The 55690-nt window shown below is 66.0% G+C and carries 55 protein-coding genes and 1 tRNA gene (2 of these 56 cut by a window edge); 44 read left to right on the forward strand and 12 right to left on the reverse strand.

From position 1 onward, the window contains the following. From P2PM1_RS17110 to P2PM1_RS17145, 8 genes are all read left to right on the forward strand, one after another. Positions 1–96: the 3' portion of an ABC transporter ATP-binding protein gene (locus P2PM1_RS17110; RefSeq protein ID WP_186399874.1), read on the forward strand. The gene continues 1569 nt to the left of window position 1, outside the view; only the last 96 of its 1665 coding nucleotides appear in the window; its start codon lies beyond the left edge, outside the window; its stop codon occupies positions 94–96. Between the two features lie 36 nt (positions 97–132). Then, positions 133–1800 carry a peptide ABC transporter substrate-binding protein gene (locus tag P2PM1_RS17115; RefSeq protein ID WP_186399875.1) on the forward strand — a complete coding sequence of 556 codons (1668 nt, stop codon included), beginning with the start codon at positions 133–135 and terminating at the stop codon, positions 1798–1800. An 80-nt stretch (positions 1801–1880) separates the two neighbouring features. Further along, entirely contained in the window at positions 1881–2831 is a 951-nt protein-coding gene (locus P2PM1_RS17120) for an ABC transporter permease (protein ID WP_186399876.1), read from the forward strand. Between the two features lie 31 nt (positions 2832–2862). Beyond that, positions 2863–3741 carry an ABC transporter permease gene (locus P2PM1_RS17125; RefSeq protein WP_186399877.1) on the forward strand — a complete coding sequence of 293 codons (879 nt, stop codon included), beginning with the start codon at positions 2863–2865 and terminating at the stop codon, positions 3739–3741. Then, positions 3719–5065, forward strand: a complete 1347-nt coding sequence (locus P2PM1_RS17130) for an FAD-binding oxidoreductase (RefSeq protein WP_244301544.1) — start codon at positions 3719–3721, stop codon at positions 5063–5065. The genes P2PM1_RS17125 and P2PM1_RS17130 overlap by 23 nt, the downstream gene beginning before the upstream one ends. Before the next feature lie 85 nt (positions 5066–5150). Continuing rightward, on the forward strand, positions 5151–6197 hold the full coding sequence (locus tag P2PM1_RS17135; protein ID WP_186399878.1) for an ornithine cyclodeaminase family protein: 1047 nt from the start codon (positions 5151–5153) through the stop codon (positions 6195–6197). Next, positions 6175–7161, forward strand: a complete 987-nt coding sequence (locus tag P2PM1_RS17140; protein ID WP_186399879.1) for a threonine/serine dehydratase — start codon at positions 6175–6177, stop codon at positions 7159–7161. Before P2PM1_RS17135 ends, P2PM1_RS17140 begins: the two co-directional genes overlap by 23 nt. Before the next feature lie 230 nt (positions 7162–7391). Then, positions 7392–8342 carry a GNAT family N-acetyltransferase gene (locus P2PM1_RS17145; RefSeq protein ID WP_186399880.1) on the forward strand — a complete coding sequence of 317 codons (951 nt, stop codon included), beginning with the start codon at positions 7392–7394 and terminating at the stop codon, positions 8340–8342. 3 nt (positions 8343–8345) lie between these two features. On the opposite strand, the gene P2PM1_RS17150 is transcribed toward P2PM1_RS17145, so the two are convergent. Then, the gene (locus tag P2PM1_RS17150; RefSeq protein ID WP_186399881.1) at positions 8346–9635 is read right to left on the reverse strand and encodes an FAD-binding oxidoreductase; all 1290 of its coding nucleotides are present in this window, start codon (positions 9633–9635) and stop codon (positions 8346–8348) included. 13 nt (positions 9636–9648) lie between these two features. Further along, positions 9649–10317: a haloacid dehalogenase type II gene (locus tag P2PM1_RS17155; RefSeq protein ID WP_186394899.1), complete on the reverse strand. Its 669-nt coding sequence runs from the start codon at positions 10315–10317 to the stop codon at positions 9649–9651. A gap of 200 nt (positions 10318–10517) precedes the next feature. Here P2PM1_RS17155 and P2PM1_RS17160 point away from each other — a divergent pair, with 200 nt between their 5' ends. The 5 genes from P2PM1_RS17160 (at position 10518) to P2PM1_RS17180 (ending at position 15315) form a co-directional block, all read left to right on the forward strand. Then, positions 10518–10889 (forward strand): cupin domain-containing protein, encoded by a 372-nt coding sequence (locus P2PM1_RS17160; RefSeq protein ID WP_186399882.1) that lies wholly within the window; start codon positions 10518–10520, stop codon positions 10887–10889. 23 nt (positions 10890–10912) lie between these two features. Next, positions 10913–12022 (forward strand): acetylornithine deacetylase, encoded by a 1110-nt coding sequence (gene argE / locus P2PM1_RS17165; RefSeq protein WP_186399883.1) that lies wholly within the window; start codon positions 10913–10915, stop codon positions 12020–12022. A 135-nt stretch (positions 12023–12157) separates the two neighbouring features. Next, positions 12158–12988: a GNAT family N-acetyltransferase gene (locus P2PM1_RS17170; RefSeq protein WP_186399884.1), complete on the forward strand. Its 831-nt coding sequence runs from the start codon at positions 12158–12160 to the stop codon at positions 12986–12988. A 15-nt stretch (positions 12989–13003) separates the two neighbouring features. Continuing rightward, positions 13004–14392 carry an aspartate aminotransferase family protein gene (locus P2PM1_RS17175; RefSeq protein WP_186399885.1) on the forward strand — a complete coding sequence of 463 codons (1389 nt, stop codon included), beginning with the start codon at positions 13004–13006 and terminating at the stop codon, positions 14390–14392. Beyond that, on the forward strand, positions 14392–15315 hold the full coding sequence (locus P2PM1_RS17180; RefSeq protein WP_186399886.1) for a glyoxylate/hydroxypyruvate reductase A: 924 nt from the start codon (positions 14392–14394) through the stop codon (positions 15313–15315). The genes P2PM1_RS17175 and P2PM1_RS17180 overlap by 1 nt, the downstream gene beginning before the upstream one ends. Positions 15316–15352: 37 nt before the next feature. Here the strand turns inward: P2PM1_RS17180 and P2PM1_RS17185 are convergent, their stop codons facing one another. After that, entirely contained in the window at positions 15353–15847 is a 495-nt protein-coding gene (locus P2PM1_RS17185) for an Lrp/AsnC family transcriptional regulator (protein ID WP_186394876.1), read from the reverse strand. Between the two features lie 176 nt (positions 15848–16023). On the opposite strand from P2PM1_RS17185, the gene P2PM1_RS17190 reads away from it, so the two are divergent. From P2PM1_RS17190 to acs, 6 genes are all read left to right on the forward strand, one after another. Next, a complete protein-coding gene (locus P2PM1_RS17190) occupies positions 16024–17349 on the forward strand; it encodes an FAD-binding oxidoreductase (protein ID WP_186399887.1) in 1326 nt (441 codons plus the stop codon). 182 nt (positions 17350–17531) lie between these two features. After that, entirely contained in the window at positions 17532–18995 is a 1464-nt protein-coding gene (locus P2PM1_RS17195; RefSeq protein WP_186399888.1) for an aldehyde dehydrogenase, read from the forward strand. Between the two features lie 56 nt (positions 18996–19051). After that, positions 19052–20491 (forward strand): NAD-dependent succinate-semialdehyde dehydrogenase, encoded by a 1440-nt coding sequence (locus P2PM1_RS17200; RefSeq protein ID WP_186399889.1) that lies wholly within the window; start codon positions 19052–19054, stop codon positions 20489–20491. A gap of 334 nt (positions 20492–20825) precedes the next feature. Beyond that, a complete protein-coding gene (locus P2PM1_RS17205) occupies positions 20826–21416 on the forward strand; it encodes a hypothetical protein (protein WP_186399890.1) in 591 nt (196 codons plus the stop codon). A gap of 31 nt (positions 21417–21447) precedes the next feature. Then, complete coding sequence (locus P2PM1_RS17210; protein WP_186387659.1) at positions 21448–21846, forward strand: DUF1761 domain-containing protein; 399 nt, start codon at positions 21448–21450, stop codon at positions 21844–21846. Between the two features lie 136 nt (positions 21847–21982). Continuing rightward, a complete protein-coding gene (gene acs, locus P2PM1_RS17215) occupies positions 21983–23923 on the forward strand; it encodes an acetate--CoA ligase (RefSeq protein WP_186399891.1) in 1941 nt (646 codons plus the stop codon). A 157-nt stretch (positions 23924–24080) separates the two neighbouring features. Here the strand turns inward: acs and P2PM1_RS17220 are convergent, their stop codons facing one another. From P2PM1_RS17220 to hemC, 4 genes are all read right to left on the reverse strand, one after another. Next, a complete protein-coding gene (locus P2PM1_RS17220) occupies positions 24081–25910 on the reverse strand; it encodes a heme biosynthesis protein HemY (RefSeq protein ID WP_186394871.1) in 1830 nt (609 codons plus the stop codon). Between the two features lie 61 nt (positions 25911–25971). Beyond that, positions 25972–27216: a COG4223 family protein gene (locus tag P2PM1_RS17225; RefSeq protein WP_186399892.1), complete on the reverse strand. Its 1245-nt coding sequence runs from the start codon at positions 27214–27216 to the stop codon at positions 25972–25974. 848 nt (positions 27217–28064) lie between these two features. Continuing rightward, on the reverse strand, positions 28065–28772 hold the full coding sequence (locus tag P2PM1_RS17230) for a uroporphyrinogen-III synthase (protein ID WP_186399893.1): 708 nt from the start codon (positions 28770–28772) through the stop codon (positions 28065–28067). Positions 28773–28775: 3 nt separating this feature from the next. Then, positions 28776–29711 (reverse strand): hydroxymethylbilane synthase, encoded by a 936-nt coding sequence (gene hemC, locus P2PM1_RS17235; protein WP_208985315.1) that lies wholly within the window; start codon positions 29709–29711, stop codon positions 28776–28778. A gap of 131 nt (positions 29712–29842) precedes the next feature. On the opposite strand from hemC, the gene tsaD reads away from it, so the two are divergent. The 9 genes from tsaD to leuB all read left to right on the forward strand — a co-directional run bounded on the left by tsaD (position 29843) and on the right by leuB (position 37661). Further along, on the forward strand, positions 29843–30928 hold the full coding sequence (gene tsaD / locus P2PM1_RS17240) for a tRNA (adenosine(37)-N6)-threonylcarbamoyltransferase complex transferase subunit TsaD (RefSeq protein ID WP_371636836.1): 1086 nt from the start codon (positions 29843–29845) through the stop codon (positions 30926–30928). Beyond that, positions 30925–31449 carry an NUDIX domain-containing protein gene (locus P2PM1_RS17245; protein ID WP_244301545.1) on the forward strand — a complete coding sequence of 175 codons (525 nt, stop codon included), beginning with the start codon at positions 30925–30927 and terminating at the stop codon, positions 31447–31449. Before tsaD ends, P2PM1_RS17245 begins: the two co-directional genes overlap by 4 nt. Then, positions 31446–32465: an NAD(P)H-dependent glycerol-3-phosphate dehydrogenase gene (locus tag P2PM1_RS17250; RefSeq protein ID WP_244301546.1), complete on the forward strand. Its 1020-nt coding sequence runs from the start codon at positions 31446–31448 to the stop codon at positions 32463–32465. Before P2PM1_RS17245 ends, P2PM1_RS17250 begins: the two co-directional genes overlap by 4 nt. A gap of 115 nt (positions 32466–32580) precedes the next feature. Then, positions 32581–32868 carry a YciI-like protein gene (locus P2PM1_RS17255; protein ID WP_186399896.1) on the forward strand — a complete coding sequence of 96 codons (288 nt, stop codon included), beginning with the start codon at positions 32581–32583 and terminating at the stop codon, positions 32866–32868. 3 nt (positions 32869–32871) lie between these two features. Next, positions 32872–33294, forward strand: coding sequence for an EVE domain-containing protein (locus P2PM1_RS17260; RefSeq protein ID WP_186387651.1), 423 nt, complete (start codon positions 32872–32874; stop codon positions 33292–33294). After that, a complete protein-coding gene (locus P2PM1_RS17265; protein WP_186399897.1) occupies positions 33291–33956 on the forward strand; it encodes a methyltransferase in 666 nt (221 codons plus the stop codon). The genes P2PM1_RS17260 and P2PM1_RS17265 overlap by 4 nt, the downstream gene beginning before the upstream one ends. Before the next feature lie 145 nt (positions 33957–34101). Next, a complete protein-coding gene (locus P2PM1_RS17270) occupies positions 34102–35271 on the forward strand; it encodes a M20 aminoacylase family protein (protein WP_186387649.1) in 1170 nt (389 codons plus the stop codon). 221 nt (positions 35272–35492) lie between these two features. Further along, positions 35493–36452 (forward strand): threonine/serine dehydratase, encoded by a 960-nt coding sequence (locus P2PM1_RS17275; RefSeq protein ID WP_186387648.1) that lies wholly within the window; start codon positions 35493–35495, stop codon positions 36450–36452. 96 nt (positions 36453–36548) lie between these two features. Next, complete coding sequence (gene leuB, locus P2PM1_RS17280) at positions 36549–37661, forward strand: 3-isopropylmalate dehydrogenase (RefSeq protein WP_186399898.1); 1113 nt, start codon at positions 36549–36551, stop codon at positions 37659–37661. 90 nt (positions 37662–37751) lie between these two features. Here leuB and P2PM1_RS17285 read toward each other — a convergent pair whose 3' ends face one another. The 4 genes from P2PM1_RS17285 to P2PM1_RS17300 all read right to left on the reverse strand — a co-directional run bounded on the left by P2PM1_RS17285 (position 37752) and on the right by P2PM1_RS17300 (position 40578). Then, a complete protein-coding gene (locus P2PM1_RS17285) occupies positions 37752–37955 on the reverse strand; it encodes a Trm112 family protein (protein WP_186399899.1) in 204 nt (67 codons plus the stop codon). 126 nt (positions 37956–38081) lie between these two features. Then, positions 38082–38762, reverse strand: a complete 681-nt coding sequence (locus tag P2PM1_RS17290; RefSeq protein WP_186387645.1) for an LON peptidase substrate-binding domain-containing protein — start codon at positions 38760–38762, stop codon at positions 38082–38084. Between the two features lie 161 nt (positions 38763–38923). Next, positions 38924–39913, reverse strand: a complete 990-nt coding sequence (trxA, locus tag P2PM1_RS17295; protein WP_186399900.1) for a thioredoxin — start codon at positions 39911–39913, stop codon at positions 38924–38926. Between the two features lie 149 nt (positions 39914–40062). Then, a complete protein-coding gene (locus P2PM1_RS17300; RefSeq protein WP_186399901.1) occupies positions 40063–40578 on the reverse strand; it encodes a prolyl-tRNA synthetase associated domain-containing protein in 516 nt (171 codons plus the stop codon). A gap of 257 nt (positions 40579–40835) precedes the next feature. Here P2PM1_RS17300 and P2PM1_RS17305 point away from each other — a divergent pair. Then, positions 40836–40910, forward strand: a tRNA-Gly gene (locus tag P2PM1_RS17305). A gap of 392 nt (positions 40911–41302) precedes the next feature. Here the strand turns inward: P2PM1_RS17305 and P2PM1_RS17310 are convergent. Next, the gene (locus tag P2PM1_RS17310) at positions 41303–41662 is read right to left on the reverse strand and encodes a hypothetical protein (RefSeq protein WP_186399902.1); all 360 of its coding nucleotides are present in this window, start codon (positions 41660–41662) and stop codon (positions 41303–41305) included. 26 nt (positions 41663–41688) lie between these two features. On the opposite strand from P2PM1_RS17310, the gene P2PM1_RS17315 reads away from it, so the two are divergent. From P2PM1_RS17315 to P2PM1_RS17385, 15 genes are all read left to right on the forward strand, one after another. Beyond that, on the forward strand, positions 41689–42648 hold the full coding sequence (locus tag P2PM1_RS17315; protein WP_186399903.1) for a VOC family protein: 960 nt from the start codon (positions 41689–41691) through the stop codon (positions 42646–42648). After that, positions 42648–43301, forward strand: a complete 654-nt coding sequence (locus tag P2PM1_RS17320; RefSeq protein ID WP_186399904.1) for an alpha/beta hydrolase — start codon at positions 42648–42650, stop codon at positions 43299–43301. The genes P2PM1_RS17315 and P2PM1_RS17320 overlap by 1 nt, the downstream gene beginning before the upstream one ends. 69 nt (positions 43302–43370) lie before the next feature. After that, on the forward strand, positions 43371–44645 hold the full coding sequence (locus tag P2PM1_RS17325; RefSeq protein ID WP_186400068.1) for an ABC transporter substrate-binding protein: 1275 nt from the start codon (positions 43371–43373) through the stop codon (positions 44643–44645). A 348-nt stretch (positions 44646–44993) separates the two neighbouring features. After that, positions 44994–45794 carry an SDR family NAD(P)-dependent oxidoreductase gene (locus P2PM1_RS17330; RefSeq protein WP_244301548.1) on the forward strand — a complete coding sequence of 267 codons (801 nt, stop codon included), beginning with the start codon at positions 44994–44996 and terminating at the stop codon, positions 45792–45794. A gap of 78 nt (positions 45795–45872) precedes the next feature. Continuing rightward, on the forward strand, positions 45873–47162 hold the full coding sequence (locus tag P2PM1_RS17335; RefSeq protein WP_186387638.1) for an ABC transporter substrate-binding protein: 1290 nt from the start codon (positions 45873–45875) through the stop codon (positions 47160–47162). Between the two features lies 1 nt (position 47163). After that, positions 47164–47913: an ABC transporter ATP-binding protein gene (locus P2PM1_RS17340; protein WP_186387637.1), complete on the forward strand. Its 750-nt coding sequence runs from the start codon at positions 47164–47166 to the stop codon at positions 47911–47913. After that, positions 47910–48638, forward strand: coding sequence for an ABC transporter ATP-binding protein (locus P2PM1_RS17345; RefSeq protein WP_186399906.1), 729 nt, complete (start codon positions 47910–47912; stop codon positions 48636–48638). Before P2PM1_RS17340 ends, P2PM1_RS17345 begins: the two co-directional genes overlap by 4 nt. Continuing rightward, positions 48625–49482, forward strand: a complete 858-nt coding sequence (locus P2PM1_RS17350) for a branched-chain amino acid ABC transporter permease (RefSeq protein ID WP_186387635.1) — start codon at positions 48625–48627, stop codon at positions 49480–49482. Before P2PM1_RS17345 ends, P2PM1_RS17350 begins: the two co-directional genes overlap by 14 nt. 2 nt (positions 49483–49484) lie before the next feature. Further along, entirely contained in the window at positions 49485–50528 is a 1044-nt protein-coding gene (locus tag P2PM1_RS17355) for a branched-chain amino acid ABC transporter permease (protein ID WP_186399907.1), read from the forward strand. After that, positions 50525–51544 (forward strand): zinc-binding dehydrogenase, encoded by a 1020-nt coding sequence (locus P2PM1_RS17360; protein WP_186399908.1) that lies wholly within the window; start codon positions 50525–50527, stop codon positions 51542–51544. The genes P2PM1_RS17355 and P2PM1_RS17360 overlap by 4 nt, the downstream gene beginning before the upstream one ends. Positions 51545–51554: 10 nt before the next feature. Then, the gene (locus P2PM1_RS17365; protein ID WP_186387632.1) at positions 51555–52343 is read left to right on the forward strand and encodes an alpha/beta fold hydrolase; all 789 of its coding nucleotides are present in this window, start codon (positions 51555–51557) and stop codon (positions 52341–52343) included. A 20-nt stretch (positions 52344–52363) separates the two neighbouring features. Further along, positions 52364–53581, forward strand: coding sequence for an acyl-CoA dehydrogenase family protein (locus tag P2PM1_RS17370; protein ID WP_186387631.1), 1218 nt, complete (start codon positions 52364–52366; stop codon positions 53579–53581). A gap of 61 nt (positions 53582–53642) precedes the next feature. Continuing rightward, the gene (locus tag P2PM1_RS17375) at positions 53643–54203 is read left to right on the forward strand and encodes a flavin reductase family protein (protein WP_186399909.1); all 561 of its coding nucleotides are present in this window, start codon (positions 53643–53645) and stop codon (positions 54201–54203) included. A gap of 155 nt (positions 54204–54358) precedes the next feature. Further along, positions 54359–55078, forward strand: coding sequence for an ABC transporter ATP-binding protein (locus P2PM1_RS17380; RefSeq protein WP_186387629.1), 720 nt, complete (start codon positions 54359–54361; stop codon positions 55076–55078). After that, positions 55075–55690: the 5' portion of an ABC transporter ATP-binding protein gene (locus P2PM1_RS17385; protein WP_186399910.1), read on the forward strand. Its footprint extends 98 nt past the window's final position; the window shows 616 of its 714 coding nt (coding positions 1–616); the start codon lies at positions 55075–55077; its stop codon lies off the right edge, out of view. Before P2PM1_RS17380 ends, P2PM1_RS17385 begins: the two co-directional genes overlap by 4 nt.

A 55690-nucleotide genomic window follows, 5' to 3' on the forward strand; every position in this document is an offset into this window, starting at 1 on the left:
TTCCTCAACCCGCAGTCCGACTACACGCGCGAACTGGTTGCCGCCATTCCGGGCGAGCGCCCGCAAGGGCAGAAACCGGAAGCGGCCGAGAGTTAATCGCAAGGACCAACCGTCAAAAAGAGAGGGTGCCACATGACCAAGAACGAATTCCTCAAGTCCGGCTATTCACGGCGCGCCGCCCTTCGCCTGTTTGCGGCAGGTGGCGCGGCGGGGCTTTTTGCGCCCCATCTCCTGGGCAGGCCCGCCTTTGCCCAGACCCCGCCGGCTGCCCCGACCGGCCGGATCATCGTCGGCATCTCGCAGGAGCCGACGGTGTTCAATCCGCTGATGGCGCATATCGAGGTGGACGACGGCGTGCACTTCTCGATGTTCGATGCCTTGTTCCGCATTGATCCGCAGGGTGTCATCGTGCCCAATCTGGCGGCGGAGGTGCCGAGCCAGGCCAATGGCGGGATCTCGGAAGACGGATTGAGCTGGCGTATCCGCCTGCGCGACGACGTCCGCTGGCATGACGGCGAAGCCTTCACCGCCGAAGACGTGAAATTCACCCTCGAGCTCATCACCAAGCCCGATTTCCGCGCCTGGCGCACCACCGGCCATGCGCTGCTCCGCGATATCGCCGTGGTGTCGCCGACCGAGATCACGTGGCGGATGGAACGGGCATTCGCTCCCTATCTGTCGTTCCTGACCGAGACCTTCATCGTGCCCAGGCACATTCTGGAGAAGGAGGCGGATCCCAATACGGCCGCCTTCAACCAGGCGCCCATCGGCACCGGCGCATTCAAATGGGGCAAGCGCATTGCCGGCGATCATCTGGAGCTTGTCGCGAATCCCGACTATTTCGGCGAGGGGCCCTATATCGAGCAGTTGATCTTCAAGTACATCCCGGACATGACCGTGCTGTACACCCAGTTCCGCAGCGGCGACATCGATCTGGTCGGCCAAGCCTACATCACCCCGGACAATTACGAGGAGGCCCGCAACCTTCCCGGCCGCGTCGTGACGCTGGTCCCCAAAGGGTCGGTGGAATCGATCTATCTCAATCTTGAGCGTCCGCAGTTCAAGGACCGGGCCGTTCGCGAGGCCCTCTATCTTGCGATCGACCGCCACGCGATCATCGATGGGCTGAACTACGGTGTTCCGGGCATGACCGAGACCTTCATGCCGCTGCAGTCCTACTATCACAATCCGGACCTTCCCAAGCACGAGTTCAATCTCGACCGCGCGCGTCAGCTTCTGGACGAGGCCGGCTGGGTTCCGGGGGCGGACGGCATCCGCGTCAAGGACGGCGTGCGGCTGTCGTTCAAGAATTCCACCACCTCGGGGGCCCATCTGCGGGAGCAGGCGCAGCAATTCATCCAGCAGACCTTTGCCGAGATCGGCGTGGAAATGACGATCGAGAACCTTCCTTCGGCGGTGATGTGGGGAGACTTCTGGTCTCAGTCGCAATTCGACACCGCCATGGTGGGCATCACCTATCTGATCGGTGCCGATCCCGACGTGACCAACCGGTTCCATACCAAGGCCATCGTCGCCAAGGGTGGCAGCGGATCGAACAACGCGCAGTATTCCGACGCCGAGGTCGACGCCCTGCTCGAGGAGGGCAGCCGCACCTTCGATCCCGAAGCGCGCAGGAAGATCTATTTCCGGGTGCAGGAACTCATTCGCCGGGATCTGCCCTTCCTGCCGCTGTTCGCCAACACCCTGGTCTACGGACACAAGGAGGGCATCGAAGGCTACGTGCCCAATGGCAACACGCGCACGGAATCCTGGCATGCGGCAGGCTGGTTCCGAGCCTGAATGCACTTTCCGCCGCCCGCGACCAGGTCGTTGCGGGCGGCGGGCATGCCGCGAGGCGCCTGTCTTGAAGGGAGGGGGCCATGCCCGCTTTTCTGCTCAAACGCCTGATGCAGAGCGTGATGCTGCTGGTGATCGTGTCGATCATCGGTTTTGTCGTGCTGAACCTCATTCCCGGCGGGCCAATGGCGCAATATGCCCTCGACCCCGGCATGACCCAGGAGGACATGAACCGGCTGGCCGAGCAGCTTGGGCTGAACCGCCCGCTCTGGGTCCAGTATCTCGACTGGATCTGGCGGCTTGTGCAAGGCGACTGGGGGACATCGTTTCGCGACGGCAGCCCGGTGCTGGACGTGATCGGCCGGCATGTCTTCGCGACCTTGTTGCTGATGGGATCCTCGACGGTGATCGCCGTCGCCATCGGCACATGGATCGGCATTCGCGGTGCCACGCATCGCTATTCGGCGTTCGACTACCTGGCGACCGTCGGTGCGATGATCGCTCTCTCGATCCCGACCTTCTGGTTCGGGCTGATTGGAATCTACGTGTTCTCGCTGAAGCTCGGCTGGCTGCCTGCGGGCAACATGTACACGATCGGCGACGGCTCGGTCCTGAACTACCTGCACCATCTCATCATGCCGTCGACGGTTCTCGCGCTCGTGCATATCGCGATCTGGAGCCGTTTCATGCGCGCAGCGACGCTCGATGCCATCAGCCAGGAATTCGTGAAGACCGCCCGGGCCAAGGGCGTCGGCGAGCGCCGGGTCATCCTGAAACATGTCGTCGGCAACGCCCTGCTGCCCATGATCACCCTGGCCGGAGTGCAGCTTCCTTCGCTCCTGACCGGGGCGCTGGTGACGGAAACCGTCTTCACCTGGCCGGGAATGGGACGGCTGTTCCTCGATAGCCTTGGCTATAGCGACTATCCGGTCGTGATGGGTCTGCTGATCTTCTCGGCCATTCTCACCATTGCCGGCAATCTCATCGCCGATATCGTCGTCGCGCTGGTCGATCCGCGCATTCGTCTGGCCTGATCCAGGTCCACAGGAACGGGATGATCGCGAAATGACTACGTTTTCCGCTGTTCACACGCCAAGCCGCTGGTGGCAAAGCCGCGTCATGCGCCGGTTCATGGGGCATCGGCTGGCGCTGCTGGGGCTGTCGATGATCACCTTGCTGACGCTTGCCTGCATCGTCGGCCCCTCTCTCCTGCCCTATGACTCGCTCTCCATCGACCTGCGGGCGCGTTTCGCTCCGCCCCTGTCCGGCGGCCATTATCTGGGCACCGATCCTCTTGGCCGAGACGTCGCGGCCAGGCTGCTGATGGCGGGGCGGATCTCGCTGCTCGTGGGGTTCACGGCCATGCTGCTCTCGATCCTGGTCGGCACGGTCGTCGGCGTGATCGCAGGGTATCAGGGGGGGTGGATCAACGCGGTGCTGATGCGCACGGTGGACGGTTTCCTGTCCTATCCGTCGATCTTCCTGCTGCTGGCGCTCGCTGCCGCCTTGAAGCCCAGTCCGGTCATGATCACGATCATCATTGCCGTGACAAGCTGGATGGAGGTTGCCCGCATCGTCGAGGCCGAGGTGCGGTCGCTCAAGGAGCGCGAGTTCGTCCTCGCGGGGCGGATGCTGGGTCTGGGCCGGGCCCATATCATGTTCCGCGAGATCCTTCCAAACGCCATGGGGCCGATCATCGTCGCCGCCACGCTCACCGTGGCCCGGGCAATCCTGCTCGAAGCCTATGTCAGCTTCCTCGGCTTCGGGATCCAGCCGCCGCTGCCGAGCTGGGGCAATATGCTGAACGGTGCGCAGCAATATCTCGGCAGTGCGCCCTGGCTCGCCATCATACCCGGTGCCGCGATCACCATTGCCGTTACCAGTTTCAACTTCATCGGCGACGGGCTGCGGGACGCCCTCGATGTGCGTCATGACACCATCTGAAGAGGCGCCGATGCGCAATCACTCCAAACTGGCCGAAAAATCCACCCCCTATTGGTGGGAGGCCGCCCCCGTCCAACCCTTGCCCCGCCAGCCGCTGCACACACGTCAGGATGTGGTGATTGTCGGCGCGGGCTATACCGGGCTGGCCGCCGCACTCACCCTGGCGCGGGCAGGACGCTCGGTTGCGGTCTTCGACGCGCTGAACCCGGGCGAGGGTGCCTCGTCGCGCAATGGCGGGATCACCAGCGGCTCGATCCGCCCGGGATTTGCGACGCTTGTCCGGCATTTTGGCGAGCAGACCGCGCTCGCCATCGAGGCAGAGGGCAAGACCGCCCGAGCGTTTTTCTACGACTTCATCCGCACCGAAGGGCTTGACTGCGATTTCGCGCTGACCGGTCTGTTCAAGGGCGCGCTGGGGTTTGACCAGTACGACGAGATGGCCCGCGGTGCCGAGGCGCTGGCGAAAAGGCTAGGTATCGAATCCTATGCCGTGCCGTATGCGGACCAGCGGGACTACATCGGTACCGGGTTCTATCGCGGGGGCACGGTCCGCATGGATATCGGCGGCCTTCACCCGGCCAAGTTTCATGCCGAACTCCTGCGCATCGCGCTGGCTGCGGGCGTGATCGTTCATGCGCACACGCCGGTGACGGCGATGGAGCGGGACGGCCGGGTGTTCCGCATCGCAACCGCAGCCGGGACCGTCGAGGCGGGGCAGGTTCTTGTCTGCACCAACGGCTATACGGACGGAGCGGCACCCTACCTGCGACGGCGCCTGGTTCCGGTGCGCAGCCGGATGATCGCCACCGAGGAGCTGCCGTCCGCCGTGATGGCGCATTTGATGCCGCGCCGGATGATGATGGGAGAGAACAGGCAACTGGGCTTTTATTACCGGCCTTCTCCCGATGGCAGGCGTATCCTGCTGGGCGGGCGCGACAGTTCGCGCGTCGGCGACCCGGCTGCGCCGACGCTGCGCCTGCGCGCCGGATTGGTGGAGCTCTTCCCCGAACTGGAGGGAGTCCGCCTGACGCATAGCTGGTTCGGCAATGTGGCGATGAACCGCGACATGCTGCCCCGCCTGTTCGAGCGCGACGGCGTCGTCTACGCCACCGGGTTTTGCGGGTCTGGCGTCGTCTGGGCACCCTGGCTGGGGATGCGGGCGGCCCACAGGCTGCTGGGGCGAGAGGCGGAGGCTCGCACCGCTTTCGACTTCCGGCCGCCTGCCGCCGTGCCGTTCTACCGGGGCAATCCATGGTTCATGCCCGCGATCATCCGCGGTTACGCCCTGCAGGATCGACTTGCGATGTGGCGTGCGCGCCGATAACGGCCCGTCCTTTCAAGAATGCGAGCGCCTTCGGCTCCAGAGTGCCGGCGCAGCCGTTCTCGCGCTCCGGAACAAGGTGTCTGCAATGAAAACGCTTCTTCTGAAGAAAGATGAAGTCAGAAGGCTGATTTCCACAAAGGATGTCATTGACGCAGTTGAGGAGGCCTACAGGGCCTTCAACAGCGGTCTGGTGGAGCAACCAGGCTACACGGGCATACACCTGCCGCCCCACGGCGAGATCGACTTCAAGATCGGCTATCACAAGGCCGGCGAACTGATCTCGATGAAGGCCTCGTCGGGCGGGTTCACCGAAAATCCCGCCCTCTACGGCGTGCCCAACGGCATGGGCACGATCCTGCTGTTCGATGCCAGAAGCTGTGCGCTGATCTGCATCATGGACGGCAGTTTGATCACCGGCCTCAGGACCGGGGCGGCGGGGGCGGTTTCGGTCAAGCTGCTTGCGCGGAAGGATGCCCGCCGCCTCGCCTCGATCGGGACGGGCAACCAGGCGCGGATGCAGATCCGGGCGATCAGCGAAGTCATGAAGATCGAGGCGGTTCATGCCGCGAATCGCAGCCCGGACGCGCTGGCCGCCTTCAAGGCGGATATCGAACGGGAGTTCGGCATCCCGGTGATGCCGGAGCAATCCGTTCGCGACGCCGTCGAGAAGGCCGACATCCTGATCACCACGACCCGCGGGAGCGGGCCGGTGGTCGAAGCCGACTGGGTCAGGCCCGGCACGCATATCATTGCGATCGGAACCGATCAGCGCGGCAAGCAGGAACTGGATCCGGAGATTTTCCGGGATGCCAAGGTGGTTGTCGATTCCCTGTCGCAATGCGTCGAGAAGGGCGAGACATGGCACCCGTTGAACCGGGGCATCATTGCCCGATCCGACATCCATGCCGAGATCGGGGAGATCTTGCTGGGGAGGAAGCCGGGCCGGGAAAGCGATGCGGAGGTGACCATCTTCGATTCCACCGGAATGGCCATCCAGGACAACACGACCGCCGCAGCGATCTACAGGAACGCCCTGGCGGGAAACCTCGGGATGCCCTTCGATTTCCTCGAACCGGGGCCGCGTCTCAAGGACGGGAAGGACAAAGACAATGCGCAACCATCCGACCATTGAGGATATTCTCGAGGCCCGCGAACGGCTGAAGCCCCATATCCGCCATACGCCATTGTTGCGGGCCGACAGGATCGAGAGCGCGGCCGGGTGTCAGGTGTACCTGAAGCCCGAAACACTCCAGATCACCGGCGCCTTCAAGATCCGCGGCGCCCTGAACAAGACCTTGTCGCTGTCGCGGGAAGAGATTGCCAACGGCCTGATATCGTCCTCCTCGGGAAATCACGCGCAAGGCCTGTCCTACGCAGCGCGGATGCTGGGCGTGAAAGTGGTGCTGGTGCTTCCGGTGACCACGCCAAGGATCAAGATTGCCAACACCAGGGCTTTGGGCGCGGAGGTCATTCTTTTCGACGGTGACAATGCCGCCAGGTGGAAGAAGGTCTACGAGATCGCCGAACAGAACGGCTATGCGGTCGTTCACGGCTTTGAAGATCCGCTGGTGATGGCCGGTCAGGGGACGATCGGCTGCGAAATCCTCGAAGATCTGGAAGATGTGGACACGGTTGTTGTGCCGCTGGGCGGCGGAGGCCTGATCTCGGGAATCGCTACCGCAATCAAGGAAACGAACCCTTCCGTCCGCGTCATCGGCGCGGAACCGTCCCTGACACCGAAATATCATCGCAGCCGGCTCAACAAGGAGCGCACGTCGCTGCCGCTGAAAGACACCATCGCCGATGGGTTGAGGATCAGCGTGCCAGGCCAGAACCCGTTTCCGATCATCGAGAAATACGTCGATGAGATCGTTCTGGTCGAGGATGAGCATATCGTCGCGGGCATGCGTGCTCTGGCGAGGGATGCGAAACTGATCGCGGAACCGGCGGCCGCGATCGGGATCGGCGCCCTGCTGGCGGGATCGCTTACGGTGAGGTCCGACGAGAAGGTCTGTGTCGTGCTCACCGGCGGCAACTGGGATTTGCGCGATCTCGCCGAAGTCTACGGAGCGGCCGAACAGGCCCTGGAAGATTAGCGGGGTCGCAGGATGGCACCTGCAAGGGGATGAGCTGGTGATGGGGCCGGGCCGCCTGCCGGGTGGCTTCCCTATGACCGCAGCAACACCTCCCGCTGCGACAGATTCTTCCGTTGCCTTGTCCGAAACGGAAGAATCTGTTGGCCGATTTGCCCTATATAGAGGGAGAGGTCGGTTCCGACCGCCATGTCGCTGACGGTTCACCTGGCGGCTTCGGAGGGGAGTTGCGGATGAACCAGGACATTGGAGATCGAGTTGCAGAGCCTCCGCGCGGTGCGCATTCGGCTGGCGGCGACGCGAGAGACGATCTGGACGCGACGCTGCGGGTCGATGCCTATTCCGCCAAGATCGTTCCCGTGACCCCGCAGCAGCGGGATCTCCTGTATGAGCTGACGGTCAGCGTGTTCTGGCCGCACCGCAACGACGACCTCGATCTGTTCATCTCTCTGGGTCACGGCTACGTCGCCCTGGATGAAATTGGCCGCCCGCTCGGTTCCGCCATGTATTTCTCGATGGGCGACGATTTTGCCATGCTCGGCATGATGGTGACGCCGCCGCGTCTGCAGGCGCAGGGGGCGGGACGCTGGCTGTTGCGGCGGATCATGCGCGACTGCGGGACGCGCGACCTGCGGCTCAGTGCAACGCGCTCCGGTTATCGGCTCTACGAAAGCGCCGGGTTCATTCCGGTCGGGCCGATCCGGCAGCACCAGGGCATCGTCCGACCGGTTTCATCGCCGGACCCGGTCTCGGGCATCGCGTTGGCGGCGGTGTCGCAGGCTGACAGCGAGGCGATCAAGGCGCTCGACGCCCACGCCTTTGGGGCCGATCGCGGCGGGATGCTCGACGCCTTGCTCGACCTCTCCAGCGGCGTGATCGCCACCCGCGCGGGCAAGGCCTGCGGCTTTGCCCTGATGCGCCGCTTCGGCAAGGGGCAGGTGATCGGCCCGGTGGTCGCCGAGACCGAGCAGATGGCACTGCAGATCGTCGCTCCCCTGATCGCCAAGGCAGAGGGCACATTCGTGCGGATGGACGTCCCGGCACCGGGGCCCGCCTTGAGCAGCTTTCTGACGGCGTCCGGGATGGCGCTGTTCGATACGGTCACCGAGATGCGCATCGGCCCGCAACGCCGGGCGAGCGAGGGCGCCGTGACCTTCGGTCTCGCCGCCCATTCGTTGGGCTGAGCGTCAGGACAGGCGGTCCTTCACCTTGAACCACAGCCCCGCCAGGGGCAGGAACCAAGGCTTGCCGTCAAGAGCCGGAACGGGCGGCCAGTTCAGCCCGTCGAGCGGATTGGTGTCCTTGCGCCCCATGGCCAGATCGGCCAGCACCTGCCCCAGAAGCGTGGAAAGCTGGGCGCCGTGACCGGAATAGCCCATAGCGTAGAGCATGCCGTCTGCTTCGCCCGCCCGGGGGAAGCGGTCCTTGGTCATGCCGACCAGTCCCCCCCAGCAATAGTCGATTTCGACATCGGCAAGCTGCGGGAAGATCTGCGCCATTGCCTGGCGCAACATCTTGCCGGACTTGGCGTCCGAGCGCTGGTCCGAAACCGCCGAGAAACGGGCGCGGCCGCCGAAGATCAGGCGGTTGTCCGGCGAAAGGCGGAAATAGTTGCCGATGTTCATCGAGGTGACGCAAGTGCGGTTGCCCGGCATCGTTGCCGCGACCTCCTCGCTGGTCAGGGGGCGGGTGGCGATGAGGAACGAGCCCATCGAGATGATGCGCCGGCGGAAATATCCCAGCGGGGCCTGTGGCACCTGGGCGGAATAGGCGCCGGTCGCCGCGATGACGGTGGTGGCCTGAAGCCGCCCGCGCGGCGTGACCAGTTCCCAGCCATCGCGCGTCCGGTCGCGACCGGTCACCGGTGCGGTTTCCCAGATGGTTGCACCGTGTCGAACCGAGGCCTCGGCAAGACCGGTCAGGTAACGCCCCATGTGCATCATGGCCGATTTCTCGAACAATGCGGCGCCGTGGAACGCATCAGAGCCGATTTCGCCGGCCAGATCCGCCCGGTCCAGCCAGCGGGTCTCGGGATCGACTTCACGCGAGACCAGATCGTAATTCGTGCGCAAGGCCGCCACATGCGAGGGCTTTGAGGCCAGTTTCAGCTTGCCCGCCCGGCGGAAATCGCAGGCGATGCCCTCCTCGGCGATGAGGTCCTCGATCATGTCGATCGAGTGGTCATAGGCGCGGTACAGGGCGCGGGCACGGTCCGGGCCCAGATGCGCCTTGGCATCGGCATAGCCATGGGCGATGCCATTGTTCAGATGCCCGCCGTTGCGCCCCGACCCGCCGGCACCGACGGGCCCCGCGTCCAGGACAGCGACCCTCGCCCCCGCGCGCGCCAGCTTGCGGGCCGCGTTCAGTCCGGTGAAACCGGCGCCGATCACGGCCACGTCAAAGCGGCCTTCGACGGGAGCTGTCTGCCCGCCGGCAAAGGCGGGGGCCGTATCGTGCCAGTAGGACAGGTATCTCATCGCCACCCTCGCTTCACAGTCCCAGGGCGGCCGGAAGCGCCGACACGGTGGGGACCTCGGTATAGCCGTAATAGGGATTGGCGGGTTCGTGGCCGCGATTGACCCAGACCTTGTTGGTGATGCCGAGGTCATGGGCGGTCATCAGATCGTAGCGGAAACTGGACGAGACATGCACTATGTCCTGCGGTCCGCAGCCCAGGGTGTCGAACATGTATTCGAAAGCCTGCATCCGCGGCTTGTAGGCTCCCGCGCTTTCTGCGGTCAGGACATGGGTGATGGGCGCGCCCAGCCGGGCAATATTATGCGGGATCTGGGCATTCATCGAATTGGTCAACGCGACCAGCGGGATCTCCTTGGCGACCTTTGCGAGGCCCTCGGGCACGTCCGCATGCGGGCCCCAGGTGGGGACCCGGTTGTAGATCTCGACAGCCACCGCCGGGTCGAAGGCGATCCCGTGGCGCTTGCAGGTCCGCTCCACCGCGTTGTGAACCACGTCGGCATACGGCTTCCAGGGGCCCATCACCTCGTCCAGCCGATAGGCCGAGAAATCGCGGATGAAGGCCTCCATCTGCTCCGGCGACAGCAGATGCTGGAAGTGGTCGCGGGCGGCGCCAGCCATGTTGAAGAAGACCATGGTGCCATGGCAGTCGAAGGTGACGAACTTGGGACGGAAGGTCATGATGGTCTCCGATGAGGTGTGATGACCCAGCATCCTCGGTTTCTGGCGACAGACCTTGCCGCGTTTGCCGGTGCAAGCGCAGGAAATTGCGTTTGTTCGGTGAAGAGCGGCACAGCCTGCCGTGACGCCCGCGCATTCGGCGACGATGGCGGCCGGGGCCAGGGCAAAGTTGCCCGGTCAGATCGCGCCAGGAGCCAAAGACCATGACCACCATCGTTCCGATTGCCTCCATGCCCGGCTTTGCGCCGCGCACGAGCGTGCCGGCCGAGGACCGGCTGATCGCCGGCGCTCCGGCCTTCAACACCTGGGAATTCGACAGCGCGCTGTCCGGGCCGGCCCGATGGGGACAGGTCCGCACCGGCATATGGCAGGCAACGCCCGGCGAGACGCGCTCGATCAAGGGCGACACGCTCGAGTTCTGTCACATCCTCGAGGGGCGGGTGGAGATCGTCTCGGACGATGGAGAGGCCTGGACCTTCGGGGCCGGCGACAGTTTCGTAATGAAGCCGGGCTTCGTCGGACGCTGGCGCACGGTCGAGACGGTCCGCAAGATCTATGTTTTCATCGAAGAGTGACGGCACAGATGACAAAGGAGGCAATGTCAGCCGAAGACATGCTGGCCCGTCTGGTCGCGTTCCCGAGCGTGGCGGGCCGTCCGAACGGTCAGATCGTCGGGTTCATCCGGGATTGGCTGGGCGCGCAGGGCGTGGTCTGCCACGTCCTTCCCGGCCCCGAAGGCGACCGGGCGAACCTGTTCGCGACCATCGGCCCACCAGATCGACCGGGCTATGTCCTGTCCGGGCATCTCGATGTGGTGCCGGCCAGTGAACCGGGTTGGCAGGCAGACCCCTTCGTCCTGCGTGCAGACGGAGAGCGGCTGATCGGGCGGGGGGCTTGCGACATGAAGGGCTTTGTCGCAGCCGCCCTTGCCATGGTGCCCGATCTCGTCGATCTGCCGTTGACCGCTCCCATCCATCTGGCGCTGTCCTATGACGAGGAGATCGGCTGTCGCGGCGTGCCGCATCTTCTGGCGGCGATGCCGGGACTTTGCGCACCGCCCGCAGGGGCAATCATCGGGGAGCCGTCCGACCTGACACCCGTTCTGGCCCACAAGGGCAAGGCCGCGATTCGGTTGAGCGCGAAGGGCGTGGCCGGGCATTCCTCCCGCCCGGATCAGGGGATCAACGCGATCCACGCGTTGGTTCCGGTACTGGACGCGGCGGTGCGGCAGGCGGCGGCACTGCAGAGCGGACCACAGGATCCGCGCTTCGAGCCGCCCTGGTCCAGCCTGCAGATCGGTACCCTCGCCGGGGGATTGGCGGTGAACGTCATTCCCGATACGGCCGTGGCCGAACTGGAGGCCAGGGCGATCGCGGGAGTGGATCCCGCCGGGCTGCTGGCACCGGTGACCGCCGCAGCCGAGGCCGCGGGGGTCGAGGTGGAGACGCTGTCAGCCTATCCCGCCCTAGCCCTGCCGCCCGATCACCCGCTGGCCGGACTGATCGCGCGGCTTGCGGGAAAGGCTCCGTTGGGGGCGGTCAGCTACGGCACCGAGGCCGGATTGTTTCAGGCAGCCGGCATACCGGCGGTGATCTGTGGCCCGGGCACTATCGCGCGTGCGCACAAGCCGGAGGAATATCTGACGCGGGACGAGTTGCACGGCGCCAGCGCGATGATCCGCCGGCTTGGGGTGAGCTTGTGTGGCTGACGGCATTTTATGCGGCTCCGTGCGGTGGCGCTTGGCGCAAACTGCCGCCGGTGCGCGGGAACAGGACAATCATGCTGTGCAGGCCCGTCTAGTTTGGGAACCAAGGCTTGTATGGAAAAGACAGGTAACCCAACGATGATCCGACTTGACCGACCTGCACTGCCGGCTCTCGATTTCGTGCCGCTGACACCGGAGCACCTGCCTGCTGCTCTCCTGCTCTCGCAGGCCGCCGGCTGGCTGCACCGGACCGAGGACTGGGAGCTGACCCTGTCCGTCTCAAAAGGCGTGGCGGCGATGGACGGCGAGCGGCTCGTCGGCACGGCATTGTGTTCGGCCTTCGGGCCTGTCGCGACGCTGAACATGATCATCGTCGCCGAGAGCATGCGCGGCCGGGGGGTCGGCCGCCAGTTGATGCAGCGTGTCATGGCTTTGGCCGGCGACCGTGAGATGCGGCTTGTCGGCACACAGGAGGGCCTGCCGCTCTATCGCAAGCTCGGTTTCGTGGAGCGGGGACGGATCCTGCAGCACCAGGGGCTGGCCCGGGCCCTGCCGCCTGAGCGCCCTGTTCGGATCGGGCCCGAAAATCTCGAGACCCTGGCCGCGCTCGATACGGCAGCCAGCGGGATGGAGCGGACGGCCTTGCTTGCGCGTATCGCGGCTCTCGGGGAGACCCTGCGCACCGATGGCGGATTTGCCTTCTTGCGCAGCTTCGGTCGCGGTCATGTCGTCGGCCCGGTCGTGGCACGGGATGCTGGCGCGGCGTGCGCGTTGATCTCGGCGGCGGCGGAACGGATGGCGGGACGCCTCCTGCGGGTTGACCTGATCGAGGAGCACGGCCTTGCCCCGCATGTCGAGGCGCTTGGCCTTGCCTCTGTTGGCGACGGCACGGCGATGGTGCATTCGCCGCGTTCTCACCCCTCGTCGGACTATCAAACCTATGCCCTTGTCTCTCAGGCACTGGGCTGAGCCCACGGAGCGCACATGCCGTCCAAGCCCTCTCTTGCCAATTCGCTTGTCGAGCTGGATCGACAGCATCTGGTTCATCCTGTCTCGTCGTTTCATGGCCATGCGGCGCGCGGTGTGCGGGTCCTGGCTTCGGCCAAAGGGGCCACGGTCACCGACGCCGAAGGGCGCCAGTTGATCGACGGCTTCGCAGGCCTGTGGTGCGTCAACGCCGGCTACGGGCAGGAAAGCGTGGTCGCCGCGGCGATGCGTCAGATGCGCGAGCTGCCCTATGCGACCGGCTATTTCGATCTTGGCGCGGAAGCGCCGATCCGCCTGGCCGCGGCTCTGGCCGAGCGGGCGCCCGGCGATCTGAACCACGTCTATTTCACCCTTGGCGGATCGGATGCGGTGGACAGCACGATCCGTTTCATCCGCTATTACTGGCATGCAAAGGGGCAACCCGAGCGGGACCAGTTCATCTCGGTCGCGCAGGGCTATCACGGCTCCAGCAGCGCGGGAGCCGGGCTGACGGCGTTGCCGCTGTTCCATGACGGTTTCGGCATTCCCTACAATTGGCAGCACAAGATCAGCTCGCATGACCTCTACCGCAATCCGCTCGGCCATGATCCGCAAGCGGTAATAGAGGCTTCGGTCGCCGAACTGCGCGCCAAGGTCGAGGCGATCGGCCCGGATCGGGTCGCGGCTTTCTATGTGGAGCCGATCCAGGGCTCGGGCGGGGTGCTGGTGCCGCCGGACGGCTGGGTTCGGGCGCTGCGCGAGACCTGCGCCGAGCTTGGCATTCTGTTTGTCGCGGACGAGGTCATCACCGGCTTCGGCCGCACCGGTCCGCTGTTCGCCTGCAAGGACGAAGGCATCGTGCCCGACCTGATGACGGTCGCGAAGGGCCTGACCTCCGGCTATGTTCCCATGGGGGCGGTGCTGATGTCGGATCACGTCTATCAGACCATCGCCGACGGCGCGGGGGCCAAGGCCGTGGGCCATGGCTTCACCTATTCGGCGCATCCGGTTTCGGCTGCAGTGGGGCTTGAGGTGCTTGCCCTTTACGAGGGCGGGCTGCTGGAGAACGGCCGCCGGATGGGCGCGCGGCTGCAGGCGGGGCTGCGCGGACTGTCCGACCATCCGCTGGTCGGCGATGTGCGGGGCAGGGGAATGCTGGCGGCGGTGGAGCTCGTGACCGACAAGGCGGCGAAGACCCCGCTGCCCGCAGCGCTTCAGGCTGCCACCCGGCTTTTCGATCGGGCCTGGGAGCAGGGACTGATCGTTCGTTCCTTCGCGCAGGGCGTGTTCGGCTATGCGCCGCCGCTGTGTTGCACCGAAAGTGAGATCGACGCCATCGTCGAGCGGACCCGCAAGGTGCTGGACCTGACGCTGGACGATCCCGAGATCCGGAGCGTGCTGAGCTGATGGCGCTGCTGTTTCTCTCCACGCCCAATCGGGCGCCGGTCTGGCGGGCGATCCTGTCGGAGGCAGGCGAAACGATGTTCGAAGGGGAAGAAGCCGTCACCGACCCGGCGCTCGTGACCGAGATCGCCTGCTGGGTGCCGCCCAAGGACCTCGGCCGCTACCCCAATCTGCGCGCCGTCATCTCGGTGGGCGCGGGGGTCGATCACCTGCCGCCGATGCCGCCGGGGGTCGCGCTGTCGCGCACTCTGGCGCCGGGCATCGAGGCGATGGTGCGCGACTGGGTGGTGATGGCGACGCTCTTGCTGCACCGGGATCTGCCGCTGTATATCGACCAGGCGCGGCAGGGGCTGTGGCGCCCCCATCCGGTGCAGCCCGCTACGGCGCGGCGGGTCGGCATCCTGGGCATGGGACGTATCGGCAGGCTGGCTGCGCACAGCCTTCAGGCTCTGGACTTCGACGTCGCGGGCCTGTCGCGCTCGGGGGGCGGACGCGATGCGGAACCGGGGAGCGTGCCGGTTTTCGCCGAGGGAGACGTCGAGGCGTTTCTGGCCCGCAGCGACCTGCTGGTCTGCCTCCTGCCGCTGACGAGCGAAACGCGGGGTGTTCTCGGTGCCGGCACTTTCGCGGCGCTTCCGGCAGGAGCGGGCCTGATCCATGCCGGGCGGGGAGGGCATCTGGACATGCCCGCCTTGCGCGAGGCTCTGGACACCGGCCGGCTGTCGGGCGCGGTGCTGGACGTGACCGATCCCGAGCCCCTGCCGGCCGATCATTGGCTGTGGCGCGATCCGCGGGTCATCATCACCCCGCATGTCGCGGCGCAAACCGATGCGACCGAGGGGGCGCGGCATGCTTTGGCGGTCATCCGGGCGCTGCGTCTTGGTACCACTGTTCCGGGCCTTGTCGATCAGCAGAAAGGGTATTGAAACGACCCGGGCCGGCGTTCCTTCCCGCAGCGGGGGATCAGTCGCGGTCGACGAACAGGCGGGTGAGGGGGATCTGCTGTTTTACGAAAGGGGTCTTCAGAACGACGAAGCTGAAATATTTGTCGATCCCGATGTCCCGGTCGATCAGCCCTTCCAGGATTGTCTGGTAGTCGGCGATGCCCGAGGTGACGAACTTGACCAGATAGTCGTAGCCGCCGGAGACAAGATGGCACTCGACGCAACTGTCGATCTTCTCCAGCGCCTCCTGAAAGCGGGCGAAGTCGATCTGGCGGTGGTTCTTGAGGGTGAATTCGGTGAAGACGGTCAGCGTCTCGCCAAGTCGGGCCAGATCGATCTGCGCCGTGTAGCCGGTGATATAGCCCGCCTGCTGCAGCTTCTTCACCCGCATCAGGCAAGGGGACGGTGACAGGTGCACCTCCTCGGCCAGTTCGACATTGGTGATTCTGCCGTTGCGTTGCAGCACGGCCAGAATCCTGATGTCGATCCTGTCGAGTTTATACGGTGTCGTCATACCCATGCCCCGCAAGCGCGCCGCTCCCAACTCCCTGCGGAGCGTAAGGCGCTATCCTGATCTAGAGCATTCTATTTCCTACGTCCGTTCAACAGGAAATGCCGTCCGGCCCCGATATTCCGGAACATTGCACTGTGTCGCCCCGGCTAGGGTGTGCGAGATCAAGGGAGCCCGACATGTCCGCGCCGCTGCTGCTCATCGACACGCCGAACATTCTGCCGCCGGTTGCAGATTGCGTGGTGATCGGTGGCGGCATCGTCGGGGTGTCGGCGGCGTATTGGCTTGCGAGGGCCGGGCAGACCGTCGTTCTCCTGGAAAAGGGGGCCGTGGGAGCCGAGCAGTCCAGCCGCAACTGGGGCTGGTGCCGCCAGCAGAACCGCGATGCTCGCGAACTGCCGCTGTCCACCCGCAGTCTCGACTTGTGGGAGGCTATGGCCGCGGACATCGGCGACAGTCTGGGTTTTTCCCGTTGCGGCCTTCTGTATCTGTCCAACGATCCGGTGGAGCTCGAGGGCTGGGCGAAGTGGGGCCGGTTCGCGCGCGGGGTCGGCGTGGACACGCGGATGTTGACCGCCGAGGAGGCGACGGCCCGCGGCGCAGCGACCGGGCGACCCTGGCTCGGGGGTGTCTGGTCGCCAACCGATGGCATCGCGGATCCGGCGCGCGCTGCGCCGATGATCGCGCGCGGCATCGAGAAACACGGCGGACATGTGGTTCAGGCCTGTGCGGCGCGAGGGATCGAACTGGAGGCCGGCCGCGTCTGCGGTGTGATCACCGAGGCTGGAAGGATCCGCACGGCGTCGGTCGTGGTGGCAGGCGGTGCCTGGTCGGCAAGTTTCCTGCACCAGTTGGGGATCGTCTTTCCTCAGGCTTCGGTGCGCAGCTCGATCCTTGCTCTGGCACCCGGAGTTGACGGACTGCCCGATGCCTTGCACACCGCTGCCGTCTCGGTGACGCGGCGCGGTGACGGCGGCCGTACGCTGGCCATTTCCGGGTATGCCAGCCTGGATCCGACTCCCGGGGCGCTCGCCGGGGTGCGGCATTTCCTGCCGATGTTCGCCCGGCGCTGGCGGTCGCTGCGCCCCGGCGGCTGGCAAGGCTGGGCCGCCGGGTTCGAGACGCGCCGGAGATGGGCTCTGGACCGGCCGACGCCGATGGAGCGGACACGCATTCTCGATCCCCGGCCATCCTCCCGGGTGATTGCGGAAACCCTGGGCCGGGCACAGGCGCTGTTGCCGGCCCTGCGCGCGGCTTCGGTCCAGGCCGCCTGGGCCGGCTATATCGACAGCACCCCGGACGGGGTCCCGGTGATCGACGCCGACATCGGAATTCCCGGTCTTGTCCTGGCGGCAGGATTGTCGGGCCACGGCTTCGGCATCGGGCCGGGAGTGGGCCATCTGATCGCCGACCTGATCCTGGGCCGGACCCCGATCACGGAGACGGCACAGTATCGGCTGGCCCGGTTCGGCCACAGCCAATGGGGCAAGGTCGCCGAGTTCTGACGCCGTCCATGCCGGCGGGGTCCGGCCTGCGCCGGACACCCGGCCGCGCCCCGCGCAATCTTCTGTCGGACAGGAAGCGACAACGGCGGAATCTGCTGCGACTTGGACCCATACGACAGCATTCGCTGCTTCGCGGGCGGCACCTTCTTCCAGTCACGCTGCGTGCCCGAAGAGGTCCCGAAATGAGTCTCGCCTTCGACCCGTCCGACGTGTCCCTCACGTCCGCCCATTTCATCGATGGGCGGTATGTCGCGGGGGCAGCGGAGATCGGCGTGACGGCCCCCTCGGACGGCCGTCTTCTGCAGGGCGTGCCGCGCGGCGATGCCGATGTCGTCCACCATGCCGTGACTGCGGCCGGCGCCGCGCTGCGGCGCACAGGGTGGGGAAACTGTCCCCCGCGAGACCGGCTGCGCGCGCTGCACCGGTGGGCCGACCTGATCGAAGCCGAGGCGGTGACCCTCGCCCGGCTGGAGGCGATCTGTTCGTCGCGACCCTATGCGGACGTCATCGCCGGCGACATTCCCGTTTCGGCCGAGCAGATCCGCTTCTTCGCGGAGTTCGCCGACAAGGAAGGGGGCGACCTCGTGCCGACATCGGATCGGCAGGTCGGTTGGATCTCGGATGAGCCCTATGGCGTAGTCGCGGCGATCACGCCTTGGAACTTTCCGATATCGATGGCGGCGTGGAAGCTGGCGCCGGCCCTGGCGGCGGGCAATGCGGTCGTCCTGAAGCCGTCGGAATTGACGAGCTGGTCCGCCCTCTACATGGCCGAGCTCTCGGTCCGGGCCGGGATCCCGCCGGGGCTTGTCAATGTGGTGCTGGGGGACGGAGAGGTCACGGGCAAGGCGCTGACCGTTCATCCCGAGGTTGCCAAGATCTCCTTTACCGGCTCGACGCGGGCCGGCGCCCTGATCATGCGGAACGTGGCGCAGGCGGGTATCCGGCCGATGACACTGGAACTGGGCGGCAAAAGCCCGATGGTCGTCTTCGACGATGCGGACCTCGATCTTGCGGCTGACTGTCTTGCGCGCGGCATCCTTCCCAATGCGGGGCAGTTCTGCGTCGCCGGATCGCGGATGATCGTGCACCGGTCGATTGCCGAAGATCTGGCGGCCCGGCTGGTCGCAAGGTTCGCGGCCGAGCGCCCGGCCGCCACCTGGCTCGAAACGCCTGGCTTCTCGCCCATTATCTCGCAGACCCAGCTCCAGCGTATCGACGGCATCGTGCAGGCGGCCTGCCGTGCCGGGGCGGACCTCGTTTGCGGCGGCGACAGGTTCGAGGGGGAGGGGAGCTACTACCGGCCCACGCTTCTGGCCGGCGTGGAGGCATCCAACCCGGCGGTGACGGAGGAGATCTTCGGTCCGGTGGCGACCTTCCAGACCTTCGAGACCGAGGACGAGGCGATGCAGTTGGCCGCGCATCCGACCTATGGCCTCTGTGCCGGCCTGTTCACCCGGGACCTGTCCCGCGGATTGCGGCTGACGCGGCAACTCCAGGCCGGAACGGTCTGGGTCAATCGCTACAACCGCTCGCGCGACCACATCCTGCCCACAGGCGGATGGAAGGCCAGCGGGCTTGGCAAGGATCTGGGCCGCGAGGCCTATCGCGCGAACCGACGTTCGAAGTCCGTGCTGATCGCCCTGTGACGGCCCTGAAACTGCACTGCGACTGCAGCGGCACTCCCTGCCGCGCTGGAGGAGACATGATGAAGCTGCAAGACCCTGACTTGTTCCGCAACGCCGCGCTGATCGACGGTCAGTGGCTGACCCGTCCCGAGATGGACGTGAACGATCCCGCCACCGGAGCGGTGCTGGGGCGATTGCCGGACTGCACGGCGGATGAAACCCATGCCGCCATCGCCGCCGCTGAGCGGGCGATGGCTGACTGGCGCGCCCGGACCCATGAACAGCGCGCCGACATCCTGATGCGCTGGTATCACCTGATGCTGGAAAACACGGAGGATCTGGCGCAGATCCTGACCGCCGAACAGGGCAAGCCGCTTTCGGAAGCCCGCACCGAGGTCGCTTATGGCGCCAGCTTCGTGCGCTGGTTCGCGGAAGAGGCGCGGCGCATCAACGGCAAGCTCATCCCTTCGCCAGTGGCCGGCAAGAAGATCCTGGCGCTGAAGGAGCCGGTCGGCGTCTGTGCCATCATCACGCCCTGGAACTTCCCGATCGCGATGATCACCCGCAAGGTGGCTCCCGGACTTGCGGCAGGTTGCACGATGGTGGTCAAGCCGTCCGACCTTACCCCCTATTCGGCGTTGGCACTGGCGGTTCTGGCCGAACGCGCGGGGGTCCCAGCGGGTGTGCTGAACATCCTGACCGGCAGACCCGAGGCGATTGGCGCGGCCCTGACCGGGAGCCCGGTCGTCCGCAAGCTGAGCTTTACGGGGTCAACCCGCGTCGGCGCGCTTCTGGCCGGGCAATGCGCCCCGACATTGAAGCGGCTGAGCCTGGAGCTGGGTGGAAATGCGCCCTTCGTCGTCTTCGACGACGCCGATCTGGAGGCGGCGGTCGAAGGCGCGATGGTGTCGAAGTTCCGAAACGGCGGGCAGACCTGCGTCTGCGCCAATCGGATCATGGTGCAGGCGGGCATCCATGATGCTTTTGCCGAAAGACTGGCCGCGCGCGTCGATGCCCTGCAGGTCGGGCCGGGAACAGAGACCGGTGTCGCCATCGGGCCGATGATCAACGTCGCAGCCATCGACAAGATCAACGCCCATGTGGCTGATGCGCTGGATAAGGGCGCCACGCGCCTCACGCGGGCCCGCAACCTGCCCTCGAACTATGCAGATCCGGTGGTTCTGGCCGGTGCACGGCCCGACATGCGGTTGGCGGGCGAGGAGACGTTCGGGCCGGTCGCGCCGATCTTCCGCTTCGAGACCGAGGCCGAAGCGCTGGCGCTGGCCAACGGCACGCCCTTCGGCCTTGCCGCCTATTTCTACACCCGCGACATGGCGCGGGCGTTCCGGTTCGGCGAGGCGCTGGAATTCGGCATCGTCGGGCTGAACACCGGGGCGCTGAGCCATGAAGTCTCGCCCTTTGGCGGCGTGAAAGCCTCGGGCCTTGGACGCGAGGGTGCACAGGAGGGGATCGAGGAATATCTGGAGACGAAGGCGTTCCACTTCGGCGGGCTCTAGTCACCCGAATCTGAAGTTCGTCACATGTCTCGGCATGCTCTGAACGAACTTCAGATTCAAAAGGGTGACTAGCAAGTCTATGTTTCTAGTGTGGTTTTCGAATTTGAAATACGCTCACCAGCACGCTGCAAAAATGAGGCGTATTTCAAATTCACCACACTAGGCTGTGACCTCATAATTCCGGCGAGAAACGGTCTGCGCGAACCTCCTGGCATATCATTGCCGGGGCAGACTCCGTTTCCGGCAAAAGCATGAGGCCACGACCTAAGTCAGGCCCGCTGCCGGCGGTGCTTTTGTGCTGGCGAAGGTTCATGGTATGTTCTAGTATCCCTGCATGATCGAACCTGTCGCGACCCTGCCCCCAGGCATCCCCGCAGATGTCGATGACAGCGGAACTGCCGGGAAGGAACATTCCTCCACCGCTCCGCCGGCGGCGGGGCCGGTTGCGCATTGCGCGCCTCCGGACGCGAGGCGGATCGGGAGGCAGGTCGCAGCGCCGGACGGGGCGGAGGCGGAACCGCGGGCCGAACAACCGGCAGGGGCTCAGGCCAGTTCTCCAAGAGCGGCCGAAGAGCTCGGCCTCGGCGACCGCTATCGCTACCTTGCCGGAGCCTCCGGCCGGCGCTACCTGTTTTCCCGAGTGAGCCTCGACGCCCTGGAGGATTTCCGCAACGCTGTGGCGGTGATCGGTCTTGGCGCAGCATCGGCCGCCGGCTCCGTGCGGCGTGTGTGGATCGGTGAGATCGACCGCGACGGCATCCGGCGCGGACCGGCCCTGCCTCGTGCCCTTGCCCTTGCAGCGGAGGGGGATCGGGACGCTGTGCTGGTGCATCTGCTGGCGGGCGACGCGGCTGAGCGGCGCAAGGTCCTGGAGGATCTTGCTGCCGGTCTTGAGCGGGCCGGGCTGGAAACTCTGGTCGCCTGAAGCGACCGAAACGGAAGGACGGGTTCGGCTGATGATGTTCGACGGTATCGATCTCGTTGCCGTGTTGGCGGCAGCGGTTGCTTCTTTTGCCGCCGGGGCTGTGTGGTACGGCCTTTTCGGCAAACTCTGGGCCCGCGCCGCGCGCCTGACAGAGACCGAACTTCGCCTCCGGCCTTTGCTTCTGGTCACCAGCTTCCTGTGCCAGTTGCTGATGGCACTGATCTTCGCCGGCATCATCTACCACGCCGGGCCGATGAGCGTCGGCAACGGAGTGCTCTCCGCCGTGCTGGTCTGGACAGGCTTCTTTGCCACCAGCCTGACCGTCAATCACCGTTTCCAGGGGGCCTCATGGGGATTGACCCTGATCGACGGCGGCCACTGGCTTGCGGTACTGCTGGTGCAGGGGGTGATCCTCGGGTTGATGAGCTGACGCAACGTCCTTCCCTGCCTACGAAAGAACGATTGTTGCGAAGTGGACGGCCCGAGCCGCGATCCTCATAATGCGCGGCGACAACGAGGGGGCGCTGCCTGTTGCGCGCGCACCTTGAGATACTGGGAGGTTCCGTATGTCCGAAAATCTCTATCCGGTTCCGTCGGCGATCGCCGCGTCGGCCTTGGTCGACGAGGCGAAGTACAACGAGATGTACGCCGCTTCGGTCGACGATCCGGAAGCGTTCTGGGGTGAGCATGGCAAGCGGATCGACTGGATCAAGCCCTATACGAAGGTCAAGAACACCTCCTACGACCCGCACAATGTCTCGATCAAGTGGTTTGAGGACGGCACGCTGAACGTCTCGGCCAACTGTGTCGACCGGCATCTTGCCACCCGTGCCGACAAGCCGGCGATCATCTGGGAGGGTGACGACCCGGCCGAGCACCGGGTGATCACCTATCGGGAGCTCGCCGGCGAGGTGAACCGCTTCGCCAACGTGCTGAAGGATCTCGGTGTTTCCAGGGGCGACCGGGTCACGATCTATCTGCCGATGATCCCCGAGGCCGCCTATGCGATGCTGGCCTGCGCCCGGCTCGGCGCGATCCATTCGATCGTCTTCGGCGGCTTCTCGCCCGACAGCCTGTCGCAGCGCATCTCGGGCTGCGAGAGCAAGGTCGTGATCACCGCCGACGAGGGATTGCGCGGCGGACGCAAGGTGCCGCTCAAGGCCAATGTCGACAAGGCGGTGGAGAAGGCTCCGGTCGACAAGGTGCTGGTGGTGCGGCGCACCGGCGGCAGTGTCGCCATGAAGGACGGCCGGGATGTCTGGTATCACGAGGCGCGCGAGGGCGTATCCGACGTCTGTCCGCCGGTCGAGATGAACGCCGAGGACCCGCTCTTCATCCTCTACACCTCCGGCTCGACCGGTCAGCCCAAGGGCGTGCTGCACACCTCCGGCGGCTACCTCGTCTATGCCTCGATGACTCACCAGTATGTCTTCGACTGCAAGGACGATGACATCTACTGGTGCACGGCGGATGTCGGCTGGGTGACCGGTCACAGCTACATCGTCTACGGTCCGCTGGCCAACGGCGCGACCACGCTGATGTTCGAAGGCATTCCGACCTATCCCTCGCCGGCGCGGTTCTGGGAGGTGGTCGACAAGCACAAGGTGACGATCTTCTACACCGCGCCGACGGCGATCCGCTCGCTCATGGGGGCCGGCACCGAGCATGTGACGAAGACCTCGCGCGCGTCGCTCAGGATTCTTGGCTCGGTCGGCGAGCCGATCAATCCGGAAGCCTGGATCTGGTATCACGAGAATGTCGGCGACGGCCGCTGCCCGATCGTCGACACCTGGTGGCAGACGGAGACGGGTGGCATCCTGATTACGCCGCTGCCGGGAGCTACCGCGTTGAAGCCGGGCTCCGCCACGCGGCCCTTCTTCGGCGTACAGCCGGCGCTGGTGGATGCGGAAGGTTCGATCCTGGAAGGAGCGGCAGAAGGCAACCTGGTGATCATCGATAGCTGGCCGGGGCAGATGCGCACGGTCTATGGCGACCACGAGCGCTTCGTGCAGACCTATTTCTCGACCTACAAGGGAATGTACTTCACCGGCGATGGCTGCCGGCGGGACGCGGATGGCTACTACTGGATCACCGGCCGCGTCGACGACGTCATCAATGTCTCCGGTCATCGTATGGGTACCGCCGAGGTCGAATCGGCGCTGGTCGCTCATCCCAAGGTCTCGGAGGCTGCCGTCGTCGGCTACCCGCACGATCTCAAGGGTCAGGGCATCTATGTCTATGTGACGCTGATGGCCGGCGAGGAGCCGACCGAGGAGCTTGCCAAGGAACTGCGCGCCTGGGTGCGTCAGGAGATCGGCCCGATCGCCTCGCCGGACCTGATCCAGTTCGCTCCCGGCCTGCCGAAGACCCGATCTGGCAAGATCATGCGCCGCATCCTGCGCAAGATCGCCGAGGACAGTTTCGAGAATCTCGGCGACACCTCGACCCTGGCCGATCCGGCGGTGGTCGACGACCTGATCGAGAACCGCCAGAACCGCGGCGCCTGAAGCACGGTCACCGGGTACGGGACCTCCCGAACGACTTGGAAAATGCCAAAAGCAGAAAGGGGCGCGGGTGTTATCCGCGCCCCTTTCCGTTCTCGTCCTCGACCCCGTGGCCGGATGGACCTGCGCACGCGGCGGCGGGCAGGTCCGGGGACCGCCGTCAGTTGAAGAAGCGGTAGCCGGGCTTCTTTGCCGGCTCAACATCCTCGCCGGCATCCGGGCCGGGATCGTCGGGCATATGCTTCAACGGAAACTCGATCGGTCGCGCCAGATCCGGCTCTCTGGTCGCGGCGCCCTTCGCATCGGCGCCGCTTGTGTTGCTCGGCGGGGCGACGGTCGCCGCCGGCAGGGGCGCGGTGCTGCTGGTTGAAACAGCCGCTGCCTTGCCGCCGGGAGCCTCCGGCTTGGAAGCGTCCGGCTTGAGGGCATCCGGTTCAGGAGTGGGTGCGGCCGGTGCAGGCTCTGCGGAACCCGCGTCCGGCGCTAGCGCCGCCGGTTCGGCTGCGGCAGGCTTCGCCTCCTCTGCCGTGGACTTGGGTGCTTTCGGTTCACTGACCGACGCGGAATCGGCCGGCAGGACCTCGACTGCCGGGCCGGCGTTGAGGGCGGCAACCTCCTCCGGTGTCGCGGGTATAGAGGCGGCGAGCGCTGGCAGCGCCTCGAACATCGCCTCATCCAGCGCTTCAAGCGAGGTGTCGTGATGGTCGAGCATGGCGGGGGGCGAGGTCCAGACAAAGGCGTCGAGCCGGCCATCTACCGGGGAGACCGGAGCCCAGGTCTCGCTGACCACGCCATCCGCGACCCAGGCCGGATCGGCGGGCGCGCGCACCGCGCGGGCGAGCCACTCGCGCACGCGGCCACGGTCTCCGTGCTGGCTTTCCTCCAGTTCCGCCATCAGCAGGAACACGCGGCGGGTCGGCTCCAGCGTCATCGCCGCCTTGAGCTGGGCACGGGCGAGGCCATAGTCCGAGGCTTCCAGCGCGGCGCGCGCCAGCGCCAATGCGCCTTCCGCATTGTGGGCGCGCAGCGCCGCCAGCGCCTTGACGCGCTTCAGCCGGTCGAGCGCAGAATCGCCCGTGCGCGCATGGGCATAGGCATCGGCCAGGTCCGGATGCGGAGAGAGCTTCCAGGTGGCCTCGACCACCTTCATCGCCTTGCGAATGTCGCCGCGCCGGGTGGCAAGCCTTGCCGCGACGACGGAGGCTGGCACCAGGTCCGGCGCGAGCCCATGCGCCTCGGAGGCCAGCCCCTTGGCCTGGTCGGGATCGCGGTCCTCCAGTTCCAGCGCCTGGGCGGTGAGCAACACCGCCTTGTGGCGCCGGAAGGTCTTCTTGTCGACCAGTTTGGCGGCGTAGTTGCGCTCCAGCGAGCGGATTGCCTCGGCCCAGTCGCCGGCGACGGCCTGGTAGCCGAGCACCGCGCGGCCGGCCCAGGCAAGGCCCGGCACCAGCTTCGCCGCCTCTTCGGCATAGTGACGGGCGGCGACCGGCTCGCCGACGCGCTCCGCCTCGACATAGAGCCCGTGCAGACCGACCGGTCTGAGACTCGGGTCCTCCAGCATTGCCTCGAAGCGGCCGCGCGCCTCTTCGTGGCGGCCGGCGAGCTGGGCGCTCTGGGCGAGCAGCAACGCGGCTGCCGGCTCGTGGCCGAGCAGTTTTGCCGCCTCGCCGCCATGGCGTGAGGCGCTGGCAGCATCGCCGACGCCGAGTGCCAGCATGCCTTTCGACAGGGCATCATATCCGCGATCACGGCGGCGGCGGCGGAAGAAGCGGCCGACAAGGCCGGGGGAGCGCATCAGCAACAGCGCCAGGTTCCACAGGAAGATGCCGATGGCGAGCAAAGCCAGCAGCGCCACGGCCGCGGTCATCAGCCCGGTCTCGATCCGATAGCCCTGCCAGTCCAGTGTGACGAGGCCTGGCCGGTCGGCGATCCAGGCCATGCCAAGTGCGGCTGCGAAGATCAGGGCGATGAAAATCAGCAAGCGGATCATGTCGTCTCTACTCCCGGCGGCTCGTTGCCCGGCGGTTGGCGCGTACCTGGCGCGGCGCTTGTCAGTTCGATGCGGCGGGCGCGGCCGATCCGCCCATCGATTTCAGCACGTCGCCGGTTACCCGGTCCATCAACGCGTCGACGGCAAGCCGTGCCCGCGCATCTGCGACCCAGTCCGCGCCGGCGGCGCGCACCGTCTGCGGCAGTTCCTCGTAGGCAGTCAGCGCTCCGGCGAGATCACCGCTGTCGACGCGCGCCTCCATGCGGCCGAGTGCTGCCTGCGGCGTTGCCGCATCGCTCTCGCCCGGTTGCCGGATCGAGACGAGCGCCCGGGCATTGGCGAGCAGCCCGCCGACGAGGTCGCCATCGGCGGGGGCGTCGATCTCCGCGGCCATGGTGCGGGCAACGGCCGGGAAATTCGCTTTCAGCGCTGAGCGCGTGGGAACGCCGCGGTCCGCCCGCGCCGTCAGTGCGGACAGGTCGGTGCCCTCGGGCAAGGCCGAGGCGACCGCGGCAAGCTCGGTGGCATAGGGTTCGCCCCGGTCCATCGCCGCGCGCAAGGACGAGACGGCGACGGCCCGGGCTGCGGTCTCCCGCGCGCTGACATCGCCCATGCGGGCCTCCACCGGCGACAGCCGGTCGTCCAGCGCCGTCAGGCGTGCGGTCAGGCTGGCGACGCCTTCCTCCACCCGCGCGGCCAGCGAGGTCTGGCCGTTCGAGAGCGTGTCGAGCTCCTGCCTGAGACCGGTGAGCGACCCTTTCAAGTCCTCCAGGTCCTGGCCGAGGGTGGTGGCGCGATCGCGCAGCTCGGCAAGGCCGCCCGAGAGGTCCGACGTGTCGGGAAGCTTGGCGGCAAGTTCGCCGAGGCGGGCGGTCAGCGCCTGCTGATCGTCGGAGACCTGCTTGAGAGCGGCATCCAGCGTACCTTGGGCTTCCTGCAGGCTGGCCAGACCGGCGCTCTCGCCAGCCCCGCCGGAGGAGACGAAACGGCGCAACTCGGCGAGGCCCGTCTCGATCTCGGCAATGCGGGCCGTGGCTTCCTCGGGCAAGGCGCCCGTAGCCGCGTCCGGGGCAGCACCGGTGTCTCGCAACGCGGCCTCCAGGTCGGAGATGCGGCTTTCTGCGGCCTTCAGGCCCGCCTCGACCGCAGCCGATGGCGTCTGCCGCTCGGCCAGGCCGGCAAGTTGCGTCTCGAGGCCGGAAATGCGGCTCTGCGCTGCAGTCAATGCCGACTGAAACTCGGTCGAGATAGCGCCGGAGGACAGAAGCCCGGCCTGATTGGCGCCCCAGACGCCACCAAGGGCCACGGCCCCGCCGATCAACGAGGCGGCGAGCAGGCCGCCGAAGCCGGTCGAGGACTTTGCGTCGCCGGCTGCGGCCGGCTTGTCGCGTGGAGGCTTCGACGCCGCGCTTGCGGCAGGGCCACTCCCACCGGCAGATGCCGAGGATGCGGTCGGGGACGATGCAGAAGATGTGGCGGCCGCCGACTGCGAGGATCCGGAAGTTGTCGCCGCCGAGGCCGGCTTCGCGTCGGTGGTCGAGGAGGAGACGGAAGAGGGACCCGAAGACCCGGACGGGACCTGCGAACTGCCGGGGGGCGTGCTGCCCGAGCCGGATGCGGTCGAGGCGGTTGCCGGCGAGGGGGGGGCGCTCGAGGGCTTCGCGCTGCCGGCGGACGGGGAGGAGGTTGCGCCGCTTGCCGGCTTTGCGGAGGAGCTGGCACCCGCTGAAGATGCGGATGGCGCGGCGGCGGCAGATGAAGCGGAAGAGCTGGCGGAGGACGCGGACGATGTCGAACCGGCCTTCGCTGCGCCGACCTCCTTTGCCTGCAGGTCGATGGTCACCGGCTTGCGGCCCGCCCCAGTGGCCGCGGCCGCCTTGGTGTCGGTCGCCGGCTTCGGGTTGCCCGCTTTTGGATCAGCGGTCTTCGAAGCGGTGCTGCTGGGGTCCGGCTTCTTGCTGTCGGCAGCCATGAACGGTCTCTCCCTTCGATCCTTCACCGGGGCCGGTTCTCGGCACGTGGCCAGTATAGCGCGTCCGGCGGCGTCCTTGCCCCTCACCCCTTTGTCTATGTTCGCCGCTCTTGCGGTGCAAAACAAATTTGCCCCGAAGGGAGTTTCGCCGCAGCTTCGAAAGAGGCGTCAGCCGGGTGGCGTCACCCCGGCAGCAGCGCCAGCAGCCCCGCTTCGTCCGGGGTTTTCGCCACCTCCACCGGTCCGAGATCCGACAGCGGTTCGCCCGCATCCGCTGAAATGGCGAGAAAGCGGAACGGCGGTCGATCGGCCCATGCGGCAAGGGCCGTGGCCAGCGCCTGGGCGGAGCGGCGGGAATAGACGGGCGCGAGCACCGGCTCCGTATGCGCTGACAGGGCCGTACGGATCTCCTGCGGCAAGCTGCCTATCGGTTCCATCGCATAGAGCTCGACCAGCCGACAGGCGAGTCCGGCTGGTGCGAGCAGCCCGGCAAGGTCGCCCGAACGGTCACGCCCGGCAAGATGCAGAACCACGCCGCCGGCCGGAACACCTGCCTTCAGCGCTGCGGCGAGCGCCGTAAGGTCGCCGTCCGCGGCGTGGGCCTCGGCAAAGCCGGCGACCCGCGCCGCCCGAGCGGTTGCCTCTCCCACCGCGTGAAGCGGCAGGGCATAGTGGGCAGGCGACAGAAGCGGCAGGGCCGCCTCGACGCCTCTCGCGCTGGTCGCCGCAATCGCTGCCAGCCCCTCTGCCGGCGGCACGGCATCCGGCCCGGGATCGAGCCGGGCAAAGGCCAGGAGCGGGGCCACATAGACCTGGTGACCGGCCGCGCGGTAGCGGGCGGCACTGCGGTCGGCGGCGGGCGCCGGGCGGGTCACCAGAACATGGGCCATGGCTCAATACGCGAAGAAGTCCGGACCGCCGCGGCGCTTCAGCTCGGCGCCGGCATCGCGGCCCATCGCTTCGGCCTCGGCCGCCGTCCCCTCCCGCCGGGTCTCGTGCACCGTGCGCCCGTCCGGCGTCAGGATCAGCCCTTCCAGCACCAGTCGGTCGCCGGAAAGGCGCGCCAGCCCGCCGATCGGCGTGCGGCAGGAGCCGTCGAGCTCGCGCAGGAAGGCGCGCTCGGCCACAAGGCAGGTCTCGGTCTCTCCGTCATGGATGGCGGCGATCATCTCGCGCGTCTTTGCGTCGTCGGCGCGCGCCTCGACGCAGATCGCACCCTGGCCGACCGCCGGCAGGAATTCCTCCACCTCCAGCAGCGACGTGACGACATGGGCAAGGCCGAGCCGGCGCAGGCCGGCATTGGCGAGCAGCGTCGCGTCGACGACGCCGTCGGCGAGCTTCTGCAACCGGCTCTGGACATTGCCGCGATAGGTCACCACTTCGATGTCCGGCCGCAGGCGCTTGATCATCGCCTGGCGGCGCAGGCTCGAGGAGCCGACCACTGCGCCCTGCGGCAGGTCGGCCAGCCGCGCGGCCTTCGGTGAAATGAAAGCGTCGCGCACATCCTCGCGCGGCAGGAAGGCGATGATTTCGAGCCCGTCGGGCAGCACCGTCGGCATGTCCTTGGAGGAATGCACGGCGATGTCGATCTCCCCCTCCAGCATCGCCGTTTCCAGCTCCTTGGTGAAAAGGCCTTTGCCACCCACCTCGGACAGCGGCCGGTCGAGAATGCGGTCGCCGGAGGTCTTGATGACGACGATCTCGAAGGCTACCTGCGGCAGGCCGTGGGCGGCCATCAGCCGGTCGCGGGTCTCGTGCGCCTGGGCGAGCGCCAGGGCGCTGCCGCGCGTGCCGATGCGCAAGGGGAGGCCGGAATGTTTTGTTTGCAAGAAACTTGTCCCTGGTGTTAGGCGGGGTGCGTCCGTTAGGCAGAACCGCGATGATAAGACCTGAAAGCGCATCGGCCAATGCGGCCGGCTCAAGTTTCCCCCTTGCTAGCGCTCCTGCGGGGCCGCTGACGGTGCTGGGCATCGAAACCAGTTGCGACGAGACCGCCGCCGCCGTGGTGCGCCTGGCACCGGATGGCGGCCGCGAGATCCTGTCCGACGTGATCCGCTCGCAGACCGGCGAGCACGAGGCCTTCGGCGGCGTTGTACCCGAGATTGCCGCGCGCGCCCATATCCGCATTCTCGATGGGCTGGTGAGGGCGGCGCTTAAGGACGCCGGCGTCGGATTCGACGATCTCGACGCGGTGGCGGCGACCGCCGGTCCCGGTCTGATCGGCGGCGTCATCGTCGGCCTGACGACGGCCAAGGCCATCGCCCTGGCCGCCGGCAAGCCGCTCATCGCCATCAATCACCTGGAAGGCCATGCGCTAACGGCACGGCTGACCGACGGCCTGCCGTTTCCCTACCTCTTGCTGCTGGTCTCCGGCGGCCACACCCAGTTCCTGCTGGTGGAGGGTGTTGGCCGCTACCGGCGGCTCGGCTCGACCATCGACGACGCGCTGGGCGAGGCCTTCGACAAGACGGCGAAGCTCCTGCAGCTCGGCTTTCCCGGCGGGCCGGCGGTGGAGCGGGCCGCAAGGAGTGGCGATCCGTCGCGCTTCCCCTTGCCCCGGCCGATGCTCGACCGGCCGGGCATCGATTTCTCCTTCGCGGGGCTGAAGACAGCTCTTCGAACCACCGCCGAGGCGAATGCGCCGTTGTCGCCGACCGATGTCGCGGACCTGTGCGCCTCGTTCCAGCAGGCGGTGACCGATGTGGTCGGCGAAAAGAGCCGGCGGGCGCTCGCCCTTTTCGCCGAGAGTCATCCGAATGCGGAGCCGGTGCTGGTGATCGCCGGTGGTGTTGCCGCCAATGCGGCGATCCGGACACGGTTGGAAGGTGAGGCGGCCAAGGCCGGCGCGCGTCTCGTCGCCCCGCCAGGCCGCCTGTGCACCGACAATGCCGCAATGATCGCCTGGGCCGGCATCGAAAGGCTTGCGCAGGCGCATGCCGCCGGCGAGGTTCTGGATGAACGTGATGCACCCGCACGGCCGCGCTGGCCGCTGGACGCGGAGGCCGCCGCCGTGATCGGATCGGGACGCAAGGGAGCCAAGGCGTGACCGCTGACCCCCGCTTTTTCGAGGGCGTCCTGTGCGACGCCGTGCCGGAGCGCTTCGATCGGCTGAAACACAAGGCCTATATCTACCTGACGGCCGGGCGCGAGGTGCTGGTCTTCCGCCAGCCCGACCAGCCGGAGGTCGGGCTGCAGGTGCCCGGTGGCACGGTCGATCCGGGCGAAAGCCATCTGGCCGCCGCCTGCCGCGAGTTTCGCGAGGAAACCGGGCTTGAGGTCGCCCGCGCCCTGGATGCGCTGTGCGAGCAGACCGTGCTGTTCGACAATGCCCAGGGCCGGGATATCCATGCGCGCCGGCTCTACCATGGCCGGCTGCGGGGCAACGAGGCGCGCCGGGCTCGCTGGGAGCACTATGAGATGACGCCGTCGGCCGGCGGCGATCCGATCCGCTTCGAACTGTTCTGGATGGATGTCGGCGAGGCGCTGCGGCTGACCCCCGACCGCTTCTTTACCGGCTTTCATGCCCCGCTCGCCGAACTGGCGCGCCGGCTGGGGATCGCCCGGTGAGCGCGACGGCGGACAGGGCGCCGGAGATCCGCCGCATCGCGGTGCTCGGCGGCGGAGCCTGGGGCAGTGCACTGGCGCTCACCGCCGCGCGGGCCGGACGCGAGGCTATTGTCTGGGCGCGGGATGCCGACATCGTGGCGGCAATCGCCGAAGGTCGGGGAAACCCGACCTATCTGCCGGGCATCGCTTTCGACGCGAAGGTGGCGGCGACCACCGACCTTGCTTTCGCGCTCGCGGACGTCGATGCGGCGCTGCTGGTAACCCCGGCCCAGACCACGCGCGCCATGGGGGCGGTGCTTGCTCCGCTCGCCCAACCTGGCCTGCCGGTGGTGCTGTGCGCCAAGGGCATCGAGCGCGACACCGGGCTGCTGCCGACGCAGGTGCTGGCCGAGGCCGCCCCCCGCTGCCGGGCGGCGATCCTGTCGGGCCCGAGCTTTGCCGCCGACGTCGCCCGCGGCCTGCCGACGGCGGTGACGCTGGCCGCCGAAGACGGCGAGTTGGCCGATGCGCTGGCACTGGCGCTCGCCAGCCGCCAGTTCCGTCCCTATGCCTCGACTGATCCGCTCGGCGCGCAGATCGGCGGCGCCTTGAAGAACGTGCTGGCGATTGCCTGTGGCGCGGTGGCGGGCAAGGGCTGGGGCGCCAGCGCGCTGGCGGCACTGACCGCCCGCGGCTTTGCCGAACTCAGCCGGCTCGGCCTGACGCTGGGCGCAAGGCCGGAGACGCTGACGGGCCTGTCCGGCCTCGGCGATCTCGTCCTGACCTGCTCCTCCGCCCAGTCGCGCAACTTCGCCTTCGGCATGGCGCTCGGCGAGGGCCGCACGGTGGCCGAGCTCGCGGCGACCGGCAAGCTGGCGGAGGGCGTGCATTCCGCCGCCGTTGCCGTCGAGCTTGCCGCCCGCCATGGGGTCGAGATGCCGATCGCGGCGGCGGTCGCGCAGGTGCTGGCTGGCCGCATCGGCGTCGATGACGCGCTCGAACAGTTGATGGCCCGGCCGCTGCGCCGGGAAAGCTGAGGCGGCAGCGCCGCCCACGCTTGCGGAGCTGTGCGAACCGGGTATCTATGCCGCATGACCCTCCGGCGCCCGTGCGGCGCCGGCTCACCGCGAACCGAACCGGGAGGCCCCGCCGATGCTCTATGCCCTAATCTGCACCGACAAGCCGGACGCGCTGCAGACGCGCCTCGACAACCGCGCCGACCACCTCGCCTTCCTCAAGGCGATGGGCGACAAGCTGAAGGCGGCTGGCCCGTTCCTCAACGACGACGGCGGCATGACCGGCTCGCTGGTGGTGATCGAGGCCGCGAACCGGGACGAGGCGCTGGCTGTCGCCTCCGAGGACCCGTACGCCCGCGCGGGCCTCTTCGAGAGCGTCGAGATCCGGCCCTGGAACTGGGTCATCAAGAACCCGGAGGCGTGAAGCATGCGCTACTGGCTGTTCAAGTCCGAGCCGGACGCGTGGTCCTGGGAGATGCAGAAGGCGAAGGGCGACGCCGGTCAGCAGTGGGACGGCGTGCGCAATTACCAGGCCCGCAACAATATGCGTGAGATGAAGCTCGGCGATCGCGGCTTCTTCTACCATTCCAACATCGGCAAGGAGGTCGTCGGCATTGTCGAGGTCTGCGCGCTTGCCCATCCCGACAGCACTACCGACGATCCGCGCTGGGAGTGCGTCGATATCCGCGCGGTCCGCGACATGCCGAAGCCGGTGACGCTGGCCGACGTCAAGGCGGAGCCGCGGCTGGCCGGCATGGCGCTGGTCACGTCCATGCGCCTGTCGGTGCAGCCGGTGACGGAAGAGGAGTGGAAGATCGTCTGCGAGATGGGCGGCCTGACGGACGCATGAGCGCGACCGTCGATCCGCGCGCCTTCGTGCTGGCGAACACGCGGATCCATCCGGTCCCGCACGCGCCGGAGATCCGCCTGCACCTGGCCGACGAGGCGGTGGCGCTGTGGCAGAAGACCGAGGACGATCTCGGCGCCATCGGCCTGCCGCCGCCGTTCTGGGCCTTTGCCTGGGCCGGTGGCCAGGCGCTTGCGCGCCACATCCTCGACGAACCGTCGCTGGTCGCCGGCCGCAGCGTCTACGACTTCGCCACCGGCTCGGGACTGGCGGCGATCGCGGCGATGCGCTCGGGCGCGGCGCGGGCGACGGCCTGCGACATCGATCGTTTCGCGCTCGCCGCCGCGCAGTTGAACATGGAGTTGAACGGGGTCTGCTTCGCCCTTGAAGGCGAGGATCCGCTCGACCTTGCCCCGCCCGATGCCGAGGTGATCCTGACCGGCGACGTCTTCTACGAAAAGCCGATGGCAAGCCGGGTGCTGGCCTGGGCCGACCGGGCGCTTGCCCGTGGCTCCCGCGTCCTCGTCGGCGATCCGGGCCGCGCCTATCTGCCGAAGGACCGGATGCAGCATCTTGCCACCTTCGATGTGCCGGTGAACCGCTCGCTGGAGGACTACGAGGTCAAGCGCACCAGCGTCTACGAGTTGCTGCCGCCGGAAACCTGACGCAGCGGCGAGGCGGGATGGGGGAAAGTCGGCCGGCATAATGGCCCCGGGACTTGCGCAAGCCCCCGTTTTCGGCGTCAGATACGCGCCTCTTCGCGGCCGCGCCGCAGTCTCATATGCCTCCCGACAAGACCAGAGGACCATCATGCCGATCATCAACCGCTTTGCCGATCTCGCCGAGGAGATCACCGAGTGGCGCCGTGACATCCATGCCCATCCCGAGCTGCTCTACGACACGCATCGCACCTCCGAGCTGGTCGCCGACAAGCTGAAGGCTTTCGGCGTCGACGAGGTGGCGACCGGCATCGGTCGCACTGGCGTGGTCGGCGTCATCAAGGGCAGGTCGAACGGCTCCGGCAAGGTGATCGGCCTGCGTGCCGACATGGACGCGCTGCCGCTCGACGAGATCACCGGCAAGCCCTACGCCTCCACCGTTCCGGGCAAGATGCATGCCTGCGGCCATGACGGCCACACCGCCATGCTGCTCGGCGCGGCCAAGTATCTTTCCGAGACCCGCAATTTCGACGGCACCGTGGTCGTCATCTTCCAGCCGGCCGAAGAGGGAGGCGCTGGTGCCAAGGCGATGGTCGACGACGGGCTGATGGACCGGTTCGGCATCCAGGAAGTCTACGGCATGCACAACATGCCGGGCGAGCCGCTCGGCAGCTTCCACATCCGTCCGGGCGCGATGATGGCCGCCGCCGACCGCATCCAGATCGATATCGAGGGCGTCGGCGGCCACGCCGCCAAGCCGCACGAGGTGGTCGACACGCTGCTGGTCGGCGCTCACATCATCCAGGCGGTGCAGTCGATCGCCAGCCGCAATGTCGATCCGCTGAAGTCGGTCGTCGTGTCGATCACCGCCTTCAACGGCGGCTTCACCGACAACGTCATCCCGCAGACGGCACGCCTGCGCGGCACCGTGCGCACGCTCGATCCGGAAATCCGCGACCTTGCCGAGAGGCGGCTGAAGGAGATCGTGCCGACCATCGCCGCCGCCTTCGGCGCCAAGGCCGAGGTCAACTACAAGCGCGACTACCCGATCACCATCAACCACGCGAAGCAGACCGAATTTGCCGCCGGCATTGCCCGCAAGATCTCCGGCGACGACAATGTGGTGACGGACGTTGCCCCGACCATGGGCGGCGAGGACTTCTCCTTCATGCTGCTGGAGCGTCCGGGCGCCTTCATCTTCGTCGGTAACGGCGACAGCGCCAACCTCCACCACCCGGCCTATGACTTCAACGACGAACTGATCCCGGTGGGCTGCTCCTACTGGGTCAAGCTGGTCGAGACGGCGATGCCGTCGACCTGACGCAGGAGCGGATGCGGGAAGATGCCTTCCCGCATCCGCTTCCGGACCGCCCTTCGCCGCGCAGGAGCGCGCCGCACCGCAGATCGTCTCGACCGGGTTCATCTTCCGCCGGGTGAAGCGCGGCTGTTGCACGGCGCGCCGAAAGGTTGCTGGCAGGGGCCGCGCTGTGCCGCCGGCCTGCCCGACTTGCCCGCCCAATCATGTTCTCACGGAGCCATGTCATGACCGATCCGGCCGCAACGCGTCTTTCCGTCACCGCCGCCGACATTGAGGCCGCTGCCCTACGGATCGCCGGCCGGGTGCGCCGCACGCCGGTGGTCGAGAGCGGCGCCGGCAGCTTCGGTATCGACGCCTCGCTGTCGATGAAGCTGGAGCTTGTCCAACACACCGGCTCCTTCAAGGCACGCGGCGCCTTCAACACGCTGCTGTCGTCCAAGGTTCCGCAGGCGGGCGTTGCCGCGGCGTCCGGCGGCAATCACGGCGCGGCCGTCGCCTATGCGGCCGGCGTCCTCGGCCACCCCGCCGACATCTTCGTCCCCGAGACCTCCGCGCCCGCCAAGATCGCCCGCATTCGCGCGTCCGGCGCAAGGCTGCATGTGGGCGGCATGCGCTATGCCGATGCGGCCGAAGCCTGCGCCCGCCACCGGGAAGAGACCGGCGCGATGGACATTCACGCCTATGATGCGCCCGGCACGATTGCCGGCCAGGGTACGGTGGCGCTGGAGTGGCTGGAGCAGGTGCCCGATCTCGACACGGTGCTGATCGCGGTCGGCGGCGGCGGGCTGATTTCCGGCTGCGCGCTGTGGCTGGCCGGCAAGGTGCGGGTCGTTGCGGTCGAGCCGGAAGGTTCGCGCGCGCTCAACGCTGCGCTGGAGGCGGGCCGGCCGGTCGACGTGCCGGTCGACAGCCTCGCCGCCGACAGTCTCGGTGCCCGGCGCTGCGGCGATCTGGTGCACAAGATCTGCTCGGGTCATGTGGATGAGAGCCTGCTGGTGACCGACGAGGCGATCCGCGAGGCGCAAACGCGGCTATGGGCCGAGTTGCAGGTGGCGGCCGAGCCTGGCGGGGCGACCGCGCTTGCGGCGCTGACCTCGGGCGCCTACCGGCCGGCGCCGGGAGAACGGGTCGGCGTGCTCGTCTGCGGCGGCAATGTCGAACTGGGCAGCATCGCTGCCTGGTGAGGCGCATGCTTGCCAAGCGGCGCGCGACGTTCTAGCAAAAACCTGAAAGATCATCTCTTCCGCCCTTCCCGGAAAATCCACGAGGATACGCTTTCCATGACGACCTACAAACTGCTGCTCCTGCCCGGCGATGGCATCGGCCCCGAGACCATGGGCGAGGTGAAGAAGGTGCTCGGCTGGTTCAACGCGCGCGGCACCGCCAGCTTCGAGACCGAGGAAGACCTCGTCGGCGGCTGCGCCTATGACGCGCATGGCAAGGCGATTTCGGAAGAGGCGATGGGCCGTGCCATGGCGTCGGACGCGGTGCTGTTCGGCGCGGTCGGCGGCCCGAAGTGGGACGGCGTTCCCTATGACGTGCGCCCGGAAGCCGGCCTGCTGCGGCTGCGCAAGGACATGGAGCTCTTCGCCAACCTGCGCCCGGCAATCTGCTATCCGGCGCTGGCCGATGCCTCGTCGCTGAAGCGCGAGGTGATCGAGGGCCTCGACATCCTGATCCTGCGCGAGCTGACCGGCGGCGTCTATTTCGGCGAGCCGAAGGAGATCACCGATCTCGGCAACGGCCAGAAGCGCGCCGTCGACACCCAGGTCTACGAGACCTACGAGATCGATCGCATCGCCCGCGCCGCTTTCGAGCTGGCCCGCACCCGCCGCGGCAAGGTCACCTCGATGGAAAAGCGCAACGTCATGAAGTCGGGCGTGTTGTGGAACGAGGTGGTGACCCAGGCCCACGCGGACGGCTACCAGGACGTTGAACTGGAGCACATGCTGGCCGATGCCGGCGGCATGCAACTGGTCCGCTGGCCGAAGCAGTTCGACGTCATCGTCACCGACAACCTGTTCGGCGACATGCTGTCCGACGTTGCGGCCATGCTGACCGGCTCGCTCGGCATGCTGCCCTCGGCCTCGCTCGGTGCGCCGGATCCGGAAACCGGCAAGCGCAAGGCGCTCTACGAGCCGGTGCACGGCTCGGCGCCGGACATTGCCGGCAAGGGCGCGGCCAATCCGATCGCGATGATCGCCAGCTTTGCCATGTGCCTGCGCTATTCCTTCGGCCTCGTCGAGGAAGCGGACCTGCTGGAGAAGGCCATCTCGGCGACGCTCGACAAGGGCCTGCGCACCCGCGACATCGCCGGCAAGGGCGACAGCGCCATCGGCACCGCGGCCATGGGCGATGCCGTCGTCGCCGAACTGGATGCACTGAGCGCCTGACCAAGGCGGAATTCTGCAATACGACTGCGAAGGGCCGGCTCCTGCGGGAGACCGGCCCTTTGTCGTTTCAGCCTGCCGCGTGCGACCCGGTCAGGTCGTGTCGCTATCGTCAAGCGGGCGCGCCTCGTCCGGCAGCATGATCGGGATGCCGTCGCGGATCGGATAGGCGAGCTTTGCGACACGCGAGATCAGCTCCTGTTTCTGCGCGTCGTATTCCAGCGTTGTCTTGGTCAGCGGACAGACCAGCAGCTCCAAGAGCTTGCGGTCGAGTGTGTGGACAGGTTCGCTCGCCATCTCGTCTTGTCTCCGGTGCGGGCCTTGCAGCCCGGCTGCTGCGCCGATTGCTGCCACGACACCCGCGGCAATGCAACAGGCTGGGGGAACCATCAGGCCAAGCGTAGCGAGCCAGGGTGGTCCGCGCTATTGCAGCGTCACCCCGCCGTCGTCGCGGCTGCGGCGCGCCAGGTCGACCTCGGTCAGCGCCACCAGGGTCTCGGCACGGGTACGCAGGTCCGGCGCCTCCAGCAGCGCCTGCTTCTCCGCCGGGCCATAGGGGCTCATCATCGCGAGCGCGTTGACCAGCACCTCGGTGGAGGCGCGGTCGATGCTGTCCCAATCCGCTTCCAGATCGTTCGCGTCGAGATAGGCGCGCAGCGTCTTCACCAGCCCGTCGCGGTCGACCTTGTCCTCGCCGAGGCCGGTGGCGAAATCCTCGGCGAAGCCGGCCGAAGCGATGCGCCCGATCCGATAGGGCGTCAGCGTTGCCAGTTCCTCCGCCAAGCGGAAGCGGGCGATTCCGGTGAGTGTCACCAGGTAGCGGCCATCGCCGGTTTCCTGAAAGGCGATGACGCGCCCCAGGCAGCCGATGCCGACCAGCGGCGGCACGGCCTCTTCGCTCCGCCCGGAGGCGAAATCCGGCTGGATCATGCCGATCACCCGCTCGCCGCTCAGTGCCGCGTCGATCATCGCCACATAGCGCGGTTCGAAGATGTTGAGCGGCATCTGCGCCTTCGGCAGCAGGACCGCGCCGGCAAGCGGGAACAGCGGCACCGTCGCCGGCAGGTCGGAGAAATTGGAATAGATCGCGTTTCCGGCGCGCATGTCGGATCACCCGTTGGAAAGCGTTGCGGCAGGCAGCGGCCCGCCTTCTCTCTTCCTATATGGGCGCGCAGGCGCCTCGCGGCCAGTGACGGGGGTCGCGAGGCGGAAACGGGCGCCACGTTCCGGACGGTCGTATCGGCCGGAAGTCCGGGGCGCGGGGATCAGCGAAACAGCACGGCGGACAGGCGGCGCCGTCCATAGGCGGTGGCCGGATCCTTGGGGCCCCAGGCCTCGAAGAACTGCAGCAATTGCTTTCGCGCCCCGTCCTCGTTCCATTCCCGGTCACGGCGCACGATCTCGATCAACTGGTCCACCGCCTCCTGGCGCCGCGCGGCGCTGGAGCCGAGCGCCACGGCCAGATCGAAGCGGGCCTGGTGGTCGGACGGGTCTTCGGCGATGCGTGCCTCGAGACCGGCGAGATCGCCGAGGCTGCTGGCCTGTTCGGCCAGCTCCAGCGCCGCACGGGCGGCCGAAATCGCCGGATCGGATGCGTCCGCCTCCGGCGCCATCGCCAGCACCTCGCGCGCCTTGTCGAGCGCCTCGGCGGCAACATAGCATTGGGCCAGGCCGCCGATCGCCACAGTGTTTTCCGGCTCCATCGACAGGGCGGCGGCGTAGAGCTGTGCGGCCTGCGCCAGATCGCCGGCCGCGCGCGCGGCTTCGGCCTGGGTCAGCACCTGCTCCAGCTCGCTCGGCCCGATCGGGCCGGCGACCCGCTCGATGAACGCCTTCACCTGGCTTTCCTGCTGTGCGCCCATGAAGCCGTCGACCGGCTGGCCGTTCTTGAAGGCGATCACCGCCGGGATCGACTGAATGCCGAGCTGGCCAGCCACTTCCGGATGGTCGTCGATGTTCATCTTGGCAAGGATGACGGCGCCGCGCGCATCGCGCACCGCCTTTTCCAGCACCGGCGTCAACTGCTTGCAGGGACCGCACCACGGTGCCCAGAAATCGACGAGCACTGGCTGCTTGCGCGAGGCGTCGATGACGTCGGCCATGAAGGTCTGGGTGGTGACGTCGCGAATGACGTCGGCCGCCGGGGCGGGTGCCACGGGGCCGGCGCCGCCCGTCGGGGCGGGACGGGATCCGTAGCCGCCCCCGCCGAAGGAGCCGCCGAAGCTGCCTCCGACCGAAAAACCGTCGTTGCTCATACCCTGTCGTCCCCGGTTGCGCGGACGGCCTGCACGAGCCTGTCCGCGGCGTGATTCGTCTGGATCCCTTCGGCCCGCCGCGATGGGATCGGGGCGATCGGGAGGGCTCCCGCCTGTTGCGCCTAACATGGGCGCATCGGCGGCAAAATTCAAACCGCGCCTTGCTTGTCCGATACGGCGATGATCAGTGGCTCATGACCGCAGGCGCGCGCAAACGCCAGCAGCCCCTGGCGCGAGATCGTCGTGGTCGCGGTGTTCTCCAGCGGGTGGAAGTTGAGCGGCTCGACCTCCATCATTGCCGCATCGAAGATCGGCGTGACGCGCTGCGCGTCGCGGTCGTTGATCAGGGCGAGCGGCGTCACCGATCCGGGTGGTACGCCAAGCACCTCCATCAAGAGGTCGGGCTTGCCGAAGGAGACCCGTCCTTGCGCGCCGATGCGCTGGTGGATCGACTTCAGGTCGATCTCCGCGTCATGCAGCGCCACAACGAGGAAGATGCGGTCCTTCTTGTCCTTCAGGAACAGGTTCTTGGTATGGCCGCCGGGAATTTCGTCGTGGATTTCGGTGGATTCGGCGACCGTGAAGACGGCCGGATGATCGCGCGTCGTGACGTCGATGGCGAGGCCGTCGAGAAAGGCGAGAAGGTCCTGGCGGCTGGCCGGCATGGGCTCCTGTCCTGATCCTGGGAACCGGATTTCCGGCGGGAAGGCTCGATTTCGCCTCGCGAACCGAGGCCCCAACGATCTAGCCGAGGCGGCGGGTTCCGCACAAGCCGGGGCTCGCGCAAAGCTTGCAAGGGCCCGGAAATCCACTGATCATCCACAGCCCGCGACGCGCGAAAAACACTGTTGCAATCCGTAGCGCCTTGGTTCATATACAGCCCACCTCAGGCGCCGGTCGCGGCCGGCTGCCACAAACTGATGCGGGCGTAGCTCAGGGGTAGAGCACAACCTTGCCAAGGTTGGGGTCGTGGGTTCGAATCCCATCGCCCGCTCCAGTTTTACAAAAGAAAGTAAGAGCTTAAAAGGCGCCTTGAGAGGCGCCTTTTGCTTGCACGCTCCTCAGCGCTCGGCATGTAAGCAGATGAAATCGCATTGCTGAATGCGGTAGCGCGCCATTGGAATTGGTATGGCGCAGCGCAGTCTCCTGCCTCCCGGAGCTTCCGGCGGCATCTGAAGCGCTGGATTGTCCCGACTCTAATTATACCCCCTGTAGTTGACCCGCCTCATGCTTATGGTGCGGGTAGCGGCTGGACACCCGCCAAAACCCTCGATATGGACCGGCGCTTCTTCGGAGTGGCGCACGCTCTTCCCTCGTCACCTAAAATGGAGAAGAGACGAGCACTAGCGGTTCATTCCTCTTCCGCAGGTCATTTGTTACTTAAGCCTCTTATAACAAAACGCGATGTAAGGCGTCCAACATCGCATAAACGTCCATGTCCTCATGCGCTACGGTTATGAGACGGGAGGAAGGACGGATGGATGGAAATCCATACGCTGAAGCGAAGTCACGTGCGCCATCGGTGGCCAGGGGACAACCCGCGTTTCGACTCTCGCGATCGGTGCCGGCGTTGCGGATCAGGGCGGTGACGGTCGCCGCGCCAAGTTCCTTCACAACAAATATGCCTTTCGACAGCGCGTTCCATCCGGAGGAGGGCGGGCTGACGGCGGGCGTGCGTAACGTCGTTACGGTGCCAATGAGGGATTGTCCGGCCGGATTTTCGGCGTTGCGCAAGCCCGCATCCACCAAGTCGCATATCCAGGGAGGATTTCATTTTGGCTCAGATCAGCGGCTATCACCACCTGACGCTTTCCACGGACGGGGTACAAGAGGATTTCGATTTCTATACGAAGACGTTGGGTCTCTATTCCGTTAAGCGCACGGTGCTCTTCGATGGCGTGATCCCGGTCTATCACCTCTATTACGGGTCGCCCGATGGCGACGCTTCGACCATCATCACCACATTTCCCTTCCGCAAGCCGGGCGTATACGGGCGTCGGGGGACCAACCAGTCCCGCGCAATCCTGCAGGCCATCCCCAAGGGAGCGGCCGACTTCTGGGTCGAGCGGCTGAACAGCCGGGGCGTCAAGGCGGACAAGATCACCCGTTTCGGGGCGGATCGCGTCATCTTTGCCCACCCGTGCGGCATCCCACACGAACTGGTCGAGAGCGACGGCGACAACCGAACTCCCATTGCCAACGAGGCACGGGGCATCAGCGCGGACCACGGTATCAAGGGCATCTACGGCGCGGTCGTCGCCTGTTTCGACCGAACCTCCATGGACGACTTCATGACCGTCGCGCTGCCGCTGGAAAAGGAGGCGGATTCGGACGAAGGCACCGTCTATCGTGTGCCCGACGCAAGTGGTGTCATCCAGCGCGTGGAGGTCATCACCGACCGCGAGAGCCCTCAAGGTACATGGACCCTTTCCGGCGGTACGATTCACCATCTGGCACTCAACACCGGCGACGAGGAAAACCAACTCAAGCTGCGCGCCCATATCGAGGGGCTCGGCTTTACCGATATCTCCGAGCAAAAGGACCGAAATTACTTCAAGTCCTGCTACGTCCGTTCGCCAGGCGGCGCACTCTTCGAGCTTGCCTGGACGACTCCGGAGGGCTGGGCGCGTGACGAACCTCCCGGGCAGATCGGCAAGACGCTGGTCTTCCCGCCCTGGTTCAAGGACCGTGAGGACGAATTGCGTCAGGGCCTGGAAGCGGCCGAGTTCACCTGATGAGGGCAGAGGCTCTGCACCTGCGGGCCCGCGGCCGAGCCAGGGGGCTTTGCGTTCTGGTTCACGGCCGCGGCCAGTCGCCCGAGGAAATGCAGTCGCATATCGTGGAAAGGCTCGACCTGCCGGATGTTACCTTCGTGCTGCCGCGCGCAGAGGGCGGGGTCTGGTACGCGGCCCGGGCGGTTGATCCGCTGGAGGTGGGCGCCCGCGCGGCGCTCGCTGCGTCCTTGGACCACCTCGCGGAGGATATCGCAGACGCGCGGGCGATCCACGGTAAAGACCTGCCACTGGTTTTGGCGGGGTTTTCGCAGGGCGCCTGTCTCGCGCTTGAATACGCGTTTGCCGGCTATGCCGCCCCGGATGCGCTCGTGGCGTTCACAGGATGCCGGGTCGGCGTTGCGGCGGATGATCGTCCGCACAAGCTTCGCGCCGGATTGCCAGTCTATCTGACCGGATCGGATGCCGATCCCTGGATTCCCATCGGCGCCTTTTGCGAGGCGGTACGCGAGCTTGGAGAAGGTGGCGCGCAACTCAGGACCGATACGATCCCAGGGCGCGCTCATGAAGTTTGTGATGCGGAAATCGCGATGCTGCAATCGATCCTGACAGAACTCGCCGCGGGCGGCCGGGTCACCATGGCGGCGCCGCGCTAAAAAGCTCCGAATCCTGGTGGTGCGGGAGCGGATGAACACCAAGACGACATACAAAGGGAGGGAGACATGATGCTCGACAGACGGACGTTTCTGAGAACCACCGTCGCCACCGGGCTGACGCTTGCTGCTTCGGGTCTTTCCGCGCCGGCGATCGCGCAGGGCAGGAAGATCAAGCTCGGTTACGTCTCGCCGCAGACCGGTCCGCTGGCCGGTTTCGCCGAAAGCGACGCATACAATATCGCCAAATTCCTTACTTCCCCGCACGGCGGGAACTTCGAGGTCGTCGTCAAGGACAGCCAGTCCAATCCGAACCGCGCCGCCGATGTCGCCAAGGAGCTCATCCTCAGCGACAAGGTGAACATGATGCTGGTCGCATCGACGCCCGAGACGACAAATCCGGTCGCCGGCGTGTGCGAATCCGAAGGCGTGCCGGTCGTCTCCACCGTGGCGCCCTGGCAGCCCTGGTTCATCGGGCAGCAGGGCAATCCGCGTGATCCGTCGACCTGGCAGCCCTTCGACTACGCCTATCATTATTTCTGGGGCATGGAAGATGTGATCCGGGTCTTCACCGCCATGTGGAACCAGCTCGATACCAACAGGCAAGTCGGTGGACTGTTTCCCAACGATGCGGACGGCAATGCCTGGGGCGACCCCGTGAACGGTTTGAAGCCGGGGCTGGCGGAGCGCGGCTACGACCTGACCAATCCGGGCAGCTTCCAGAACCTGTCCGATGACTTCTCGGCGCAGATCAACGCCTTCAAGTCTGCCAGGACCGACATCATCACCGGCGTTCTCATCCCGCCGGATTTCACGACCTTCTGGAACCAGTTGCGCCAGCAGGGGATCACGCCGAAGGCAGTCACCGTCGCCAAGGCGCTGTTGTTCCCGCAATCGGTGGAAGCGCTTGGCGATGCCGGGCACAACCTTTCGTCCGAGGTCTGGTGGACGCCGTCCCATCCGTTCAAGTCGTCGCTGACCGGACAGAGTTCGGCGGAACTCGCGTCGGATTTCATAGAGCAATCCGGGCGCCCCTGGACCCAGCCGATCGGCTTCGTCCATTCGTTGTTCGAGGTGGCGGCGGACGTGATGGGCCGCGTGGAAGATCCGACCGACGGCGACCTTGTCGCCGAAGCGCTGGCGACCACGCAGTTGGAAACGGTCGTCGGCAAGGTCGCCTGGAATGGCGAGGGTGTCCCCGAGTTCGCGGCCAAGAACGTCTGCAAAACGCCGCTGACCGGTGGTCAATGGCGGATCAAGGAGGATGGCGGCTACGACCTCGTCGTCGTTGAGAATGGGGCTGCGCCCGAAATCCCGACTGGCGGACAGATGGAAGCGCTCACCTGAACTGGCGGTATGGCCTGTTTGCAGGATTGTTGAAGATCGCGAGATCGCGCCGGCATTCCTGGCGCGATCCTTGCCATTGTATCATTTTTCCAAGACTTTCGAGGTCTTATCATAACTCATAGCTATATTAATCGGCGTTTTGTGCATTTGACTTGAGCGGGGTAGAGGCCTCGTTATGGGGCGAGGAGACGCTCTTTGCCTATCGGGGGAGGTGGGCAAGGCATACTGACAAGTGGAGGATCCGGGCGAACCCACAGCGCCCGCAGCACCGGCCGCGACGCGGCCGGGCGTCCTTCCTGTCTGCCTGCATATGGGAGGGGAGGATAAGCCATGTCCCGGCTGGAACAGATGTTCGATGTGCGCGACCAGTCCGTGATTGTGACCGGGGGGGCGAGCGGGATTGGCCGGGCCTATGCGGAGATCATGGCCGCCGGGGGCGCGCGGGTCTGCATCTTCGATGTCGACGGCGAGGGAATTGCGCGGACCATCGACGAGATCTCCTCGACCGGCGGGGATGTTTGGGGGATCGAGGTCGACGTGGCCGACCGCTCCGCGATGGCCGAAGCCTTCGACAAGGTGGCGGACAAACATGGCGGGATCGACACGGTCTACGCCAATGCGGGTATCGACCCGGGGCCGGGCTTCTTGACGCCGCTCGGCGAACGCAATCCCGATGGCGCGATCGAGAACATTCCCGATGCGCAATGGGACCGCGGAATCGAAATCAACCTGACCTCGGTCTACACGACCGTCAAGAACGCGGTGCGCCACATGAAGCCGCGGGGCGCGGGAAAGATCATCGTCACGTCCTCGATCGCGAGCGAGATCAACGAGAGCATCGTCGGCACGTCCTACATGCCTGCCAAGGCGGCGGTGAACCATTTCGTCCGCCACATGGCGATGGAACTGGGTGCCTACGGAATTCGCGTCAATGCGATCCTGCCCGGGCCTTTCATCACCAACATTGCCGGGGGACGTCTGCGCAACAAGGAAGACCGCGCCGCATTCGAGGCGCAGTCGCTGATCGGCCGCATCGGCGATGTGGAGGACATCAAGGGACTGGCACTGCTGCTGGCATCGCCAGCCGGATCCTACATGACCGGATCCCTGGTGGTGATCGATGGCGGTTCACTGATCCGCATGACCTGACAGGCGAAAGGACGGCGCGTTTGAGGAGGTGCCCGTAACAGGGCAAGCGCCGGCCGATTTGGAGAGGAGAAACCAAAAATGGCCTTTATCAACAAACTAATCCGCCCCAGCCGGCGAACCGTGCTCAAGGGGCTCGGAGCGTCGGTGGCGGCAAGCTCGCTCGCCATGCCGACGGTTCTGCGCGCACAGACCGCAGGCAGGATCAAGATGGGCTACATTTCGCCGGCCACCGGTCCGCTCGGGTTGTTTGGCGAGACCGATGGCTTCACCGTGCAGAAGATCCGCGAAGCGCTCGGAGGGCAGATCCGGTCAGCCAACGGAGATCTGTACGACATCGAAATTCTCGAGCGCGACAGCCAGTCCAATCCGAACAAGGCGGCGGAAATCGCCGGCAATCTGATCCTCAACGACGAGGTGAACATCCTCGTTCCGGCCTCGACCACGGACACGATCCTGCCGTCCATGGAGCAGGCTGAACTTTACGAGACGCCCTGCATCTCGGCCGGCGCTCCCTGGCAGGCGGTGATCATGCCTCGCGGCGGCGGCGAATTCGACTGGACCTACCACTTCTTCTGGGGTCTCGACGAAGCGTTGAACACTTTCGTGGGTCTTTGGAACGGACTGGATACCAACCGCAAGGTCGGTATGCTGTTTCCGCAGAACATCGACGGCGAGACCTGGGGCAACGAGGACTATGGTCTGCCCAGGCCGACGCGGGAAGCCGGATACGACGTCACCATACCGGGCTATTTCCAACCCCGGACAAACGATTTTTCGGCGCAGATCTCCGCGTTCAAGGCGGCCGGTTGCGAGATCATCGGCGGCATTACCTATCCCGACGACCTGAAGACCTTCGTCACCCAGTGCAACCAGCAGGGCTACAAGCCCAAGGCCGTGACCGTTGCTGCGGCGCTGTTGTTCCCCAGCGGGGTCGAGGCCATGGGACCACTCGGCAACGGTATGACCAGCGAAGTCTGGTGGACGCCGGCTTTTCCGTTCAAGTCCTCCATCACCGCCCAGTCCGGCCAGCAGATCGCCGATCAGTGGGAAGCGGAACAGAAGCGGCAATGGACGCAGCCCCTCGGCTACTCCCACGCGGTTCTCGAGATCGCCATCGACGTTCTCAGGCGCTCCAGCAATCCCCTCGATCGCGAAGCCAACCGCGATGCGCTTGCCGCTACGGATCTGCAGACCGTCGTCGGGCAGATCCGCTTCTCCGGGCAGCCGCACAAGAACATCTGCACGACCCCGATCTTCGGCGGCCAGTGGGTCAAGGGCGAGACATGGCCTTATGACCTGAAGATCGTCGACAACACCGTCAACCAGTTGTTCCCGCCGGAGCAGAAGATCGTGGCGCTGACCTGGTAACATGTACGGGCAGCAGGAAAACAATCCGCGGGAATGTCTTCTCCAGGCCCGGAACGTGTCGAAGAGTTTCGGCGCTGTCCGGGTGCTGCACGACGTCGGATTCGATGTCTATCGCGGCGAGGTACTCGGCATTCTCGGCCCGAACGGCGCGGGGAAGACGACGCTTTTCAACCTGATCAGCGGCGATCTCAAGCCGTCAGGCGGCGAGATCCGGCTCGGCGAGGTCAGGCTCCGGGGCGAGCCGCCACATCGCCGCTGCCGGATGGGGATCGGGCGGACCTATCAGATACCGCGACCCTATTCAGGCATGACGACCTTCGAGAACCTGCTCGTCGCTTCCGTCTTCGGCGGCGGCCGCTCGGAGGCGGAAAGTTACGACTTCTGTGCGCAGGTGCTCCGTGACTGCGAGTTGTTCGAAAAGGCCAACACGCTGGCCGGGTCGTTGACGCTCCTCGACCGCAAGCGGCTCGAACTGGCACGCGCGCTTGCCTCCTCGCCGCAGCTTCTGTTGCTCGACGAGATCGCCGGCGGATTGACCGACGAGGAATCGAAAGACCTCGTGGCGCTGATTTCCCGCATCCGGGACCGCGGCGTCACCATCGTCTGGATCGAGCATGTCCTGCATGCGCTGATGGCGGTGGCCGACCGGCTGCTGGTCCTCAATTTTGGCGAGAAGATCGCAGAAGGCGAACCGAAGACGGTCATCGCCGATCCCGAAGTCATGCGTGTCTACATGGGGATCGAGGCATGACGGAAGTTCTCTCAACGCACGGTCTCGTGGCCGGTTACGGCGACTTCCAGGCGCTCTACGATGTCGATGTGGAGGTGCACGAGGGCGAAGCCGTGGCGCTCATCGGGGCAAACGGAGCGGGGAAATCCACCTTCCTTCGCGCGGTCATGGGATTGTTGCCCGTCGCTCCGGACATGGTCCATTTCGATGGTGCGCCCGTCGGCGGTACGCCCACCGATCGGATGGTGCAGAAGGGCGTGGCGATCGTTCCCGAGGGGCGGCGCCTGTTCACCGGGATGTCGGTGAGCGACAACCTCCGCGTCGCGATCGATCAATCAAGCCGTTTCGAGCGCAAGGGTTGCTGGACGTTGTCGCGGCTCTACCAGCTCTTCCCGATCCTCGAGGAAAAGGCCAGAACCCCGGTGGAGAGCCTGTCCGGCGGGCAGCAGCAAATGGTCTCGATCGGCCGCGCGCTGCTGTGTCAGCCGCGCCTTCTGCTGTGCGATGAAATCAGTCTCGGCCTCGCCCCAAGGGTCGTTCGAGAGATCTATGCTGTGCTTCCGGAAGTCCGCGCGCAAGGCACCTCGATCATCCTGGTCGAGCAGGATGTGGGTCTGGCGAAGTCGGCGTCGGATCGCCTCTATTGCATGCTCGAGGGCCGGGTAACGCTGAGCGGCCGCTCCGAGGAGATCACCCGCGAACAGATCGGTGAAGCCTATTTCGGAGGTGGCCATGCAGTGGGTTGACGCATTGGTCCAGGGTATCCTCCTGGGCGGCATGTACGCGCAATATGCGCTCGGAATGGCCTTGATGTTCGGCGTGATGCGGATCGTCAATGTCAGCCACGGGGACCTGGTCATCCTTCTGTCCCTGATCGGCATATCGCTGGCATCATCGTTCGGATTAGGACCCTTTGCCGTCATGGCCGCGCTGGTGCCGCTGGCCCTGGCATTCGGCTGGATCCTGCAGCGCGCCGTACTCAACCGCGTTGTCGGCGAGGATCCTCTGCCGTCGCTGATTGCGACCTTCGGTCTTTCGCTGGCGTTGCAGAACCTGATGCTGCAGATCTGGTCGGCCAACAGCCGTTCGCTACCCGGCGGCGGACTGGAGAGCCGTTCGATCGAGATCGGCGGAATCTACATCGGCCTCTTGCCGGTGATCGTGCTTCTTGTCGCCGCCGGGTTGACTCTGGGGCTGGACCTCATGCTCAAGCGCATGCGTTTCGGCCGGGCGTTGCGCGCCGCCTCCGCGGATGTCGAGGCGGCCGCCATGACCGGCGTCAATCCGAAGTCCGTCTACGCCATGGCCACGGCCATCGCGGTCGGCATTCTCGGCTTTGCGGCCGTCTTCCAGTCCCTCCGTTCGACTGTCGCGCCGGCCGATGGCGGAGCACAACTCATCTATGCATTCGAGGCCGTGATCATCGGCGGCATGGGCTCCGTATGGGGCGCGTTCGCCGGCTCGATGGTGCTCGGTGTCGCACAGGCCGTCGGGTTCCGCATCGATCCCGGTTTCGGAGTGCTGTCCGGCCACATCGTCTTCCTGCTGGTGCTTGCCCTGCGCCCGCAAGGCCTCTTTGGGAGAGCGTGAACATGACCTCGATCTCGACCTCCGCCGATGCCGTTGCCGCACCGCCGGCGATCAGGGTGCGCCGTCAGACTGTTTCCGGTGTTATCGCGCTCAGCCTCTTCGTTCTCGTGATCGTCGCCCTTTCCACCATGCCGTGGTGGGCGAAGACCGGGACGATCCGGATGGTCCTCGAACTGTGCTGCTACATCGTCGCAGCACAGATGTGGAACATGCTGGCCGGCTACGCGGGGCTGGTCTCGGTGGGACAGCAGGCCTTCATCGGCGTGGCCGGCTATGCGGTCTTCGTTCTGGCGCAGACGTTCGGCATAAACCCGTTCCTCGCCATCCCCTTGGCGCTGGTGGTGCCGGCTCTGGTCGCTGTTCCTTGCTATCTGCTGCTCCACAGGCTCGACGGACCCTATTTTGCCATCGGGACCTGGGTCGTGGCCGAAGTGTTCCGCCTGGTGGCGTCCAATCTCGGATGGGTCAATGCAGGGGCCGGCATGTCGCTCGCCGTGATGCGCGAGTATTCCGGCTTCGAGCGGAACGTCGCCATGTCGGTGCTTTGCGCGCTGATGATCCTCGTCTCCATCGGCGGCAGCTACCTGTTCCTGCGCTCGCGCTACGGTCTTGCTCTGATCGCCATGCGCGACAATCCGGTCGCCGCCTCCAGTCAGGGCATCAACGTGGGCCGTCTGCGCTTCATGATCTATGTCGCGGCCGCGGTCGGCTGCGGTTTTGCGGGTGCGGTCTATTTCATGGCGCAGTTGCGCATCAACCCGCCGTCCGCCTTCGATCCGATGTGGTCGAACGTGGCGATCTTCATCGTCATGATCGGCGGGATCGGCACGATCGAGGGCGTGCTGATCGGAGCCCTCATCTACTTCGTCGCCGACCGGTTCTTCGGCGAGTATGGCGCGAGCTATTTCGTCGTCCTCGGCGTGATGACTGTTCTCGTGGCGCTTTACGCGCGCACCGGCATCTGGGGGATGATTTCCAAATACTGGGATGCACCCTGGTTTCCGATCAGACGGCACCTCCTTGTCGAAAGGAAGGACAGGGCATGAAGGCGGCGATCTTCGACCGGGTCGGCCGACCCTTACGGATCGGCGAGGTGCCCGACCCGACGCCGGGAGGCGACGAGGTGGTGCTACGGGTGGAGGCCTGCGGCATCTGCGGCAGCGATCTTCATATCACGGAGGATCCGGCGCCGTTCGGGATCGGTGAAGGGTTCGTCCTCGGTCACGAGATTGCCGGTGAGGTCGTGGCGGTTGGCAAATCGGTGACGACCCTGAAAGCCGGAGACATGGTGGCCGTCGTTCCGATGCGTGGCTGTGGTCATTGCGAACGTTGCAGGTCGGGCGACCCGGCGCGCTGCGTGGAGATGAGACTGATCGGCGGCGGATATGCCGAGTATGTGGCGGTCGCGGCGCGGCAGTGCCACATTCTTCCCGATGGCGTGAGGGTGAGCGATGCCGCCCTTGCGGAGCCGCTTGCCGTGGCACTTCACTGTGTCGTGCGCTCTGGGATGAAAGTCGGAGACAGGGTCGCTGTTCTCGGCGCGGGCCCGATCGGTCTTCTCATTGCCTTCTGGGCGCGGCGTCTGGGCGCTTCGCACGTTGTTATGGCCGATCTCCACGACCATCAGGCAGAACGCGCTTATGTCCTCGGCGCGACCGGCTTTGCCTTATCGAACGATAAGCTGGCAGACCATCTTGCCGATCTGTGTGGCGGGCCGCCCGACATCGTTTTTGAATGCGTGGGCAAGCCGGGGCTGCTGCAGGCGGCGACCGAGGCGGTCCGGTTGCAGGGCAAGGTGATCGGAGTTGGGCTTTGCGTCGGTGGGGATTCCTGGGATCCGTTTGTCGCGCTGTCCAAGGAGATCGATCTGATCTTCTCCGTCTTTTTCCATCAACACCACGAATTCGGCATCGCACTCGATGTCCTGGGCGAGGGCGCGAGGTTTGCGCCGCAGACCATTATCACCGACCGGATCGGTCTATCGCCGGTGCCTCAGATCTTCGAGGGCCTGCGCCGGCGGACCACACAATGCAAGGTGCTGATCCAGCCCGAGATCGCCTGAGGAGGCAAAAATGACTGTTCAGTTCGAGACATTGGAATACGACATTGGCGGGATCCGCACGGTGGTCAAGGCGGTCGGCAAGGGGAAGCCGGTTCTGTTCCTGCATGGTGCCGCGACACTCGAAGGCTTCGACTTCGCGGAAGGACTGGCTGACCGGTTCCGGGTCTATTGCCCGAGCCATCCGGGGATGGGGTATTCCGCCGACGCGCCGGCCGTTTCCGGAATGGCCGACGCCATCATTCACTATCTCGACCTTCTCGACGCGATGGACCTGCCCGAAAAGCCGCATCTGATGGGCTTTTCGATGGGCGGTTGGATGGCGACGGAACTCGCGGCCGTCGCTCGCGAGACGTTCGACCGCGTCGTCCTCGTCGCACCGGCCGGCCTGAACGATCCGGCCCATCCGGCGACCGATCTCGGCGCGATCGCGCCGCAGGACCTTCCGGGATACCTGGCCCACGATGCTTCGGTGGCGCTGCGCTACTTCCCGGACGGCTCCGATCCGGCCTTTGCGGAACAATTCGGCGCCGATCGGGCGCGGGAAGGGGAGGCGGTAGGCCGGCTTTGCGCGCCGTTTGGCATGGGGCACCCGAACCTGCGCCGGATGATGGCGCGGATTACCAATCCGACCCTGATCGTCTGGGGGGAGAAGGACACGCTCCTTCCCGCCAGTCAGGCGTCGCTCTGGGCGGCGGCGCTGCCGGACGCGCAGACCCTTCTGATCGCGGATGCCGGCCACCTGGTGCTCCAGGAGAAACCCGAGAGCCTGAAGACTATCGGCGATTTTCTCGCCGCCTGAATAAATCGAGAGGAGATGCCATGAACAAGCCCATGAAGCACAGATACTGGGGCGACAGTATCGATTATCGTGAGGTCCTGAAGAAGATCGAGGAGATCGGCCCGACCCTGGAAGCCAACGCCCCAGCGGACGAGGAGGCCGGGGAACTGACGAGAGACACTTTCGAGGCGCTGAAACCGCTGCGGTTCTCTCACCTTCTGGCGACGGAAAAACTCGGGGGCGCGCAGATGCGTCCGACCGAGGTTCTGCAACTGCTCGAGGCCGTGAGCTGGTGGTCCGGATCGGCTGGCTGGGTGTCGATGGTGCATTGCTGCATCGGGGCCATGTCGGCGGCTTTCCTCCCCGACAGCGCCGTAGAGCGTCTGTTTGCGCCGGGGACCGACAACCGTTTTTCAGGACAGGGCGCACCGCTTGGCATGCTCAAGAAGGTCGAGGGCGGCTATCGCCTGACCGGAAAATGGAGCTACGGCTCGGGTTTCAGCCACGCCACGTGGTCGCACTCTGCCTGCTTCATCGACGACGGGGAGGGGAAGCCGGCCAAGGATGAGGACGGCAACGTCATCGTGATGTGCGCGCATGCGCCCATCGGCGAGCACAAGCAGCTTGGCAACTGGGACGTGCTTGGGCTCAAGGGCACCGGCTCGATCGACTATTCCGCCGAAGATGTGTTCATTGCCGAGGATCTGGTCTTCCCGATCCTGACGGCGCCGCCGCAGCGTCTCGAGGAGCTCTTCAGCCTCGGGATCGTCGGCCTCGCCGCGATCGGCCATACCGGCTGGGCAATGGGTGCAGGCCGACGCATGCTCGATGAGATCGCGAAATTCGCGCGCTCCAAGTCCGGCCGCGCCGGCATGCTGGGTGAAAGCGAGAAGTTCTGGCATGACTACGGTCGCGCCGAGGCCAGCTATCGCGCCGCTCGCGCCTTCGTGATGGAAGTCTGGGGCGATATCGAGGCGAGCGCCGAGGCGGGCAAGCAGATGACGACGCGTCAGATCAGTCTCGTGCATCTCGCCAAGGCGCAGGTTCACGAAGTCGGCGTCGACATATGCAACTTCGCCTATCGCGCTTCCGGCGGCGCCGGCCTGCGCGCCGGGGTCCTCCAGCGCACCTTCCGAGACATGATGGTGGCGGCGAACCACTTTACGATCGCGCCGTCGATCGTCACCTCCGCCGGCCGCGAGATCGGCGGGCTCTGGTCCGACCGGGTCTGGCAGTTCTACGACCTGATCGAGAAGTGACGCATATGCAGGGCGGCGCCATGTCCGCGCCGCTCTGCGACGGAAGCAGCCAAGGCATCCCATGATGAAGACAGACACCATCGCGGAAGCGTTCCGCGAAGCTTTCAGGTGCCATCCCGCCGGAGTCGCGGTGATTACCGCCGATCCCGGCGGGAAGCCCGTCGCCATGACCGTGTCGTCGCTGATCTCGGTCAGCGCCACGCCTCCGACCGTGGCGTTCTCGTTGTCGGCGCGGTCCGGCTCGACCGCCACGGTCCTCCAGTCGGAAACGGTGATCATCCACCTGTTGCGCTATCCGGATCTGGAATTGGCGCGGCTTGGTGCGACCCCCGGCGTCGACCGTTTCGGAGGCGGCGTCGCATGGGAAAGGCTGCCGACCGGCGAGCCTCTCTATACCAGCGTGTCCACGTGGTTCCGCGCACGCATCACCGGCACATTGCCGGTCGAAGGGGCGACACTCGTGGCGGCTGAACTCCTTGAAGGCGCAGCCGCAGGTCTCGACGCGCCTGAGAGGGAATCGCTCGTCTACATGGACAGACGCTGGCATCGATTGCGTGAAAACAGCGAGGGCGTGGCGAGTATCGTTTCGCTCGAGGAGGAATACCGCGACGTCTTCCGCTGAGTGTCGTCCGAGGCGTGCGCCGACCGCGGGGACTTATGCCAAAGGGTGATATTTTCGCGCAGTCATCCGATCTTGCCGTCAGCGTGTCGGGGGTACGGTGATGATATCGAGGAGGTTGCAGCAGCAGCGCGATCGGGTGATCGAGGGGGAGGGCCATGGCTATCCTGGCAGTACAGGGGATGTCGAAGAGTTTCGGCGCGCTCAAGGTCACCGATGATGTCAGTTTCGAACTCGCCCCGGGCGAGGCGATGGGCATCATCGGTCCCAATGGAGCGGGGAAATCGACGCTCTTCAACCTGATCTCGGGCAACCTGCGTCCCGACAGCGGCCGCGTTGTTCTCGACGGGCGCGACGTCACCTACGAGAGCGCGATGCAGCGCTGCAGCAGTGGCATCGGCCGGTCTTTCCAGATCCCGCAACCTTTCGATCATCTCTCGGTTTATGAAAATCTGCTGGTCGCGGCGCGCTTCGGCGGATCTGTGAGCGCCGCAGAGGCACCGGGTTTCTGCATGGATATTCTCGAGCGGGCAGGGCTTGCACATCTGGCGACCCACAAGGCCGGGGCTCTGCCGCTCCTCAATCGGAAGCGTCTGGAACTGGCGCGCGCGCTCGCCACCCGCCCGCGCGTCATCATGCTCGACGAGATCGCGGGCGGCCTGACCGACGCCGAGTGCGGCGAACTGATCTCGACCATACGCGCCATTCACGCCCAAGGCACCGCGATCCTGTGGATCGAGCATGTCCTGCACGCGCTCAATGCCGTCGTCAGCCGGCTCATGGTTCTGAACTTCGGGCGCATGCTGATGGTTGGCAAACCCGACGAGGTCATGGCTGCCCCGGCAGTGCGCGAAATCTATCTGGGGATCGAGGCATGAGCGTGCTTCTCGAGGTCAAGGATCTGACAGCTCACTATGGCGACTTCCAAGCGCTGTTTGGCGTCAACCTTGCGCTCAAGCAGCGCGAAACCCTCGCCATTATTGGCGCCAACGGTGCCGGCAAGACAACGCTGATGCGTGCCATCACGGGGATCGCGCGTGTCACCGCCGGAACCGTGACACTCGATGGCGGCCGCATTGATCAGTTGAGCGCGCCCGACATTCTGAGGGCCGGAATCAGCATGGTTCCCGAGGGTCGGCGGTTGTTCCCCAGTCTGTCGGTCGAGGAGAACCTGCTGATCGGAGCACATGCCCGCAAGGGCAGTGGTTTCTGGAACAAGGGCCGTGTGTGCGAACTGTTCCCGGTCCTTTCGGAGCGCAGGCATCAGCCCTCCACCTCGCTCTCCGGCGGACAGCAACAGATGGTCGCGATCGGGCGGGCGCTGATGTCGAACCCCTCGGTCCTTTTATGCGACGAACTCAGCCTCGGCCTGGCCCCGGTCGTCATCCGCGAAATCTATGCGGCCTTTCCGACCATCCGTGAAAGCGGGACGGCGATCATCGTCGTCGAGCAGGACATCGGCCAGGCGTTGCGAGTCGCCGATAGGGTCC

The sequence above is a fragment of the Stappia sp. P2PMeth1 genome (assembly GCF_900185735.1).
Taxonomy (GTDB): domain Bacteria; phylum Pseudomonadota; class Alphaproteobacteria; order Rhizobiales; family Stappiaceae; genus Stappia.

What these genes read in the sequence shown, in the direction of transcription:
- P2PM1_RS17115 (WP_186399875.1), top strand. Translation starts at nt 133, where the DNA reads ATGACCAAGAACGAATTCCTCAAGTCCGGCTATTCACGGCGCGCCGCC.
- P2PM1_RS17120 (WP_186399876.1), top strand. Translation starts at nt 1,881, where the DNA reads ATGCCCGCTTTTCTGCTCAAACGCCTGATGCAGAGCGTGATGCTGCTG.
- P2PM1_RS17125 (WP_186399877.1), top strand. Translation starts at nt 2,863, where the DNA reads ATGACTACGTTTTCCGCTGTTCACACGCCAAGCCGCTGGTGGCAAAGC.
- P2PM1_RS17130 (WP_244301544.1), top strand. Translation starts at nt 3,719, where the DNA reads ATGTGCGTCATGACACCATCTGAAGAGGCGCCGATGCGCAATCACTCC.
- P2PM1_RS17135 (WP_186399878.1), top strand. Translation starts at nt 5,151, where the DNA reads ATGAAAACGCTTCTTCTGAAGAAAGATGAAGTCAGAAGGCTGATTTCC.
- P2PM1_RS17140 (WP_186399879.1), top strand. Translation starts at nt 6,175, where the DNA reads ATGCGCAACCATCCGACCATTGAGGATATTCTCGAGGCCCGCGAACGG.
- P2PM1_RS17145 (WP_186399880.1), top strand. Translation starts at nt 7,392, where the DNA reads ATGAACCAGGACATTGGAGATCGAGTTGCAGAGCCTCCGCGCGGTGCG.
- P2PM1_RS17150 (WP_186399881.1), bottom strand. Translation starts at nt 9,635, where the DNA reads ATGAGATACCTGTCCTACTGGCACGATACGGCCCCCGCCTTTGCCGGC.
- P2PM1_RS17160 (WP_186399882.1), top strand. Translation starts at nt 10,518, where the DNA reads ATGACCACCATCGTTCCGATTGCCTCCATGCCCGGCTTTGCGCCGCGC.
- argE (WP_186399883.1), top strand. Translation starts at nt 10,913, where the DNA reads ATGTCAGCCGAAGACATGCTGGCCCGTCTGGTCGCGTTCCCGAGCGTG.
- P2PM1_RS17170 (WP_186399884.1), top strand. Translation starts at nt 12,158, where the DNA reads ATGATCCGACTTGACCGACCTGCACTGCCGGCTCTCGATTTCGTGCCG.
- P2PM1_RS17175 (WP_186399885.1), top strand. Translation starts at nt 13,004, where the DNA reads ATGCCGTCCAAGCCCTCTCTTGCCAATTCGCTTGTCGAGCTGGATCGA.
- P2PM1_RS17180 (WP_186399886.1), top strand. Translation starts at nt 14,392, where the DNA reads ATGGCGCTGCTGTTTCTCTCCACGCCCAATCGGGCGCCGGTCTGGCGG.
- P2PM1_RS17185 (WP_186394876.1), bottom strand. Translation starts at nt 15,847, where the DNA reads ATGACGACACCGTATAAACTCGACAGGATCGACATCAGGATTCTGGCC.
- P2PM1_RS17190 (WP_186399887.1), top strand. Translation starts at nt 16,024, where the DNA reads ATGTCCGCGCCGCTGCTGCTCATCGACACGCCGAACATTCTGCCGCCG.
- P2PM1_RS17195 (WP_186399888.1), top strand. Translation starts at nt 17,532, where the DNA reads ATGAGTCTCGCCTTCGACCCGTCCGACGTGTCCCTCACGTCCGCCCAT.
- P2PM1_RS17200 (WP_186399889.1), top strand. Translation starts at nt 19,052, where the DNA reads ATGATGAAGCTGCAAGACCCTGACTTGTTCCGCAACGCCGCGCTGATC.
- P2PM1_RS17205 (WP_186399890.1), top strand. Translation starts at nt 20,826, where the DNA reads ATGATCGAACCTGTCGCGACCCTGCCCCCAGGCATCCCCGCAGATGTC.
- P2PM1_RS17210 (WP_186387659.1), top strand. Translation starts at nt 21,448, where the DNA reads ATGATGTTCGACGGTATCGATCTCGTTGCCGTGTTGGCGGCAGCGGTT.
- acs (WP_186399891.1), top strand. Translation starts at nt 21,983, where the DNA reads ATGTCCGAAAATCTCTATCCGGTTCCGTCGGCGATCGCCGCGTCGGCC.
- P2PM1_RS17220 (WP_186394871.1), bottom strand. Translation starts at nt 25,910, where the DNA reads ATGATCCGCTTGCTGATTTTCATCGCCCTGATCTTCGCAGCCGCACTT.
- P2PM1_RS17230 (WP_186399893.1), bottom strand. Translation starts at nt 28,772, where the DNA reads ATGGCCCATGTTCTGGTGACCCGCCCGGCGCCCGCCGCCGACCGCAGT.
- P2PM1_RS17255 (WP_186399896.1), top strand. Translation starts at nt 32,581, where the DNA reads ATGCTCTATGCCCTAATCTGCACCGACAAGCCGGACGCGCTGCAGACG.
- P2PM1_RS17260 (WP_186387651.1), top strand. Translation starts at nt 32,872, where the DNA reads ATGCGCTACTGGCTGTTCAAGTCCGAGCCGGACGCGTGGTCCTGGGAG.
- P2PM1_RS17265 (WP_186399897.1), top strand. Translation starts at nt 33,291, where the DNA reads ATGAGCGCGACCGTCGATCCGCGCGCCTTCGTGCTGGCGAACACGCGG.
- P2PM1_RS17270 (WP_186387649.1), top strand. Translation starts at nt 34,102, where the DNA reads ATGCCGATCATCAACCGCTTTGCCGATCTCGCCGAGGAGATCACCGAG.
- P2PM1_RS17275 (WP_186387648.1), top strand. Translation starts at nt 35,493, where the DNA reads ATGACCGATCCGGCCGCAACGCGTCTTTCCGTCACCGCCGCCGACATT.
- leuB (WP_186399898.1), top strand. Translation starts at nt 36,549, where the DNA reads ATGACGACCTACAAACTGCTGCTCCTGCCCGGCGATGGCATCGGCCCC.
- P2PM1_RS17285 (WP_186399899.1), bottom strand. Translation starts at nt 37,955, where the DNA reads ATGGCGAGCGAACCTGTCCACACACTCGACCGCAAGCTCTTGGAGCTG.
- P2PM1_RS17290 (WP_186387645.1), bottom strand. Translation starts at nt 38,762, where the DNA reads ATGCGCGCCGGAAACGCGATCTATTCCAATTTCTCCGACCTGCCGGCG.
- trxA (WP_186399900.1), bottom strand. Translation starts at nt 39,913, where the DNA reads ATGAGCAACGACGGTTTTTCGGTCGGAGGCAGCTTCGGCGGCTCCTTC.
- P2PM1_RS17300 (WP_186399901.1), bottom strand. Translation starts at nt 40,578, where the DNA reads ATGCCGGCCAGCCGCCAGGACCTTCTCGCCTTTCTCGACGGCCTCGCC.
- P2PM1_RS17320 (WP_186399904.1), top strand. Translation starts at nt 42,648, where the DNA reads ATGAGGGCAGAGGCTCTGCACCTGCGGGCCCGCGGCCGAGCCAGGGGG.
- P2PM1_RS17325 (WP_186400068.1), top strand. Translation starts at nt 43,371, where the DNA reads ATGCTCGACAGACGGACGTTTCTGAGAACCACCGTCGCCACCGGGCTG.
- P2PM1_RS17330 (WP_244301548.1), top strand. Translation starts at nt 44,994, where the DNA reads ATGTTCGATGTGCGCGACCAGTCCGTGATTGTGACCGGGGGGGCGAGC.
- P2PM1_RS17335 (WP_186387638.1), top strand. Translation starts at nt 45,873, where the DNA reads ATGGCCTTTATCAACAAACTAATCCGCCCCAGCCGGCGAACCGTGCTC.
- P2PM1_RS17340 (WP_186387637.1), top strand. Translation starts at nt 47,164, where the DNA reads ATGTACGGGCAGCAGGAAAACAATCCGCGGGAATGTCTTCTCCAGGCC.
- P2PM1_RS17345 (WP_186399906.1), top strand. Translation starts at nt 47,910, where the DNA reads ATGACGGAAGTTCTCTCAACGCACGGTCTCGTGGCCGGTTACGGCGAC.
- P2PM1_RS17350 (WP_186387635.1), top strand. Translation starts at nt 48,625, where the DNA reads ATGCAGTGGGTTGACGCATTGGTCCAGGGTATCCTCCTGGGCGGCATG.
- P2PM1_RS17355 (WP_186399907.1), top strand. Translation starts at nt 49,485, where the DNA reads ATGACCTCGATCTCGACCTCCGCCGATGCCGTTGCCGCACCGCCGGCG.
- P2PM1_RS17360 (WP_186399908.1), top strand. Translation starts at nt 50,525, where the DNA reads ATGAAGGCGGCGATCTTCGACCGGGTCGGCCGACCCTTACGGATCGGC.
- P2PM1_RS17365 (WP_186387632.1), top strand. Translation starts at nt 51,555, where the DNA reads ATGACTGTTCAGTTCGAGACATTGGAATACGACATTGGCGGGATCCGC.
- P2PM1_RS17370 (WP_186387631.1), top strand. Translation starts at nt 52,364, where the DNA reads ATGAACAAGCCCATGAAGCACAGATACTGGGGCGACAGTATCGATTAT.
- P2PM1_RS17375 (WP_186399909.1), top strand. Translation starts at nt 53,643, where the DNA reads ATGATGAAGACAGACACCATCGCGGAAGCGTTCCGCGAAGCTTTCAGG.
- P2PM1_RS17380 (WP_186387629.1), top strand. Translation starts at nt 54,359, where the DNA reads ATGGCTATCCTGGCAGTACAGGGGATGTCGAAGAGTTTCGGCGCGCTC.